Origin of the sequence: Prauserella endophytica, from assembly GCF_005146945.1 — a bacterium.
Lineage (GTDB): Bacteria > Actinomycetota > Actinomycetes > Mycobacteriales > Pseudonocardiaceae > Prauserella_A > Prauserella_A endophytica.
Window position 1 is genome coordinate 111,957 of record NZ_SWMS01000012.1, and the last position, 56,762, is coordinate 168,718.

The window sequence follows — 56,762 nt, forward strand, 5'->3', positions numbered from 1 at the left end:
CAAGGACGGCGCCGAGCCGGGCGTGCTGATCTTGACCGTGCCCGACAACCCCACCGGCACCCTCGCCGGTGCCGAGCTGGTCAAGGAGGTCTGCGCTGTCGCCGGCGCGCACGGGCTGACCGTGCTCTCCGACGAGATCTACCGCGACCTCGTCCACGACTCGGCGGCCGTGCACAGCCCGGCGGCCGAACTGCCTGAGCACACCGTTGTCACCGCCGGGCTGAGCAAGAACATGGCGCTCGGCGGTTACCGCATCGGGTTCGCACGGGTGCCACTGCCCGAGCAGCGCGCCGCGCTCGTCGGCGCGGCGAGCGAGGTGTGGTCGAGCCTGCCCGCCCCCATGCAGGAGGTCGCCGCGTACGTGCTGGCGGAGCCGCCCGAGGTCCGCGCGCACATCGACGCGAGCAGGGCGCTGCACGCCGCCGTCGCGCGCGCCGTGCACGCCGAGTTCACCGCGGCAGGGGCGGCCTGCCGCGCACCGCGGGCGGGTTTCTACCTGTACCCGGACCTGGAACCGTTGCGCGCCAAGGGATTCGCCACCGGCGCCCAGCTGGCCGAACACCTGCTCGACCGGCACGGTGTCGGTGTGCTGGCTGGTGCCAAGTTCGGTGACGACCCCGCCGCGCTGCGGTTCCGCGTGGCCACGAGCCTGCTCTACGGCGACGACGCCGAGCAGCGCTGGACCGCGCTGCGCAGCCCCGATCCCGTCACGTTGCCGTGGATCGCGCGATCACTGGGGCACCTGCGTGACGCGCTGTCCGCCGTTTTCGACGGCGAGTAGCCGTAGGAGGGCCCCCGGCGGCACTTCGAGCACCTCCTCGAGGTACCTCAGTGCGGCCAGGGAACCGGGGCGCTCTGGGCGGCAACGGCCGGACTGCCAATGGCTCAGCGTCGCCAGACTCACCGGCACGCCGCGCCGGCGCAACCGGTATTGGATCCGCTCGAGCCCCAGGCCCCTGGCACGTATCGCCGCACGTAACGCCACGGCGAAAGGTCCGGTCGCCAGTAGCGACTCCACCTCGCGCGTAGCGCTCTGCCCCCGGTCCATCTGTTGTGTTCTCTGACCGGTCATCGCAGCTCCGCTCATCGAGGAACCGGTGCAGCGTATGGGCAAGGCGCGAGGCGCAGGAAGAGGCAAAGGTCCCTTGTCAGCGTTCGCCCGCGAGTCCCCCGCTCTCGACGCCGAGTTGCCCGCTCTCGGCCGCGAGTTCCCCGTTCCCGACGCCGAGTCGCCCCTTCCGGACAACGCTCCCCGCGCCGGGAACGCACAAACCGCTGTCCTGGACGCAAGACTCGGCAGCCGGAGCGGGCAACTCGCCGGCCGGAGCGGGCAACTCGCCGGCCGGAGCGGGCAACTCGCCGGCCGGAGCGGGCGACTCGCGCGCCGGAGCGGGCGACTCGCGCGCCGGAGCGGGGGACTCGCGCGCGGCGTCAGCGGACGGCTACCGACAGCGCCTGCGCGATCTCCGTGCCCAGTGCGTGGGTCTCCGCACGCGCCGGAGGGCCCACCTTGACCACCACCGGGCCACCGAAGGGCTGCCGCTCGACCACCTCGATCCGGTCACCCAGGGTGATCGAACGCTCCGCCAGGTAGCGCAGCAGATCCGGATCGGTGTCCCACACGCGCACGATCTCGCCGACGGATCCGGCGGGCAGCTCGTCGAGCAGGCGGGTCGACAGCTCCTCGACGCTGCCGTCCGCCGCGGGAATGGGGTCGCCGTGCGGGTCGCGCACCGGGTTGCCGAGCTTCGCCGCGATCCGCTCCACGAGGAGGTCGGACACCACGTGCTCCAGCAGATCGGCCTCGCTGTGCACCTCGTCCCAGGTGTAGCCGAGCTCGGAGACCAGGTACGACTCGATCAGCCGGTGCCTGCGCAGCACCGACCTCGCCAGCTGCCTGCCCGCGGGCGTGAGCTCGATGCCGCGGTACGGCACGTGCGCCACCAGCCCCTGCTGCGACAGCTTGGTCACCATTCCGGACGCCGAGGACGGGCTCACCTCGAGCCGCGCCGCCAGCGACGTGTTGGTGACCGGCTCACCACGCTCGACCAGGCCATAGATAGCCCGCACGTAGTCCTCGATCGAGGACGAACGCCGGTTGGAGCCATCTGCCATGCCCTCCACGATACGGACCTCACTTCACGCACCATCAGGCCAGGTCAGGACGCCAACGATACCGAATCCACCCGGGCACGGGCTCCGCGCCGAGATCCGCGTAGAACGCCGCCGCCCGCTCGTTGCCCTCCTGCATGTCCCACTCGACGCGCCCGCTGGTGCGCTTGCGCAGCTCGTTCAGTAGCTCCCGGCCGAGGCCGTGCCGCCGGAACGCCGGCCGCACGAAGATGTCGTCGAGCCAGATGCCCGGCCGCGCCTCCCACGTCGAGAAGTTCCACGAGCAGAACGCCATCCCGGCCACCTCGCCGCCGGACTCGGCCATCAGCACCCACGCCTTCGGGTCGGGCCCGAACAGGTGCCGCGCCATGTCCGCGCGGTCGAGCACGAGTTCCTCGTTGCCCTCGTAGCGCGCGTGCTCCTCGATGAGCGCGCAGATCTCCTCGACGTCGGCGGCCTCCGCATCACGAACCGGCATGCAGGAAGACTATCGATCGATCGATCGGTTCGTCTAGGCTGTGGGCCATGGACACCGTGGAGCTGACCGTCGCCGAGGGAGTCGCTCTCGTCTGGTTGAACCGGCCCGACCGGCTGAACGCCGTGTCGCCGGAGCTGGTGGACGATCTGCTGGGTGCGCTCGACGCGATCGCCGCCGACGAGAACGCCCGCGCGGTGGTGCTGGCCGGACGCGGCCGGGCCTTCTGCGCGGGGCACGACCTCAAGGAGTCCGCGGGCGACGGCGACTCCCGGGTGCGACTGGAACGGCTGCAGGACGTCACGCGCAAACTGCGGGGCCTGCCGCAGCCGGTGATCGCCGCCGTCCACGGCTACGCCATCGGCGCGGGCGCGGAGTTCGCGCTCGGTTGCGATCTCGTGGTCGCCGCCGACGACGCCGTGTTCGCCTTCCCAGAGGCGACGCTGGGACTGAGCGTCACGGGCGCGGCGTCGCGCCTGCTCCCGCTGCTGGTCGGACCCGCGAAGGCCAAGGAGCTGGTGCTGCTCGGGGAGCGGGTCGACGCCGCGGTGGCGAAAGCTATGGGCCTGGTCAACAAACTCGTGGCCCGCGACGAGTTGCTGGAGTTCGCGTTTGCCTGGGCGAGGAGGCTGGCCGAGCAGCCGCCCTCCGCGGTGACGCTCGCCAAGCGCGCCATCGACCGGGGTGTCGACAGCGCGGTGGAGACGGCGCTGGAGCTGGAGATCAGCCACGCCCTGCTCACGGAGCACACCCCGGAGGTCGCCCGCACCACGGCGGAGTTCCGGACCCGTGGCTGATCTCGTCGCACTCGTCACCGAGGCCGCGCGGCGGCGGCCCGGCCGCACGGCGTGGGTGTTCGACGCCACCGGCGAGCGGCTGACTTTCGCCGACGTCGACCGCCGCAGCGACGAGCTCGCCTCCGCACTCGCCGCACTCGGCACGCGCCGGGGCGACCGGGTGGCGGTGATGTTGCGCAACCAGCCCGAGTTCCCGTTGCTGTGGCTGGCGCTCGCCAAGCTCGGGGCGGCGCTGGTGCCGGTCAACACCAACTACCGCGAGCTGGACGGGGAGCACGTGCTCGCCCACTCCGGCGCGCGGTTCGCGGTCACGACCGAGGAGTTCACCGGCCTGCTGACCACGATCGCCCCTCGCACGTCGGTGGAACGGGTGCTCACGGTCGGCGAGCTGCGCCCGGCAGGACCGCCACCCAAGCCGGAACGCGCACCGGAGCTACCCGTGAACATCCAGTACACCTCGGGCACCACCGGTGCGCCCAAGGGCTGCGTGCTGCCGCACCGGTACTGGACGACGCTCGCCGAGGGCCTCGTCACCGAGTTCCCGCACTTGAGTGACGACGACGTCCTGCTCACGGCGCAGCCGTTCCACTACGTCGATCCACAGTGGAACGTGGCTGCCGGGCTCGCGAGCGGCGCTACCCTCGTGGTGCTCGACAGGTTCCATCCTTCGACGTTCTGGGCGAAGGTGCGCGAGCACGGCGTCACGTGGTTCTACTGCCTCGGCCTGATGCCGACGCTGTTGCTGCGTCAGCCGGAGTCGCCGGAGGACCACATGCACCGGGTGCGGGCTGTCAGCGCGTCGGCCATTCCGCGGGAGCTGCACGCCGCGCTGGAGAAACGCTGGGGCGTGCCGTGGTTCGAGGCGTTCGGCATGACGGAGACCGGCGGCGACCTGCGGGTCGGCCCCGCCGACCACGACGAGCTGGTGGGCACCGGTTGCATCGGCACGCCGACGCCCTCGCGCGAGGCGATGATCGCGGACGAGGACGGGAAGCCGTTGCCCCGAGGGGAGACCGGCGAGCTGCTGGTCAGGGGCGTCGGCCTGATGCACGGCTACCACGACGACCCCGAGGCGACGGCGAGTGCGTTTCGCGGCGGCTGGTTCCGCACCGGCGACCTGGCCTGGATGGACGAGCACGGCCGGGTCTTCTACGCCGGTCGCACCAAGGACATGATCCGTCGCAGCGGCGAGAACGTTTCCGCCGACGAGGTGGAGCGGGCACTGCTGCTGCATCCCGCGGTGCGCTCGGCGGCCGTGCTCCCCGTGCCGGACGCGTTGCGGGGCGAGGAGATCCGCGCGTACGTCGTCGCTGACGGTGAGCCCGATCCCGAGGAACTGGCCGGGTTCTGCGGCGAACGGCTCGCCTACTTCAAGGTGCCCCGCTACTGGTCCTTTGTGGACTCGTTGCCCATGACGCCGTCGGAGCGGGTCGCCAAGGGCGAGCTGCGCAAGGCCGCCGAGAAGCTCACCAGATCCTACGACCGGGTGGAGCGCACATGGCTGTGAGCACCGGCGAACGCGTGCGCCGCGCGGCGGTGAAACTGTTCGCCACCAAAGGTTTCCACGGTACCGGCATCAGGGACCTGGCGCAGGCCGCCAAGCTCTCGTCGGCCAGCCTGTACCACTACATGGGCACCAAGGAGGAACTGCTCGCCGGGATCATGCGCGACTGCCTGCAACGCCTGCTCGACGACGCGACCAAGGCCGTCGACGGCGTCACCGATCCGGTCGAGCGCATCCGCAGGCTCGTCACCCTGCACGTCACCGCGCACGCCAAGCAGCCGAACGAGACCAGGGTGGTGGACGACCACGTCGAGGTGCTGTCACCCCGGCTGCGCAAGGACGTGGTCCAGCTGCGGGACGCCTACGAACAGCTGTGGTCCGACACGATCGAGGCGGGCCGGGAAGAGGGGGTTTTCGACACCGCTCAGCCCGCCGTCACGCGGATCGCGGTGCTTGACATGTGCAACGGAGTGGCCCGCTGGTACTCGCCTCGAGGTGCGTTGACCCTGCATCAGGTGGCCGACCACCACGTCGAACTCACCCTGCGTGCGCTGGGCGTTCCCACCCCCGGACGCTGTGGTCTGGCGAACTCCTGACACCCCCAAGCTTGCCCCGGAGCCGCCGCTGAGGGACGCTCGTGGGGTGAGTGAGGAAACAATCCAGCTGGAACTCGACGACGCGGGTCTCGCTCCGGGCCTTCCGACGCCCTCCGACCCACGGGATCAGGTACAGGACGTGCCCTACCGCCCGGTCGAATTCCGCGATGACGATCTCCCGGCCGCGCTGGAGCGCTGCGCCGGCTGGCTCCGGCAGGCCCAGCAGTGGCTCGGCGAGCCGGTGGACGTGCTCGCAGTCCACCTCGACTATGACGAACGGGACGGCTTTCCGTACTACGACCTGAAGATCCTCTGCAACGAGGAGGACCTCGCAGGCGTGCCGCTGGCACTACGGCAGAAGGGCGACACCGCCCGTTCCTGAGTAGAACCACCCCGCTGTGGTGGCAGGGCTTCGCGCCCTGCCACCACAGCGCGAGCTCGCGGGCCGGCCTCAGCCAAGGGCTCCTCCCAGCTTCACGTGGCCCCTCAGCAGGTTCCGGGCGATGGTCCTGCGCTGGATCTCGTCGGTGCCCTCGTAGATGCGCAGCAGCCGCAGCTCGCGGTACCACCGCTCGATCGGCAGCTCCCGCGTGTAGCCCATGCCGCCGTGGATCTGCAGCACGCGGTCGACGATCTCGTTGGCCTTCACGCCGCCGTACAGCTTGGCGATCGACTGCGCGTGCCGGGAGTCCATTCCGGAGTCCACCTGCCACGCGGCGTGCAGCACCAGCCAGCGCAGCGCCTCGAGCTCCACGCCGGAGTCGGCGATCATCCACTGGATCGCCTGCCGGTCGGCAATGGGCGCGCCGAACGTCTCCCTGGTGTTGGCGTGCTCGATGGCCATGGACAGCAGCCGCTCGCACGAGCCGATGGCGCGGGCCGGCAGCAGGTAGCGGCCGCGGCCGATCCACTGCATGGCGAGGTTGAACCCCTGGCCCAGCTCGCCGAGGATCTGACTCTCGGGCACCCGGACGTCCTCGAAGACCAGCGCCGCGGGACCCCATTCGCCCATCGTGTCGATGTACTCGGAACGCCAGCCCATCTCGCGGTCGACGAGGAAACACGTCACCCCGCCATTGGCGCCCTTCTCGGGGTCGGTGATGGCGAAGACCATCGTGAAGTCGGCCTCGTTGCCGCCCGTGATGAACGTCTTCTCGCCGTTGATGACCCAGTCGGCGCCGTCCTTGCGCGCGGTGGTCCTGATCGCCTTCGCGTCGGAGCCCGCGCCCGGCTCGGTGATGGCGAAGCAGGACTTGCGCTTGCCTTCGATGGTCGGCAGCAGGTATCGCTGCTTCTGTTCCTCGTTGGCGTAGAAGAGGATGTTGTCGGCCGCGCCGCCGAAGCGGAAGGGCACGAACGAGCGGCCGAGCTCGGCCTCCAGCAGCGCCGTCATCACCGCGGAGAGGCCCATGCCGCCGTACTCCTCGGGTGTCTGCACGCCCCAGAAGCCGGAGTCACGCGCCTTCAGCTGGAGCTCCTCCAGCTGGTCGGAGGGCAGTCCTGGCTGCCCGGCCCGCTCCCTGCGCAGCACCTCCTGCTCCAGCGGGACGAGTTCCCGCTGCACGAAGGTACGCACCCAGTCACGAATCTCGCGCTCCTCGACGCTGAGACTGAAATCCATCGCCGCCGACTCCCTCGTTACTAAGCGGTTGCTTAGGACAAAGGTAACGCACGAACGGCCTGGCGGCACCTGCCGGGCGCCCCGTAGATTCGCTACGTGATCGACTGCGCGGTGTGGTGGGCGACCCCGCTCGCCGAGAGCGGCGAGCACCTGTCGCTGCTCGGCCCGGCCGAGCGCGAGCGGCACGCCGCGTACCGCCGCGACGAGGACAAACGCCGGTTCCTGACGGGCAGGGTGCTCGCCAAGACCGTCGCCGCCGGGCACCTCGGCAGCACGCCCGCCGAGGTGGAGTTCGACGCGACGTGCGACGACTGCGGCAAGCAGCACGGCCCGCCGCGCGTTCCCGGAGCGAAACTGGCGTTGTCGATCTCCCATTCGGGCGAGCGGATCGGCGTCGCGCTCACCGGTGGCGCCGCGGTGGGCCTCGACGTCGAGAGCGCGACGAGGAAGGCCGACGACTCGCTGCTGGATTACGCGCTCAACGACGCCGAGCGCGCCGCGCTGGAGGACCTGTCCGAGCGGGAGCGCGCCGACGCGTTCTTCCGGTACTGGACGCGCAAGGAAGCCGTCATGAAGGCCACCGGGCGTGGCCTTCGGATCCCGCTGACGAGCCTCACGATGTCTCCTCCCGGCGAACCCGCGCGGCTTGCGGGTTCGGCCGACCCCGCGCTGTCGCCGGAGCGCACCCGCATGGCCGACCTCGACCCCGGCGACGGCTACCGCGCCGCGGTGGCGGTGCTGACGGCCTTGCCGGGCGAGGAGATGGAGGTCACGCAGCACTGGTGGTCTCCGGGCCGCTGAACAGGCGGACAATAGTGCGATATGGACGCCGCGCGACTGCTCGAGGACTACGCGCGAGGGGACTTCTTCCTCGCCACGGCGCACCGCACGATCCTCGGCTCCGGCGCGGACACCGAGCTGACGGGCACCGACGAGGCCCGGCTCGCCGAGCGCGTGCGCAGGGCGCTGACCGACGCGCGGACCCCGATCGCCGCGGGCGTGCTGCCGTTCGACAGCGCCGCCGGCGGCGGAACCCCGGCCCGCATCGTGATCCCCGAGGACGTGCGTTTCGCGGGCAGGCCACACCCCGCCGTCGACCGCCTCCCCCGCCGCCACGTCGGCCTCCCCGAGCGGGTCTCCCCGGTTCCCGAAGGGCGACGGCACGCCGAGGCCGTGGCCGACGCCGTGCGGAAGCTCGGCGAGCGGGGCCTGCGCAAAGTGGTGCTCGCGCGAGCGCTCGACCTGGAGTTCACCGAGCCGGTGCCGCCGGAGGCGATCCTGCACAACCTGGTCAAGGACAACGACCGGGGCTACACGTTCGCGGCCGGCCTGCCCGGCGGTCGGACGCTCGTGGGCGCGAGCCCCGAGCTGCTGCTCTCGCGTCAGGGCGACCGGGTGGTGTCGCATCCGCACGCGGGGTCGATGCCGAGATCGGCCGACCCGGTGACCGACCGGGACAACGGCGAGGCGCTGCTCGCCTCGCGCAAGGACCACATCGAGCACGCGGTGCTGGCCGAGGCCGTGGTGGAGGCGCTGCGGCCGTTCTGCCGCAAGCTGGACGCGCCGGAGGAGCCGGAGCTGGTCTCGACGCCGACGATGTGGCACCTGGGCACCACGATCACGGGAGAGCTGGCCGACCGGGACGTCACCGCGCTGCACCTCGCGGCGGCACTGCACCCGACGCCCGCCATCTGCGGAACGCCGACCAAGTCGGCACGCGAGCTGGTGACGGAGCTGGAGCCGTTCGAGCGCGGGTACTACGCGGGCGCGGTCGGCTGGGTGGACGCCGAGGGCGACGGGGAATGGGCGGTGACGATCCGCTGCGCCGAGGTGGCCGAGCGGTCGCTGCGGCTGTACGCGGGGGGCGGGATCGTGCCGGAGTCGGACCCGTGGGCAGAGCTGGACGAGACGTCCGCGAAGTTCGCCACCCTGGCCGAGGCCATGGGGCTACCGCGTGGGTGGCTGGCCGAGTTCTGACCCGGCCGGCCACCCACGTCGGGTGAGCAGCCCGGAGGAGCTACTTGAGCGCGTTGATGAGGGCTTCGCGCTGACGCTCGCCGAGGCCGGCGGCCCGGCGGTCCGGGTCGATGCCTGCCTGCTCGAGCAGCGCGGCCACCTTGACGGTGCCCAGGCCAGGCACAGCCTTCAGCAGCTGCGTGACCTTGGTCTTGCCGACCGTCTTGTCTTCCTTCGCCCGGTTCAGCACCTTGTCGATGCTCTCCTTGCCGGACTTGATCGACGCGAGCAGCTCCGAGCGCGCCTTGCGAGCCTCGGCCGCCTTGGCCAGGGCTTCCGCCCGCTGTTCCGGGGTCAACGTAGGCAAAGCCAACGTACTAATCCTTTCTTCTCGGGTGCCGCGTGAGAGCGGCGACAACCCGGGTCCCCAGGTGCTTGCCCGAGCAAGCGCTGGCCAGGCCGTCACTTACCACGGGCCCCAGTAAACGCCAAGAGGACCGAGACCGCGAAATCGACACGCAATGTCCCCTCAACCGGGTCATGCAGGTCAGGGGGCCACTACCGCGGTGAGGGGGCCCAGCGGGGGTGCGTAACGGTTGTGCACTCAGCACATGCCGATGCCACTTTTCCCGCACTAGGCTCGCGCGTAATCCAGTTCACAGTCGAGCGGACCCGCGGGAGAGAACACGATGTTGAGCACCATGCAGGACGACCAGCTTTCCCTCGCCGACCTGCTCCGGCACGGCTCCACGCTGCATTCCGAGAGCGAGGTCGTCACGTGGACCTCCTCGGGCCCTAGGCGGGCGACCTACGGCCAGGTCGGCAAGCGCGCCGCCCAGCTCGCGAACGCGCTGCGCGGCCTCGGTGTGACCGGTGACCAGCGCGTGGGCACGTTCATGTGGAACAACGCCGAGCACCTCGAGGCCTACCTCGCCATCCCCGCGATGGGCGCCGTGCTGCACACCCTGAACATCCGGCTGTTCCCCGAGCAGCTGGTGTTCGTGGCCAACCACGCCGAGGACCACGTGGTGATCGTGGACGGCACGCTCGTGCCGTTGTTCGCGAAGCAGCTGCCGCAGCTGAAGACCGTCCAGCACGTGATCGTCGCGAACGGCGACCCCGCGTCGCTGGAGGCCCCGGAGGGTGTGCAGGTGCACGCCTACGACGAGCTGCTCGCGGCCCAGCCGGAGACGTTCGACTGGCCCGTCGTGGACGAGCGCTCCGCGGCCGCGATGTGCTACACCTCCGGCACCACCGGCGACCCCAAGGGGGTCGTGTACTCGCACCGGTCGATCTGGCTGCACTCGATGCAGGTGTGCATGAGCGACAGCATGCGGCTCGACCAGTCGGACAAGGCGCTGGTGATCGTGCCGATGTTCCACGCGATGTCGTGGGGCATGCCGTACGCGGCGTTCATGGTGGGCGCCTCGATGATCATGCCGGACCGCTTCCTGCAGCCGGAGCCGATCGCGCAGATCCTCGCCGCCGAGCGGCCGACGTTCGCGGGCGCGGTTCCGACGATCTGGCAGGGCCTCCTCCAGCACCTCGACGCGAACCCGCAGGACATCTCCCACCTGCGCGAAGTCGTGGTGGGCGGCTCGGCGGCGCCGCCGGCGATGATGCACGCGTTCGAGGAGCGCTACGGCGTGCCGATCCTGCACGCGTGGGGCATGACGGAGACGTCGCCGCTCGGCAGCGTCGCCCGCCCGCCCGCGTCGGCGACCGGCGAGGAGGCGTGGCAGTACCGCTACACGCAGGGCCGCTTCCCCGCCTCGGTGCGGGCGCGGCTCATCGACGACGACGGCAACGAGGTCCCGTGGGACGGCGAGAGCGTCGGCGAGCTGGAGGTGCGCGGCCCGTGGATCGCGGGCGGGTACTACGGCGACGCGGACCCGGCGAAGTTCCACGACGGCTGGCTGCGCACCGGTGACGTCGGCAAGATCACCCCGAACGGCTACCTGACGCTGACCGACCGCGCCAAGGACGTCATCAAGTCCGGCGGCGAGTGGATCTCGTCGGTGGATCTGGAGAACACCGTGATGTCGCACCCCGCCGTCGCCGAGGCGGCGGTGATCGGGGTGCCCGACGAGAAGTGGGACGAGCGCCCGCTGGTGGCCGTCGTGCTGCGCGAGGGCGAGCAGGTGAGCGCCGACGAGCTGCGGACGTTCCTGCAGGACAAGGTGGCCAAATGGCAGCTGCCGGAGCACTGGACCTTCGTCGAGGAGGTGCCGAAGACCAGCGTCGGCAAGTTCGACAAGAAGCGCCTGCGCGCCGCCCACGCGGAGGGCAAGCTCGACGTCGCCCACTTCTGACGCCGACGCTCCCCAAGGCCACCTTTGTTGCGTTGGACGCAACAAAGGTGGCCTTGGGGAGCGTTACCCCCGAGGTAATCGACTCCGCGTTCCCGGTGCGAAAGGGTGGGTGGCATGGACGCTGAGGGCACCGAGTTGTTCCACAAGACCATGCCGTTCACCGAGCGGCTCGGGCTCGAGGTGCTCGCACAATCCAGGGAGCTCGTGCGCAGCCGCCTCGCGTGGGACCCGACGCTCTGCACGCTCGGGGACACCATGCACGGCGGCGTGCTCATGTCGATCGCCGACTCCACCGCCGCCGTCTGCGCGTTCCTCAACCTGCCCGAAGGCGCGCAGGGCACCACGACGATCGAGTCGCGCACGAGCTTCCTGCGCCCGATCCGCGGCGGCCACGCCACCGCGTCGGCGAGCCCGCTGCACGTGGGCCGCAGGGTGATCGTGGTGGAGACCGAGGTCCACGACGACGACGGCCGTCTCGCAGCCAAGGTCACCCAGACCCAAGCCGTGATCTGATCGGACGAAAGCGGTTTACACACAGTCCAGCCAAAGGCGAAAATCCTTTGCCATGCGTGGACGTCTCTGCACGGTCGTACTGGCGGTCATCGCGGCTTCCACGGTCGCTCAGCCGCCCGCGGTGGCCCAGGAGGACGAACGGATCGACTACCACTCCTGGGATGCCGACCGCGGCTTCGCGGGCGAGCTCACCGGCGTCGAGGCCGGTGAGAACGGCCTGCGGATCGGCACACCCGCCGGCGTCGACGACGGGTACGAGTACGGGCGCTGGACCTCGCCGGTGCGCTCACCCGGCTTCGACGCGAGCGAGCTGATCGCCTCCTGGACCGCCGACACCCCGCCGAGGACATGGCTGCGGGTCGAGGCCAGGGCGCGGACGGCGTCCGGCGCCGACACGGCCTGGTACGTCCTCGGCGACTGGGCGCACGACGACGCCGACCTCCGGCGCACATCGGTGCCCGGGCAGGACGACGCGCACGCGAGCGTCAACGTCGACACCCTCGTGGCCAAGCCGGGCGTGCGCCTGCGGTCCTACCAGCTGCGGGTCAGCCTCTACCGCGAGCGCGGCAGCTCGGCCACGCCCGTGCTGCGCACGGCGGGAGCGATGACGTCGCTCGTGCCCGACCGCTTCGAGGTGACCGTCTCGCGGCCGGGCCCGGCCCGCGGGATCGAGCTGCCGGTGCCGCGCTACGCCCAGAACGTGCACCGGGGCAGCTACCCCGAGTACGGCGGTGGCGGCGAGAACTGGTGCAGCCCCACGTCCACCGCGATGGTGCTGGAGTTCCTGGGCAGTGGTCCGGGCGAGCGGGAGCTGTCCTGGCTGCCGAAGGGCTATCCCGACCGCGCCGTGGCGCACGCCGCGCGCTTCACCTACGACTACGCCTACGAGGGCACCGGCAACTGGCCGTTCAACACCGCCTACGCCGGGAACTACGGGCTCGAGGGCCACGTCACGCGGCTGCACTCGCTGACCGAACTGGAGGACTACGTCGCCCGCGGCATCCCCGTGATCACGTCGCAGTCGTTCCTCGCGAGCGAGCTCGACGGCGCCGGGTACGGCACGGCGGGCCACATCATGGTGGTCGTCGGTTTCACCGAAGACGGCGACGTGATCGTCAACGACCCCGCGGCCGACAGCGCCGAGGGTGTCCGAAAGGTCTACGACCGCGCGCAGTTCGAGACGATCTGGCAACGCACCAAGCGCCACGACGCCGACGGCAACGTCGCGAGCGGGCCCGGCGGCGTCGTCTACCTCATCACACCCTGACCCATGCGCAAGTCGCGATGAGCGCATGATCCGTGGCAAGCTGCGGCCCTGGGCAACGCTGCGGAAGGACGAGGAGCCAATGCCGTACGAGGTGCAGGGCGTGGTGTCGCGCGCGCAGGGTGAGCCGGTGTCGCTGGAGACGGTGCTCGTGCCGGATCCGGGGCCGGGCGAGGCGGTGGTGTCGGTCAGGGCGTGCGGGGTGTGCCACACCGACCTGCACTACCGCGAGGGCGGCATCAACGACGAGTTCCCGTTCCTGCTCGGCCACGAGGCGGCCGGCTACGTCGAGCAGGTCGGCGAGGGCGTGACGGGCCTGGAGCCCGGCGACTTCGTGGTACTGAACTGGCGGGCGGTGTGCGGCACGTGCCGGGCGTGCGAGAAGGGCAAGCCGTGGTACTGCTTCTCGACGTTCAACGCGCGGCAGCCGATGACGCTCGCCGACGGCACGGCACTGAGCCCCGCGCTCGGCATCGGGGCGTTCCTCGAGAAGACGCTCGTCCACAGCGGACAGTGCACGAAGGTGAACCCGGCCGCGGAGCCCGCTGTGGCCGGTCTGCTCGGCTGCGGCGTGATGGCGGGTATCGGCGCGGCCGTGAACACCGGCGCCGTGACGCGCGGCGACTCCGTCGCCGTGATCGGCTGCGGCGGCGTCGGTGACGCCGCGATCGCGGGCGCGCGCCTGGCCGGGGCGACCACGATCGTCGCCGTCGACATGGACGACAAGAAGCTGGAGTGGGCCAAGGAGTTCGGCGCCACGGCGACCCTGAACGCGCGCGGCAGGAGCCAGGACGAGATCGTCGAGGCGATCCAGGAGCTGACCGGCTCGTTCGGCGCCGACGTGGTGATCGACGCGGTGGGCAGGCCCGAGACGTGGAAGCAGGCGTTCTACGCGCGCGACCTCGCGGGCACGGTGGTGCTCGTCGGCGTGCCGACTCCGGACATGCGGCTCGACGACATGCCGCTCATCGACTTCTTCTCGCGCGGCGGTTCGCTCAAGTCGTCGTGGTACGGCGACTGCCTGCCGTCGCGGGACTTCCCGATGCTCGTGGACCTCTACCTGCAGGGCAGGCTGCCGCTCGACAAGTTCGTCACCGAGCGCATCGCGGTGGACGGCGTCGAGGAGGCGTTCGCCCGCATGCACAAGGGCGAGGTGCTGCGCAGCGTGGTGGTGTTCGACTGATTCTGTTCACCGACGAGGAGTTCCCCGAGAACCCCTACCCCGGTGCGCGACCGGATCGTTCGTTCGTGCACCGGGACGGGGCGGGGTACGCGCTGGGCACCGCACCGGGCGGCTGGCGCACCGGGCGCGTTCCGGTGCTGGCCTACGGCTCCAACGCGTGCCCCTCGAAGATCACGTGGCTGCGCGAGAACCTGGGGCTCGGCGCGGAGCCGGTGGTGGTGGCGCGGGCGGAGTGCCACGGTGTCGCCGCGGTGTGGGCGGCCGGTCTGCGCGCGCGGGACGGCCAGCGCACCGCGACGCTCGCGGCCGCGCCGGGGGTGACGGAGTGGCATGCCGTGTGGTTCGCGACGCCCGAGCAGGTCGAGGTGCTCGACCGGTGCGAGGGCCGGGGCGTGCGCTACGACCTCGCGAGGCTGCGCACGGGCCGGGTGCGGCTGGAGGACGGCTCGGTGGTCGAGGACGTGCTCACCTACGTCGGCGCGGGGCCCGCGCGGATGCCGCTGCTGGTGGACGGCGCTCCGGTGCGCACGGCCGACGTCGCCCAGCACGAAGCCATCCGGCTGGAGGGCACCCCGGCCGGCACGCACGGCCTCGACGCGGAGCCGATCCCGCTCCTGCAGTGAAGGCCACCTTCACTGCGTTGAACGCAGTGAAGGTGGCCTTCACTGCAGGAGGGGTGGCCTTCACTGCGGCTGGGGTGGCAGGAGTTTGCCCGGGTTGAGGATGCCCGTGGGGTCCAGTGCGGACTTCGCCGCTCTGAGCACGTCCACGCCGAGTTCGCCGATCTCCGCCGCCAGGTAGGGGGCATGGTCGGTGCCGATGGCGTGGTGGTGGGTGATGGTGGCGGGCACATCGCCCGCGATCGCCTCCGACGCCGCGCGTTTCGCGCGTTCCCACTGGCCGATCGGGTCGGCCTCGTCGCGCGTGGCGAGCACCGTGAAGTACAGCGACGCGCCGGTCTCGTAGGCGTGCGAGACGTGGCACAGCACGTGTGGCCGGTCGAGCGCACCGTGCAGCGCGGCCCGCACCCGCTCGTACAGCGGCCCGAGGTCGCCCCAGTGCGCCGCCGTCTCCAGCGTTTCGACGCACACGCCGAGGTCGAGCAGCGCGTCCCGCTGCCTCGGGCCGGCGAACCGGTTCCTCAGCCACGCGTGTCCCGGTGCCGTGCCCAAGCCGACCGCGCCCGCCGCCCTGAGACTGCGCACGGCCTCCCTGCGCCGGTGCACGGCGTCGCCGTACCAGCCGAGGATCAGCAGGCACGGATCGGCGATTCCGCGCGCGCCCAGGTACCGGCGCAGCAGGGCCGTCTTCCAGCTGCCGGCCAGCGCGAGCGTCGACGCCGTCTCGTCCACATCGGATAGCCGCGTGACGTCGGCGAGCAGCCCGCGCTGGGCGAGGTGACGGACCGCGAGCGTGCCGCGCTCCCAGCCGTCGAGCGCGAACGCCTCGAACCGCTCGCGCTCGGGCAGCGGACGCACGCGCACGGCGACCTCGGTGATCACGCCGAGCGTGCCCTCGCTGCCGATGGCGAGCTGCCGCAGGTCCGGCCCCGCCGCCGACGCGGGCGCGACGCCGAGCCGCCACTCGCCCCGCGGTGTCGCCAGGCGCAGCCCGGTCACCATGTCCTCGAAACGGCCGTACCCAGACGACGCCTGGCCCGCGGAACGTGTCGCGGCGAACCCGCCGATGGTCGCCCGCTCGAACGACTGCGGCACGTGGCCGAGCGTGAGACCGTGCACCGACAGCAGGCGCTCGGCGTCGGGACCGCGGACCCCGGCCTGCAGCACGGCGACGCGCGAGACGGGGTCGACGGACACGAGCCGGTCGAGCCGCTCCAGGTCGAGCACGAGCACGCTGTCCTTGTCGCCGCGCAGCGCGGTGACCCCGCCGACGACGGAGGTCCCGCCACCGAACGGCACCACGCCGATGTCGTGCTCGACGCACACGTCGAGCACTCGCTGCACCTGCTCGGGATCGCCGGGCAGCACCACCGCGTCGGGCACGGCGGGCGGTGAGGACGGGTACCGGCGCCGCAGGAGGTCGAGGTAGGACAGGCCGCCGCTGCGCCCGAGCCGCTCGGCCGCCTCGTCGAGCACGTGCTCCTCGCCGACGATCGCGACGAGTTTGGCGTGCGCGGCCTCGGGTATCCGGGACGGCGCCACCGCCATGGCCGAATCGGGTGCGACAGGAGCGTTCGCGGTGCATTCGCCGATACGCTGCGCGAGCCAGCGCACGGCCTTGGGAGCGAGTTCGATCTCGCTCGCGCCCTCGGGTGTCCACGAACCCCGCAGCCGGTGGTCAACACTGTCGTTCACCACTAAAGTGTGACACATGAAGGCCGAACGTCACACTGCCGTGCGGGTCAGAAGCGCGCTCGCCGAGACCCGCGACCGGCCCGCCGCGAGCCGCGTGTCCGACGACGACCTGCTCGACGCCGCCAAGCAGTGCGTCCTCGCGAGCGGCGTCCGGCGCACGACACTCGCCGAGATCGCCCGCACCGCGCACGTCAGCCGCATGACGCTCTACCGAAGGTTCCCCGACGTCCGCAGCATCCTCGCGGCGCTGATGACGCGGGAGTTCGGCGCGCTGCTCCACGCGGTCGCCTCGGAGGTGCGTCCTGCGAGCTCCGCGCGCGAACGGCTGGTGGACAGCGCGGTCGGGGGCGTGCGCGCGCTCGTGGCCGACCCGCTCATGCGCACAGTGCTCGACCTCGACGCCGACCTGCTGCTGCCCTATGTCACGCAGCGGCTCGGCGCGACGCAGCGGCTGGCGGAGGACGTCGTGCGCGCGCTGGTGGAGACGGGGCAGCGCGAGGGCTCCGTTCGCCACGGTGACGTCACCGCGCAGGTTCGCGCGGTCCTGCTCGTCGTGCAGTCGTTCGTGCTGTCGCTGCGCCCGGCGACCGTCGACGTCGGTGAAGAGACCCTGCTCGCCGAGCTGCGGCACGTCCTCGACGCGGCGCTGGCGCCGTGATCAGGGCGTCGCTGTCCGCGCGCAGGCGGACGAGGGAGCTGGCCGAGCTGGCTACGGGCGAGCGCGTGGACGTGCTCGTGGTCGGCGGCGGCGTGACCGGGGCGGGCATCGCGCTCGACGCGGCGTCGCGCGGGCTCTCGGTCGCACTCGTCGAGGCACACGACCTCGCGTTCGGCACCTCGCGGTTCTCCAGCAAGCTCGTGCACGGCGGGCTGCGCTACCTCGCGCACGGCGACGTGGCGCTGGCCAGGGAGAGCGCGGTGGAGCGCGGCATCCTCATGACCCGCACAGCGCCCCACCTGACCCGGCCGCTGGCGCAGCTCTTCCCGCTCTACGCCACGACGCCGCGCTCGGCGAGGCTCCTCACCGCCGCCGGCCTGCACGCTGGCGACGCACTGCGCAGGACCGCGGGCACGCCGTCGTCGTTGCTGCCGAGGCCCCGTTCGATACCTGCCGCGGAGGCGCTGGCGCTCGCACCGGGACTGCGCCGCACGGGCCTGCGCGGCGGGCTGCTGTCCTTCGACGGCGCGCTGACCGACGACGCCCGCCTGGTCGTCGCACTGGCCAGGACGGCGGCCGCGCACGGCACCCGCATCCTCACCAGGGTGCGGGCGACGGACCTTCGTGCCGACCACGTGCTCGCCCGCGACGAGCTGAGCGGCGACGCCGTGGAGCTGCACGCCCGGCAGGTGATCAACGCGGCCGGGGTGTGGGCGGGCGCCCTCGTGCCGTCCGTGCGGCTGCGGCCGTCCCTCGGCTCGCACCTCGTGCTCGACGCTGGCCGCACCGGGCTGGGCGAGACATCGGTGATGGTGCCCGTTCCCGGTTCGCACAGCCGGTTCGTCTTCCTGCTTCCCCAGCAGGACGGGCGGATCTACCTCGGGATCACCGACGAGCCCCTCGCCGGTGACCCGCCCGACGTCGCGGAGGCCCCGCAGTCCGATGTGGACTTTCTGCTGACGGTCGCCTCCGCCGTGCTGGAGCGGGAGCTGCGGCCCGGCGACGTGCTCGGCTCTTTCGCCGGGCTCCGCCCGCTGCTGGCCGCGGACGGCACCACGGCCGACCTCTCCCGCAGGCACGCGGTGCTCACCGACCCGGCAACGGGCGTGCTCACGGTGGTCGGCGGCAAGCTCACGACGTACCGGAAGATGGCCGAGGACGCCGTGACCGCGGCCGTGCGGGCCGCGACGTTGCCCGCAGGCCCGGCGCGCACCGCGAACCTGCCACTGCTCGGCGCCGCCGACCGCGCCGCGCTGTCCACAGTGGAGGCGCCGCCCCGGCTGGTCGCCAAGTACGGCACGGAAGCGCCGCGCGTGGCCGCGCTGGCCGAGGTGGACGACGAGCTCGGCAGGCCGCTGTTCCCGGGCTGTGAGGTCACCGGGGCGGAGGTGGTCTGGGCCGTCCGGCACGAGGGCGCCCTCGACGCCGACGACGTGCTGCACCGGCGCACGCGGCTGGGCCTGGTCCCTGGCGAGGCCGCCGCCGCGCGCGAGCGGGTGGAGGACCTGGTCGCGCGCACCCTGCATGGGCTGGCCGAGACGGCCTGACGGCAACCGGCACACCGCGTACCCTCTCCCGTGAACGTGGGGAAAGAGGGGAAGCAGGCATGGGCGAGGGGACACTGGAGATCGACCGCGTGTCGAAGCGCTTCGGTGACGTCGTAGCCCTCGACGCGGTGACGTTCGACGTCCGTCCCGGGGAGCTGTTCGGCTTCGTCGGCAGCAACGGCGCAGGCAAGACCACCACCATGCGGATCGTGCTCGGCGTGCTCGCCGCCGACGCGGGTGAGGTGCGTTTCGACGGCGGCCCGGTGACCCACGAGACCCGCACCCGAATCGGCTACCTGCCCGAGGAGCGCGGCCTCTACCCGAAGATGAGGGTGCTCGACCAGCTCGTCTACCTCGCCCGGCTGCACGGCGTGCCCGCGATCGAGGCGCACCGAAGCGCGGAGCTGTGGATCGAGCGGCTCGGCCTCACCGAGCGACGACGGGACGAGGTGCAGAAGCTGTCGCTGGGCAACCAGCAGCGCGTGCAGCTGGCGGCCGCGCTCGTGCACGATCCCGACGTGCTGGTGCTCGACGAGCCGTTCTCCGGGCTCGACCCCATCGCCGTGGACGTGATGAGCGACGTGCTCCGCGAGAAGGCGGCCACCGGGGTGCCCGTGGTGTTCTCCAGCCACCAACTCGACCTGGTCGAGCGGCTGTGCGACCGCGTCGGCATCATCCGCAGTGGACGGATCGTCGCGTGCGGTTCGGTGGCGGAGCTGACCTCGGGCGCGGCGGTGCGGATCACCGTACGGGCACCCGCGGCCACCTACGGCTGGGCGGCGGCGCTGCCCGGCGTTCGTGTGGTCGCCGAGAACGGCGACGACACGGTGGTGGAGCTCGCGCCCGGCACCGACGACCAGGACGTGCTGGCCGCCGCGCTCGCCACCGGACCGGTCCGCGAGTTCACGCGGCACCACCCGTCGCTCACCGAGCTGTTCCGCAGTGCGGTCACCGAAGGAGCTGACACGTGAGCGGACTCCGCCGTCCCATCTCCCCCGCCGCGGCGGTGCGGCTCGTGGCACAGCGGGAGCTGGGCGCCCGGCTGCGCACGCGCGGATTCCTGATCGGCACGGCCGTGATCCTGGCCGTGCTGGCCGGGTACCTGCTCTTCCAGACCGCGCTGGTGAGCAACGCGGAACGCACGACGGTCGGACTCACCGGGCAGGCGGCCGCGATCGCGGAGCCGCTGCGGGCCGGCGCCGAGGGGCTCGGGCTCGACGTCGAGACGCGCCGGGTCGCCGACGTCACGGAGGGAATGGCCGACGTCGAGTCCGGTGACCTGGACGTGCTGGTGTCGGGCAGCCCGGCGAGCCTGCGGGTGCAGGTGAAGTCCGAACTGGACCAGCAGCTGGAGGCGGTGCTCACCGGGATCTCGCGGCAGGAGGTGCTGAGCGCCAAACTGGTGCAGGCGGGGCTGAACCCGGCCGAGGTGATGCGCGACGTCGACGCGGCGCGGATCCAGGTGACCTCGTTCGAGGAGCACGACCCGGCGCAGGGGCAGCGGATCGTGATCGCGCTGGTGATGATGTTCCTGCTGTACATGGGCATCACGGCCTACGGCTCGCTGGTGGCGCAGGGCATCGTGGAGGAGAAGTCGAGCAGGGTGGTGGAGATCCTGCTGTCCACCGTGCGGCCGTGGCACCTGCTGCTGGGCAAGGTGATCGGGCTCGGGCTGACGGGCCTGGTGCAGCTGGCGATCCTCGGCGTGGCCGGGCTCGCGATGGCGAGCGCGACCGGGGCGCTGACGATCACCGGGGTCGCGACGACGACCCTGCTGTGGGGCCTGGTGTGGTATGTGCTGGGCTTCTTCCTCTACGCGACCGTGTTCGCGGCGGCGGGCTCGCTCGTGTCGCGGCAGGAGGACGTGCAGACGGTGCTGACGCCGGTGTCCATGGTGCTGCTGGTGGGCTTCATCGCGGGCTTCACGGTGGTGCAGGAGCCGGAGGGAACGACGGCGACGGTGCTCTCGCTGCTGCCTCCGCTGTCGCCCATCCTGTTGCCGAGCCGGATCGCGACGGGCTCGGCGGGCGCATTGGAGATCGTGGCCGCGCTGGTGCTGACCCTGGCCGCTATCGCGGCGCTGACGTGGCTCGGCGGGCGGGTGTACCGGGCGGCGATCCTGCGCACGGGCAGCCGCATCCGCCTGAAGGACGCCCTCCGGGCGTGACGCCCCTCGCGAGTCCCCCGCTCCAGCCCGCGAGTCCCCCGCTCAGGACCGCGAGTTCTGCGTTTCCGGCAGCGCGGAAGGGAGCAAGGGAGCTTTACTACCGGAAAACGGGAGTAAAGCTCCCTTGCTCCCCTCGAAGCGCCGGGCCGGGGCGAGCCGGTCAGCTCACCGGAGCCATCCGGCCCGGCTCGGGAGCCGAGACCGGTGAGCGGGCCTCCAGGTACCGCCACAGCGCGTCGCCGCCGTTGAAGCTGCTGCGGTCCTGGTTGCGCGCGGTGAACAACGCCGTGAAGCCCGGCGTCGCGTTCTTGGCGAAGAAGTTGTTCGCCAGCGTCGCGATCCGGTAGTCGGCGTTCGGTCGCAGCGGCCTACCGTCGAGCCGGACGTCACCGGGGTCGACCCGCGACCCGACGGGTTTGGCGAGGTCGTACGTGTAGCGCACGTTGCCCGAGAAGGCCAGCGGCCGGAACGTCACCGACCCGTCGGCGGCACGCTGCCACTGGCTCTCGATCAGCTCGTCGAGCTGCCTGCCCTTCACCGAGCCACGCACGAGCCCGACGCCGATGCCGCTGTCGTAGACCGTCCCGACCGCCAGCTCCGAGAACAGCACCCGCCCGTCGGCGTCGGCCGGGCTGCCCGCCGCGGCGGCGTGGGTGACGTCCCTGCGCAGGATGTCCGGCATGGCAACGGCGAGGTCCGCGCGGCCGTCCCGCCTGGCCGCCCAGAGGAAGGCGTCGGCCGTGAGGTTGTAGAGGCTCGACTCGCCCGCGGCGTCGCGAGTGCGCGTCAGGTCCTCGGTCACCGTCGCGACCGGAGTGTTCGCGCGCTCGGCGAGCCGCTCCTTCCAGTACGCGGTCATGCCCAGGATCTCCGGGTCGGGCGGCACGTCCCGCGTGTTCGGGTGGTTCACCGACCGGGTCAGCTCCCGCACCACCTCACCGGTACGCGCATCCAGCCGCAGCTCGATCTCGTTGATCAGCTTGCCCGCATCGCCCGCCTCGACCACCGGCCTCGGGTTGCCCGCAGGGTCGGGCAGCAAGCAGTTGACCTGCGCGTGCCAGTGCCCGGTGACGATCGCGTCCACGGCCGGGTCGATCTGCTCGTTCAGCTCCACCACGGGACCGGACGGTGAGTCGCAGTCGTTGTAGCCCGCGCCGCCCCGCTGGCTGAAGCCCTCGTGCACCACCGCCACGATCGCCGAGACACCCTGCCTGCGCAGGATCTTCGCGTAGGCGTTGATCGGCCCGGCCTCGGGCAGGTACTCGATGCCGCGCGGGGTGTAGGACATCTGCTCGCTGGAGGTCAGGCTGGTCGTGGTGTGCACGAAGCCGACGGGCAGCTTCCGCCCGCCGCCCGCGTCGACGTACTCCACGTGGTACGGCCGCACCACCGGCGACGCGGTGTGCTCGCGGACCATGTTCGCCGAGTAGTACTCGTAGTCGGCGCCCCGGAACCGCCTGCCCGTGGAGTCGGTGAAGCACAGGTCGTCGTCTGGCCTGCCCTCACACGTGCCGTCCATCATGTGGCGGAGGAACTCGATGCCCCGGTCCATCTCGTGGTTGCCCACCGTGGAGAAGTCGAGCCCGATCCGGTTGAGGTACTCGACCGTCGGCTCGTTCCAGAACCACTCCGTCTCGTCCGGCCAGCCGGAGAAGTCGTCACCCGCGGAGAAGAGGATCGAGTTCCGTTCGCCCTCGCGCAGCCGGTCGAGGTGCGTGGCCAGGTACGCACCGCCGCCGACGGTCTCCGCGGGCGCGCCGGCCGTCGGGCGCACGGTGGCGGTGTACTCGCCGAAGTAGCCGTGCAAGTCGGTGATGGACAGCAGTTGCACCGGCACGGTCGAGGCCAGCGGCTCGGCGGTGGCGGCAGGCGTGAGCGTGCCGAGCAGTACGGCAGCGCTCAACGCGGCGGTGAGGCGGGGAAGGCGGGGCACGGACGCAGTCCTCTCGCGATGTGCGGCCAAGATCGACACATCGTTACCCGCTCAGGCGGCTCCCGCCGAACGCCCAGTTGAACACCAGGCGACTTCTCACCCACCCCCGGACGCAGTGAAGGCCACCTTCACTGCGTTGAACGCAGGCAAGGTGGCCTTCACTGCAGAGGGACCGGCCTGAGGGATCAGCGCTCCGTGACCGGCTTGTAGTCGCGCTGCTTCTCGCCGGTGTAGATCTGGCGCGGGCGGCCGATCTTGGTCTGCGGGTCCTGGATCATCTCCCGCCAGTGCGCGATCCAGCCGGGCAGGCGGCCCAGCGCGAAGAGCACCGTGAAGTACTTCGTCGGGAAGCCCAGCGCCCGGTAGATCAGACCGGTGTAGAAGTCGACGTTCGGGTAGAGCTTGCGCTCGACGAAGTAGTCGTCGGAGAGCGCGCGCTCCTCCAGCGCCTTCGCGATGTCGAGCAGCTCGTCACCGCCGCCGATCTTGGTGAGGATGTCGTCGGCGGTCTTCTTGATGATCTTCGCGCGCGGATCGTAGTTCTTGTAGACCCGGTGCCCGAAGCCCATGAGCCGGACGCCCTTTTCGCGGTTCTTGACGCGGTTGACGAAGTCGTTCACGTCGCCACCGTCGGCCTTGATGCCGTCGAGCATCTCGAGCACCGCGCTGTTGGCACCACCGTGCAGCGGGCCGAAGAGCGCCATGATGCCGGCCGAGATGCTGGCGAACAGGTTGGCCTCGGACGAGCCGACGAGCCGCACCGTCGACGTCGAGCAGTTCTGCTCGTGATCGGCGTGCAGGATGAAGAGCAGGTCCAGCGCCTTCGCGACGTCCGGGTCGATCTCGTACGGCTCCGCGGGCAGCCCGAAGGTCATCCGGAGGAAGTTCTCCACGAGCCCGAGCGAGTTGTCCGGGTAGAGGAACGGCTGGCCGATCGACTTCTTGTAGGCGTAGGCGGCCAGGGTCGGCACCTTCGCCAGTAGCCGGATGGTGGACAGCTCCACGTTCGGTTCGTCGAACGGGTTGAGCGAGTCCTGGTAGAAGGTGGACAGCGCCGAGACGGCACTGGAGAGCACCGGCATCGGGTGCGCGTCACGCGGGAAGCCGTCGAAGAACCGCTTGAGGTCCTCGTGCAGCAGCGTGTGCCGGTTGATGCGCGTCGTGAAGTCCTCCAGCTGGGCGGCGGTCGGCAGCTCGCCGTAGATCAGCAGGTAGGAGACCTCGAGGAAGTTCGAATGCTGAGCCAGCTGCTCGATCGGATAACCGCGGTAACGCAGCACACCCTGGTCGCCATCGATGTAGGTGATGGCCGAGGACGTCGACCCGGTGTTCACGAACCCGGGGTCGTAGGTGATGTAGCCGGTCTGGGCCAGCAGCTTCCCGAGCTCGATTCCGGGGGCGCCCTCGACGGCGCGGACGACCTTCAACTCGTGTTCGCCACTCGGCAGGCGGAGCACGACGTTCTCGCCCCCGGACTGCGCCGCAGTCGCGTCGGACATGCACATGCCTCTCACGGTCACACGGGCCGGTGGTGACAGCAGGTTTCGCTGGTCACCGTATTCGTACGCGAAGGGCCCTTGAGCCTCGTCGCACACCGCCCCGCTGGGGTATTTATTCCTCCTTACGCTAGTCCAGAGGACGCCTTCTTCGCAGCCGTGGTGTTACCCACAGCTAATCGTTTGCGATCAGGTTCACACGGTCATCGGGGTCTGCCGTGACGAATACCTCATGCGGTTACAGAAATTGCGCGAGCTCGTCCGCGGTGGGCGGCTCCGCGCCGCTCCGTGACACCGTGATGGCGGCCGCGCGCGCGGCGTAACCGAGCGCCTGGCCCCAGTCCGCGGGCTCCAGGTCCGAGGGCCGCTGAGTGTCCTGCTGGACGAGCCAGGCGAGCAGCGCGGCCTGCACGGTGTCGCCGGCACCGATCGTGTCGACGACATCGACCGGCACGGTCGGGGCGCTCGCCACCTCGCCGTCGGCGGTGACGACCGAGAGCCCGTCGCCGCCCTTGGTGAGCACGACGGCCTCCACCCCGGCGTCGAGCCAGCCCTTCGCGGCCTCCAGCACGCCGGCGCCCTCGGCCAGCCACTCGGCGTCGTCCATCGACAGCTTGAGCAGCCGCACGTACGGCAGCCACGACGCGAACCGTGCCCGGTAGGCGACGGCGTCGGTGATCATGTCCGCACGGATGTTCGGGTCCAGCGCGGTCAGCACGCCCCGTTCCGACTCACGCCGCAGCACCGCCTCGTACGCGCTCGCGCCGGGTTCGAGCACCATGCCGAGCGTGCCGAGCGACAACGCGGTCGTGTGCCCGGGCAGCGGGCCGGGGTCTGTCACGAGCCGGTCGGCCGTGCCCTCGGTGTAGAAGCTGTACCGGGCGCTGGAGTTCTCGTCGAGCGCCACCACGGCCAGCGTCGTCGGCTCGGGCCCGCGCTGCAGCAGCGAGGTGTCCACGTTGGACGCCTCCAGTCGCTCGACGAGCGCGTCGCCGAACCGGTCGGTGGAGATCCGGGAGAGGAACGCCGTCGGCACGCCGAGCCGTGCCGACGCGAGCGCGACGTTGTAGGGCCCGCCGCCGAGCCGGGGGGCGAGCAGGTCCACTGTGGACTCGGCAGGGACGAGGTCGACGAGGGCTTCACCGCCGGAGACAATCACGGCCGCGATGCTATCCCACCCGCCGCTGTATCCCTCCCAACAGGAGTTCTGCGAGCGCCGTGAACGCCTCCGCGTCCGAGACCCCGGTGCGGGCGCGCACCACACCGGTCTGGATGCCCTCCACGAGCAGGCTGGCCAGCTCGGCGACGAGCGTCGCGTGGACCTCCCGGAAGACGCCGTCGGCGACACCCTTGGCGATGAACGACCGGATCCGGGCCGCCGCGGCCTGCGAGTTCATGCGGTACGTCGCCCGAGCCGGCTCGAACGCGGCAACGTCGGCCATGAACCGGTCGGACGCTCGCTTGAGCTCGTCGGCGACGCCGGCGAGGTAGACCTCGATGATCTTGCGTGCGTCGTCGATGCCATCGATGCGCTGCTCGATGCGGTCGGCGGCGCCCTTGAAGAAGTGGGCGACGACCTTGACCGCGAGCTGTTCCTTGCTGGCGGCGAGCGTGTAGAGGGTCGACTTTGAGCAGCGCAGGCGGGCGGCGAGGTCGTCGAGCGTGAACTCCACGAAGCCCTCCGCGAGGAACAGCTCCTCCAGCTCACCGAGCAGCGCGCGCTGACGCGCGGTGGGCTGCTTGCGGGCGCGGAGCTGTTTCGGGGGCATCCTGCTACCGTATATTAGTACTGCGAATGCCACCACAGTACTGATTTCAGTACGGAAGCCGGAGACGACGATGCCTGCGGAACGACTGCTGCCCACCACCGAGGCCGAGGACCTGATCTCGCTGACCAGGGAGATCGCCCGGGACGAGCTGGCTCCGCTCGCGGCGGAGTACGAGGAGGCGGAGCGCTTCCCGCGCGAGCAGTTCCGGCTGCTCGGCAAGTCGGGCCTGCTGGGCCTGCCGTACGCCGAACGCTGGGGCGGCGGCGAGGTGACCTACGAGGTCTACCTGCAGGTGCTGGAGGAGATCGCGAGCGCGTGGATGTCCGTGGGCGTCGGGCTCTCGGTGCACACGATGTCGTGCTTCGCCCTCGCCCACTACGGCACCGAGGCGCAGCGCGAGCGGTGGCTGCCCGCGATGCTCGGCGGTGACCTGCTGGGGGCGTACGCGCTGTCGGAGACCCACGCCGGCTCCGACGCCGCCGCGCTGTCGACGCGGGCGCGCCGCGAAGGCGACGCGTACGTCGTCAACGGCGCGAAGGCGTGGATCACGCACGCCGGACAGGCGGACTTCTACACGACGATGGTGCGTACGTCCGACGAGCCGGGCGGCGCCGGCATCAGCTGCCTGCTCGTCGACGGCGCGACGCCGGGCCTCGCGGCCGCCCCGCCCGAGCGCAAGATGGGCCTCACCGGGTCCACCACGGCGCAGTTGCTCTTCGATGACGCGCACGTGGAAACCGACCGGCTCATCGGCGCGGAGGGTGAAGGACTCAGGATCGCGCTCGCGTCGCTCAGCTCGGGCAGGCTCGGGATCGCGGCGTGCTCCGTGGGGCTCGCGCAGGCGGCGCTCGACGAGGCCGTCACCTACGCCAAGGGCCGCAACCAGTTCGGCAAGCCGATCATCGAGTTCCAAGGCGTCGAGTTCCTGCTCGCCGACATGGCGGCGGCGGTGGAGTCGGCGAGGGCGACCTACCTCGAGGCCGCGCGGCGGCGCGACCGCGGGCTGCCGTTCCAGCGTCAGGCGTCGATCGCGAAGCTCGTGGCGACGGATGCGGCGATGAAGGTGACCACCGACGCCGTCCAGGTACTCGGCGGCGCCGGCTACACCCGCGACTTCCCCGTCGAGCGGTACATGCGCGAGGCGAAGGTGCCCCAGATCTTCGAAGGCACCAACCAGATCCAACGCATGGTGATCGCCCGCGAACTCCGAAAGGGGTAGCCACCTTCCCCCAAGGCCACCTTTGTTGCGTTGAACGCACCGAAGGTGGCCTTGGGGGACGTTACGGCGGTTACTCGCGGTAGCGGCGGTCGGCGACCACGCCCTCGCCGGTGGCCTCGTCGAAGTGGTAGACCTCGCGGCCGCGGACGAACACCCGCATCGCCCGGTTCATCACGTCCAGCGGGTCGCCCGACCAGATCACCACGTCGGCGTCCAGGCCCGGCTTCAGCGCGCCGATCCGGTCGTCGAGGCCCAGGATCGACGCCGGGTTGACCGTCAGCGACCTTAGCGCCGTCTCCGGGTCGAGCCCCTCCTTCACCGCGATCGCGGCCTGGTAGACGAGGAAGTTGATCGGGATCACCGGGTGGTCGGTGGTGATCGCGATCTTGACGCCCGCCCGCGCCAGGATGCCCGCCGAGCGCAGCGTGCGGTGCCGCACCTCCACCTTCGAACGGGACGTGAACAGCGGACCGAGGATCACCGGCACGTCGCGCTCGGCGAGGAAGTCGGCGATCAGATGCCCCTCGGTGCCGTGGTTGACCACGAGCTTGTAGCCGAACTCCTCGGCCAGCCGCACGGCGGTGACGATGTCGTCGGCGCGGTGCGTGTGCTGGTCCCAGTACAGCTCGCCGTCGAGCACCTTCGCGAGCGTCTCCAGTGTGAGGTCGACGTCGTGTGGCTTGCCCTCGCTCAGGGCGTGGTCGCGCTGTGCGGCGTAGTTGCGGGCCTTGGTGAACGCTTCCCGCAGGATCGCCGCGACGCCGAGCCGGGTCGCCGGTGTCTTCTTCTGCTCACCCCAGATGCGCTTGGGGTTCTCGCCCAGCGCGCTCTTCACGCTGATGCCCTCGGCGAAGAGCATGTCGAGCACCGTGCGGCCCCACGTCTTCACGCCGACCGTCTGCCCGCCGATGGGGTTGCCGGAGCCCGGTTTGATCACCACGCTCGTGACGCCGCCCGCGAGCGCGTCGTCGAAGCCGACCTCGTACGGGTCGATGCCGTCGATCGCGCGGAAGCGGGCACCGTTCGGATCGGTCATCTCGTTGGTGTCGTTGCCCGACCAGCCCTCGCCCTCCTCGTGGACGCCGAGGTGCGCGTGAGCGTCGATGAAGCCGGGCAGGACCCACGAGCCGGACGCGTCGATCAGCGTCGCGCCGTCCGGTATGTCCACATCGGCCTCGGAGCCGACCGCGACGATCCTGCCACCGTCCATGAGCACCGTGCCGCCGTCGATCGGATCACCATCAACGGGCACCACGTAGCCACCGGTGATTGCCTCAGCCATGGTTCGTCAGCCCCTCCCGTCGCCCGGCCACCGCCCCCAACGAGGCGCTTCCCCCCGTTGTACTTGATTGTCCCGGACCTGAATGCCCCAGCTACCCTGCCATTTCTCACCCGGCTCCAGGATGATGAGGTCGGTGCCCGAGTTGAGCGCGTCGGCGGGACACGTCATGGGCTCGATCGCAATGGCCCGGCCCCGCCCGGTGAGATCGGTGGGCGTGAACACCTGCACCCAGCGGAAGTCCGCCTCCGTCCACACGTCCAGCGTCGTGGTGCCGTGGGTGAGCAGCACGTGGTGCCTGCCCTCCTCGTCCGCCGTGAGCCCACCGAACGCCGTGTCGAGGTCGAGCTCCCCGACGACGCGGCCGGAGCGCAGGTCGTACTCGGTGCCCTCGACGTCCCGTTCCTCGGCGTAGGGCAGCTGCTCCTCCTCGGCGTATGGCCGCACGCGCGTCGCCGGAAGCGTCAGCGTCAGCTCGTCGGTCGGCACGTCGCCGATGCGGAAGTAGGGGTGCGTGCCCACGCCGAAGCCGATCGCGCGATCCCCCTCGTTGCTCACCTCGTGCGTGACGGTCAGCTCGCGGGGCGCCAGCTCGTAGACGATGCCGGTACGCAGCGGCACGGGCCAGCCGGGCTCGTCGGCGATGTCGCAGGCGAGCGTGATCGAGCACTCGGCGTGCTCCAGGAGTTCCCACTCCTTGTGCCGCGTGAGCCCGTGGATGGCGTTGCCACGCTTGGCCTCGGTCACCTCCAGCTCCTGCGGCTCGCCGTCGAAGGTCCATCGAGCGGCCTTGGTGCGGTTGGGCCACGGCACGAGCACCTGACCGGCACCCTTCGGCGGCTCGTCCTCGGCGGCGAACGTCTCCAGGTACGGCACGCCGCCGATCTCGAACGCGCGCAGGCCGGCCCCGATCTCGGTGACGACGGCGCGCGCGTTGCCGCGGATGAGCTCGAACTGTTCCCCAGTCGGATTGACCATGGCCGCACTGTATCCCTCCCAAGCGGCGGGGCACAGCTCGCGGCCGAGCTGCTCGCCATCCCCGGCGGACGCCTGCACGACGTGCTGCGGCAGATCTGGAGGCGGCGGACGGGCCCGGTGCCGGCGATCGAGAACCCCGTCGGCCACCACACCGAAATCCCTGCCGTTTCGGATTTCCATCGCGGCCGTCCACTGTCGACGGTCCCACGGTTCAACGCAGTGAAGGCCACCTTCACTGCGTTGAACGCAGGCAAGGTGGCCTTCACTGCAGCCGGCCTCACGACCGAGCTGGCTCGCCTACTCTGCCAAGGCCTTCTCGTCCAGTTCCTTCTGCTCCGCGCCACGCATGAAGAACCAGTTGACGACCCACAGCACCAGTCCGACGGCGAGCAGGATCAGCGCCACGACGTAGTCCCTCGCGGGACGGCCGGACAGCGGGCTCGCCAGGTAGATGCAGAAGATCGCCGCCAGCACCGGAATCACCGTCGGCGCCCTGAAGTGCTTGTGCTCCACCTTCTCCTTGCGCAGCACCAGCACGGCGATGTTGACGACGGCGAACACGGCGAGCAGCAGCAGCGCCGTGGTGCCACCGAGCACGCTGATGTCCACGGTGGACACCAGGACGATCGCGATGGCGCTGGTGAACAGGATCGCCACCCACGGGCTGCGGCGGAACGGGTGCACGGTGCCGAGCTGCTTGGGGATGATGCGCTCGTTGGCCATGCCGTAGATGAGCCTGCTCGCCATGAGCATGTTGATCAGCGCGGAGTTGATCACCGCGAAGAGGCCGATCGCGGAGAAGATCTCCCTCGGCATGCCAGGGGCGCCGATGTCGATGACCTTGAGCAGGGCGCTGCTCTCGGCGGCCTCCAACTCGTTCGCCGGCACCAGCAACGACGACGTCACCGACACGAGAATGTAGATCGTGGCCGCGATGACCATGCCCCACAGCATCGCCTTCGGGAAGATCCGCACCGGGTCCTTGCACTCCTCGGCCATGTTGACCGAGTCCTCGAAGCCGACCATCGCGAAGAACGCGAGCGAGGTGGCCGACGTGATGGCCACGAGCCACGTCTGGTCCTGGGTGTTGAACTCGACCAGCCGTGAGGGCTCGCCGTCGCCGTTCAGCACGGCCCACACACCGACGCCGATGATGATCAGCAGGCCGGCCAGCTCGATACAGGTGAGCACCACGTTGGTGGTGACCGACTCCTTGACGCCGCGGAAGTTGATCGCGGCGAGCATGAGGATGAACAGGATCGCCACGAGCGGCATCGGCGAGGTGATGAACTCGGCGAGGTAGGTCTCGCCGAACGCGACGGCCGCCGACGACGCCGACGTGATACCGGAGCACATCACCGCGAACGCCACGAGGAATGTGAGGATTCGGATGCGGAAGGCTCGGTTGGCGTACAGCGCGGCCCCCGCCGCCTTCGGGTATTTGCCCACCAGCTCCAGATAGCTGAAGGCGGTCATGAACGCGACGATGAACGCCAGCAGGAACGGCAGCCACAGCGCGCCGCCGACGCGCCCGGCCACCTGGCCCGTGAGCGCGTACACCCCCGTGCCGATGATGTCACCGACCACGAAGAAAAGGAGAAGCTTCGAGCCCATGACCCTGCGCAGCGCAGGCTGCCCGCTGCCCGAAGTGTCGGGTGTCGTCGTTGTCGCATCCGCCATGCGGCGAGTGTGCCGCATCACGTCGGTGACGGAAACACCACCATGCCTAGCGTTGTGTTAAGACTTCTCCCCCTCGGCTCCAGCCGCCCGGTAGTACCAGAACGCGGGCAGCAGCAGGGTCGCCACGACGACGAGGACGATCACGAGCAGGCCCCCGCCCGTGGCGGCGACCGCGGTGCCCGTGCCCGCCGCGACCCAGCCGTGCGCGAGGTCGGCGATACGCGGCCCGCCCGCGACGACGACGGTGAACGCCCCCTGCGTGCGGCCGCGCATCTCGTCCGTCGCGGCGGACTGCAGGATCGCCATGCGGTAGATCGCACTCACCATGTCCGCGGCTCCCGCGATCGCGAGGAACACCACCGCGAGCCACAGCGACGGCGCCAGCCCGAACCCGGCCACCGCCGCGCCCCAGACGCAGATCGCCACCACGACCGCGACACCCTGCCTGCGCACGCGGCTCACCCAGCCCGACGTGAGCGTGATCAGCATGGCGCCCAACGGGATCGCGGCGTACAGCCAGCCCAGAGCGAGCCCGCCGCCCGGCGGGTCGCCGAACGTGCGCTCGGCCATCTCGGGGAACAACGCGCGCGGCATCCCGGCGACCATCGCGACGATGTCCACGACGAACGACGCCAGCAGCACCTTCTGCGCGCCCATGTAGCGGAAGCCGTCGACGATGTCGCGCAGCCCGGCCCTGCGCACCTGCCCGGACAGCGGGGGCAACGGCGGCAGCCGCCACACCGCCCAGAGCACCACCACGAGTGCGACCGTGTCCACCAGGTACAAAGTGGACAATCCGACCACTGGCATGAGCGCGCCGGCGGCGAGGGGGCCGAAAACGGCGCCGAAGGTGTTCATCGTGCCGGTGAGGGCCGCCGCCGATGGCAGCAGGTGCTCGGGCACGAGCCTGGCGACCACGGCGTTGCGGGTGGGCATGTTGACCGCGTAGAACGCCTGGTTCACCGCCAGCAGACCGAGCACCAGCCACACGGAGTTCAACTCGAGGAACGCCTGCGCCCACAACACAGCCGCGGTGACGGCGATGCCGGTGTTGGAGACGATCAGCAGCTTGCGGCGGTCGACGGTGTCGGCGATCGCGCCGCCCCACAGCCCGAAGACGAGCAGGGGCACGAGTCCGAAGGCGCCGGTCAGCCCGACGTAGGCCGACGAGCCCGTGATGTCGAAGACCTGCTTCGGCACGGCGACCGCCGTGAGCTGGCTGCCGATGGCGGTGACCATCGAGCTGCCCCACAGCCTGCGGAAGCCGGCGATCCGCAGCGGGCGGCCGTCGACGACGATCGAACCGAGGAGCCTGCGCCCTTTCGACGGGGCCTCCTCGGTTCGGTCGCTCACGACCATTTAGCTTAGGCGCGCTAACGAACTGCGCGCATGTGAGTTTCACCGTCGAGCCCCACCGAGCCCGACTGTGCCCCACCGAGCCCGACCGCAGTGAAGGCCACCTTCACTGCGTTGAATCAGGCACAGTGACGCGAAGCGTCTCCATTTGGGCGGTGGCGGGAGACGGGTGGGCGCAGGCATGGTGGCCTTCACTGCAGTTCTTCCCTGCAGTTCGTCACTGCGTTGGGGCGGAGACGACGCCTACGGCGCGACGCGGTCGATCCGCCAGCCGTCCTCGGTGCGCACGTAGCGGAGCCGGTCGTGCAGGCGGTCCTGCCTGCCCTGCCAGAACTCGACCGTGTCGGGGCGGATCCGCCAGCCGCCCCAGTGCGGCGGCACGGGCACCTCGTCGACGCCCTCGAACCGGCGTTCGATGGCGCTCAGCGCGTTGTCCAGCGCGCGGCGGCCGTCGACCACCCGCGACTGCGGGGAGGCCCACGCGCCGAGCTGCGAACCCCTCGGCCGGGAGGCCCAGTACTCGGCGACCTCGGCCAGGTCGACCTTCTCGACCTCGCCGCGCACGGTGACCTGCCGGTGCAGCGTGTACCACGGGAAGGTCACCGAGGCGTAGCGCGTGACCGTGAGGTCGTGGCTCTTGGCCGAGGTGTAGTTGGTGTAGAAGACGACGCCGCGCTCGTCGAGGCCCTTGCACAGGACCGTGCGCGAGGACGGCAGCCCCTGGGCGTCCGCCGTGGCGAGCACCATGGCGTTGGGCTCGGGCAGCCCGGCGGAAACGGCCTGGTCCAGCCACCTCTGCAGCTGCTCGGTCCAGGTCTCGGCGAGCGAGGACTCGTCGAACGCCTCGCCGTTGTAGGCGACCCTCATGCCGGGCAGCCGGACGGTGACGTCCGCGCTGCCCGCTACCTCGTTGTCCAGTTTGTCGAGTTCCGGCATGCCGCAACCTCCGCGCGCCCTTGTGGGGCCTCACCCCGCCTGATTCAGCCGACGTTAGGGGTTCCGTGAACGGGGCGAAACCGTCTGATCGGTGACGGCCGCCACTGGATCGTGACACCCGGGCACCCATCCTGTGTGGCGCCGCCTGGCGACCGCCAGTTCGGCCGCCGCGGCGACGGCGCCGGGCGCGGGCGTGGTCACCAGCCAGCAGCCCGGTGCGCTCCTGAGGGCTCAGCCGCGGGGACGGATGTGGATCACCGGGAACACGCGGGCCCGGCCACCGGAAACAAAGGATTTACGCGAGGGACGGCCGTCTCGCTGAATCGTTCTCGTAATCGTGACCGAAACCACCGCATCTTTCGATTGATACCGGCGGTTAACAGGAGGAAAGTTGCCCCAACACCGTGCGAGGAGGCACCCGTGCGTGGGCCTCGTACGGGTTGAGACCTGTCGGGGAACGCGCTTGGAAAGGTCCATTCCGGTGACATCGACGATCAGCAAGGCCCAGACCCCCTCCGAACAGCCCGACGACGGTTTCCGCCCCGGTCTGGAGGGCGTGGTCGCCTTCCGCACGGAGATCGCCGAGCCCGACCGCGACGGCGGCGCCCTGCGCTACCGCGGTGTCGACATCGAGGAGCTCGCCGGCAAGGTGAGCTTCGGCGACGTGTGGGGGCTGCTCGTGGACGGCCACTTCCGCAACGGGCTGGCGCCCGCGGAGCCGTTCCCGATCCCCGTACACACCGGTGACGTCCGCGTCGACGTGCAGGCCGCGCTCGCGATGCTCGCCCCGATCTGGGGGTACCAGCCGCTGCTGGACATCTCCGACGAGACCGCGCGCGAGCAGCTCGCCCGCGCCTCGGTGATGGCGCTGTCCTATGTCGCGCAGTCGGCGCGCGGCGTCGGCGTGCCCGCGGTGCCGGAGTCGAGGGTCGACGAGGCGAAGACCATCACCGAGCGGTTCATGGTCCGCTGGCGTGGCGAGCCGGACCCGGCGCACGTCAAGGCCGTGGACGCCTACTGGGTTTCGGCCGCCGAGCACGGGCTCAACGCCTCCACGTTCACCGCCCGCGTGATCGCCTCGACGGGCGCCGACGTGGCGGCGTCGCTCTCGGGGGCGGTCGGCGCGATGTCCGGCCCGCTGCACGGAGGCGCGCCCGCGCGGGTGCTGCCGATGATCGAGGAGGTCGAGCGGACCGGCGACGCGCGCGCGTACGTGAAGGGCCTGCTCGACCGCAAGGAGCGGCTCATGGGCTTCGGTCACCGCGTGTACCGCGCGGAGGACCCGCGCGCCCGCGTGCTGCGCCGCACCTGCCGCGAGCTGGGCGCGAGCCGGTACGACGCGGCGGCGGCGCTGGAGGAGGCCGCGCTCGCCGAGCTGCGCGAGCGGCGTCCCGACCGGGCGATCGAGACCAATGTGGAGTTCTGGGCAGCCGTGATCCTGGACTTCGCGCAGGTGCCGCCGCACATGATGCCCGCGATGTTCACCTCGGCCCGCACGGCGGGCTGGGCCGCGCACATCCTTGAGCAGAAGCGCACCGGCAGGCTCGTGCGACCATCGGCCAAGTACGTCGGCCCCGCCCCGCGCAAGCCCTCCGAGGTCGAGGGGTGGGACGCACTCGCGAGTCGTTCGTGAGTCATTGACGGGGGCAGGCCAGCCGTCCCGAGCCCGAGGCGCCGCATGTCGGCGCTCGAAACCGATTCTCGTTCGTGCCCGTGTGCGCGAACGGGCGCCCTGCGAAGCGCTGCGCTGAGAACTCACTCAGCCAAACTTGTCACTGCCTAAATCTGGCGCGCATACTTATCTAGTCACCGTAAAGATTGGAGCGCGCCATGGAACCCTTGATCGCACTTGTCGTCGTCACCTCGGGCGTCCTCGTTGTGGGCAGGCTGTGGGTACCCCGGCTGCGGCCGCTGCCCGTGGGCCTGCGCGGCGGCATCGCCGCGATGTTCCTGCTCACCGGCATCGCGCATTTCGTAGGCATGCGCGAGGAGCTGATCGCGATGGTCCCGGACGCCCTCCCGGCGCCAGGCCTGCTCGTGACGGTCACCGGCGTGCTGGAGCTCGCGGGCGCGCTCGCGATGCTCTACCGGCCACTCGCACACTGGGCGACAGCAGGGCTATCCACACTGCTGGTCGTGATGTTCCCCGCCAATGTCAACCTCGCGCTGAACGGCACGGACCTGCCATGGGACGACACGCTGTTGCCGCGCACGCTGATGCAGGTCGTGTTCCTCGCGGCGACGGTCACGGTCGCCGTGCACGGGTTCCGCGCGCGGGCCGGGCGCGCTACTACCGCCGATCCGGTTCCGGCCGGACGGTGATGGCGAACTTCCGGAAAGTCGCCCAGCACCGCGTCGAGCTGACTGTCCCTGCAGGTCAGGTCAGTCCGGGCGCCGGGCCCGGACGTGCACGGCGCCGCCCGCCTCGCCGAGCCTGCGCGCCGCGTCGCCAGCGATGGTCTCCAGCGTCGCGTCGTCGGTGCGGACCTGGCCCGCCTTCTCCGAGCAGGGCCGGCGACAATGTCGACAATGTCAAGGACGCCGTCGCGCCGGATGAAGAGCCGACGAAACAGCGGTGTCCGGATCGTGTCGTTCGGTGGCGCCGATCATGGCGACGAGCTGATCGACGAGCCAGCCGTCGAGTTTCCCTTGCTCGAGGCCGCCTTCTCGCAGCCACGTGAGCAGCGCTCCTTCGACCACCACGGTCCAGCAGCGCAGCGTGGTTAGCAGCATCGGTGACGGGTCGGTGATCCCCGCGTCGGCCAGGATCACCCGCACGGCGGCCTCCCTGACCTCGTCGACGATCGCGTTGGTCTCCGGTGTCGCGATCGCGGAGCCGCTGCGGACGAGCGCGACGTAGCCGGCCCGGTGTTCGGCGGCGACCTCGGCGAGCGCGCGCACGGCCGCTCGGAGCCGCTCGTGCGGCGTGCCCTCGGCGCGCGCGGCGAGACGGGCGAGCAGCCCGTCCACCACCGACCGCAACGCGGCGACCTGCAGCTCACGCACACTCGGGAAGTACCGGTAGAACAGCGCCCGCGACACGTCGGCCCGCGTGGTGACGTCCTCGACGGAGACGTCCTCGGGCGCGCGCGTGCTGAACAGCTCCAGCGCCGCGGCGATGAGGTCGTCCCTGCGCGCCTCGCGGGTCATCCGGCGCGGCTTGCGCTCGGTCACCGCGCGATCGCCCGCAGCAGGCCGGGAGTGAGGCGGGACAGCGCCAGCGTCACCGAAGCCTCCGGAGTGGACGGTGCGAGCGCGACGTCCCGCTCGACGGCGCGCAGGATGTCGGCGGCCACGCGCTCCGGCCCGAAACCGCGCCGGGCGAACAGCTTGGCGCCGTTACGCCTTCGCTGTGCTTGTTCCTGCTCGCTCGCCCCGGCGAACACGGTGCGCTCGGCGATCGGGGTGCGCACGATGCCGGGGCACACCGCGGTGACGCCGACGCGGTGGCTCGCGAGTTCGGCGCGCAGGCACTCGCTCAGCATCAGCACCGCGGCCTTCGTCGTGGAGTACGCGGGCAGCACCTTGTTCGGCACGTACGCCGCCATCGACGCGAGGTTGACGATGTGCCCGCCCTCGGCGCGCTCGGTGAGCATCGGCACGAACGCGCGGCAGCCGTGGATCACGCCCCACAGGTTCACGTCGATCACGCGCTCCCAGTCGGCGGCGCTGGTGTCGGCGAAGGTGCCCGCCACTCCGATCCCGGCGTTGTTCACGACGATGTCGGGCACCCCGTGCTCGGCCCGCACGGCGGCGGCGAACGCGTCGACGGCCGCGCCGTCACTGACGTCCACTGTGTACTCCGCGGCGGCCGAGCCCGTGGCCCTCACCAGCTCCGCCGTTCGGGCGGCGGCCTGACCGTCGATGTCGGCGACCACCACGTCCGCGCCCTCCTCCGCGAACGCGAGCGCCGTGGCCTGCCCGATGCCGCTGCCGCCACCGGTCACCACCACGAGACTGCCGGGGAACCGCTGGGGCGACGGCGGGTTCACGCGCGCGCGGCGCAGCCCCCTCGCCTCCGGCCCGCCCTCGACGTGGTCCACCAGCTCGGCGACGGCGTCGGCGACTACACCGGGCCGCTGCCTCGGCAGCCAGTGCCTGCCCGCGACGTGCCGGACGCGCAGGTCGGGCACCCAGTCGGCGAGCTCGGTCTGCAGCGGTGCCGTTACATAGGCGTCGCCCGTCGGTGCGAGCACCTGCACCGGCACGTCGGTGTGCGGGCGCGTCGGCGTGCCCAGGCGGGTGAGCATGTTGGCGCGGTACAGCTCGAGGCCGTACCGGCCGTCGGAGGCGTTCGGCCTGCCGACGCCCGGTTCGAGCTTGCGCAGGACCCGGGGCAGCAGGCCGGTGCGCCAGACCAGCTCGGGAATGCGGGGCAGCTGGAAGAACGCGATGTAGGTGGAGTGCAGGAGCTGACGCAGCGCGTTACGCAGGCGGCGCGGCGTGGGCTTGCACAGCTGTGCGCGCAGCCAGTGGGAGGCATGGTCGAGGCTGGGCCCGGAGATCGAGGTGTAGGACGCGACGCGTCCGTCCAGCCACCCGCCGGTGACGGCGTGCCAGGTCTGGATCGAGCCCCAGTCGTGGGCAAGCAGGTGGACCTTCCCTTCCGGCCGCACCGCGTCGACGACGGCCGTGAGGTCGGCGGCGAGCCGGTCGAGCCGGTAGGCGGCGCGGTCGGCCGGTTTGTCCGAGGCGCCCGCACCGCGCACGTCATAGGTGACCACGCGGAACCGCTCGCCGAGGCGCGCCGCGACGTCGTCCCAGAGCGCCGAGTCGTCGGGGTAACCATGCACGCAGACGAGCGTGGGCGCGTCCGCCCTGCCGCTGCTGCGCACGGAGAGGCGGACACCGTCACCGGCCGTCACCCACTGATGAGACATCTCGTCATGGTAGACAATTTGTCAATAGCGATGCCGCCTCCACAGCACGCTGCCCCAGGTCCACACCGTGTCGGCGAGGAAGACGTAGCACCAGATCCGGCTCACGTCGCGCAGCCAGTGCCCGGTGGAGTTCACGAACCAGTTGACGTCGTGCGGCCCGCCGAACACCGCCTCGACCGGCCAGCCGTAGCCGAGCAACGCGAACACCGTCTGCGCGAGCACGAACACACCCACGTGCACGCACCAGTTGCGCAGGCCGGAGCCCTTGGACTCCTTGGATTCCTCGGGCTCCGGTTCCGGCTCCGGCTCTGGCTCCGGTTCCGGCTCCGGCTCCGGTTCCGGCTCCGGCTCGGCCGGGTACTCCACCACCCCGAGCGCACGCACCGCGGGTCGCACCAGCGCCGCGCCCGCCAGCAGCAGCGCCCCCGCGCCGATGCAGGCGATCTGCCACCCGCTGCCCGCCGAGTACAGCAGCCCCGCCGTGAACGTGCCGACGGTCGCACCCAGCAGCGTCGCGCTCTCGTAGATGCCCATCCCGCGCCCGAGGCTCACCCCCGCCGCCTCGGCCACTATCGACTGCTGCACCGGGATCGCCGCCGCGAACGCCACGGCCGAAAGCACCCACATCCCCGCGAGCACGAACGGGTTCGGCGCGAACGACAACCCCGCCGCGAACGCAGCGCTGCACACGAGAGCCACCGACAGCACCCGTGTCCGGCCCATCCGGCGCACGATGCGGTGCAGGTAGTCGGGCAGCGTGCTGTAGACGATGAACCCCGGCAGGAACACCGCCGCGATCTCCCCCAGTTCCAGCTGATGCCCACGCTGCAGGTGCAGCAACAACAGCAACGCCACGCCCGCCTCGGCCAGCGCCGTCAGCGCCACGAGCCCGAGTACCGGCCGCATGCGCCTGCCGAGCTCGGTGAGCTTCGGCGCCCGCTCCCCGGCTGCCGGGCGCCGCCCCGACGGCACCAGCAGCACCGCGGCGGCCACAGCGCAAGCGGCCGCGCCGAGCCAGAACACACCCCGGTAGTCGATGCGCGACACGAGCGTCATCGCGACGACGAACGCGATCCACGTACCGGCGCCCTCCGCGGCGAACAGCTTGCTGAACACCCCGCTGTCGTCGGCGAGGCCCTCGCCGACCCGCGCTCGCAACGCGACCCAGAACAGCGCTCCGCCCGCGCCACCGAGCACGGCCGCCCCGAACGCCGGGCCGATTCCCGGCGTCACCGCGTACCCGGCGAACGACAGTCCATAGAGGACGGCACCGAGCGCGGCGAGCCTGCCGCGGTCGAACCGGTCGGCCAGCACCCCCGAGACCGGCCGCACCAGGAGCGACACGAGCGTCTCGAGCGCGGTCAGCGCACCGACCTGCGCCGGCGTCGCCCCGAGCGCGCTGCCGGCCCACAGCGGCAGGAAGAAGTCGAGCACCTCCACCGGCCCACGCGCGAGCGCCGCCGCGAGCTCGTTCTGTCCCCTGCGCCGCTTCGCGGCCTCGGTCGCCACCATCAGACCCCCCTTCCCGACAGCGAGCGTAGAAACGGACCCGACGCGTTGCGTCATCCTTTCGACGGACACCCGGTTCCACCGCCCGGTCGTCCCGCCGTCCCAGCGGAAGCGGCCATGATCGAGAACGTGAACGCGGTTGAGGTGCACGGGCTGCGCAAGGACTACGCCGGCGTGAGCGCCGTGGCGGGGATCGACCTCGACATCAGGCGGGGCGAGATCTTCGCCCTGCTCGGCCCCAACGGCGCGGGCAAGACCACCACGGTGGAGATCCTCGAGGGGCATCGAAGGAGGACCAGCGGGGAGGTCCGTGTGCTCGGCGAGGATCCCGGCCGCGCTGGAGGGGCGTGGCGGGCGCGGATCGGCATCGTGCTGCAGACAGCCTCCGACGCGGCCGAGCTGACCGTCGCGGAGAGCCTGCGGCACTTCGCCGGGTACTACCCGCACCCGCGCGACCCCGGCGAAGTCGTGCACCTCGTCGGACTGGAGGAGAAGGCGGGCTCGCGCATCCGCACGCTGTCCGGCGGTCAGCGCCGCAGGCTTGACGTGGCGCTCGGCATCATCGGCAGGCCGGAGTTGCTGTTCCTCGACGAACCGACCACCGGCTTCGACCCCGAGGTCCGGCGCCGGTTCTGGGCGCTGATCGAGCGGCTCGCCGCCGACGGCACCACGATCCTGCTCACCACGCACTACCTCGACGAGGCCGAGGCGCTCGCCGACCGCGTCGCGGTGCTCGCGGGCGGGCGCGTGGTAGCCGAGGGCACTCCGGCCACGCTCGGCGGGAGGGCCGAGGCGGAGGCCGTCGTCCGCTGGACCGACGCCGAGGGCGTGCACGAACGGCGCACGCAGCGGCCGACCACGCTCGTCAACGAGCTCTCCGCTGGGGGTGGGGAGCTCGCCGGGCTGACGATCACGCGGCCGAGCCTGGAGGACACCTACCTGGAGCTGATCGGGGAGCGCTCATGACCGCGGTGACCGCTCGCGGCGCCCTCGCCATCGGGCTCGCGCGAGGCGCCGTGGAGCTCAGGCAGTTCTTCCGGCAGAAGGAGACCGTGGTCTTCACGTTCTCGCTGCCCGTGCTGCTGCTGGTGCTGCTCGGGTCGGTGTTCGGGGACGTCTACCCCGAGACCGGTCTGCCAGCGAGCCAGCTCTTCGCCGCGGGCATGATCGGCGCGGGGATCATCTCCACGTCGTTCGTGAGCATGGGCATCGGTGTCGCGCTCGACCGCGAGGACGGCACGCTGAAACGCCTGCGCGGCACGCCGATGCCCGCGCTGTCGTACTTCCTCGGCAAGATGGTCCTGGTCGCGGTGTCGAGCCTCGCGCAGGCGGCCCTCATGCTGGCGATAGCCGTGTGGTTGTTCGACCTCACGCTGCCCACGGCGCCGGGGAAGTGGCTGACCTTCGCGTGGATCTTCGTGCTCGGGGTCACCGGCTGCGCCGCGCTGGGCGTGGCGGCCAGCTCGCTGGCTCGCTCGGTGAACGGCGCCGCCGCCGGGATGAACATCGTCTACCTCGCGCTGCAGTTCATCTCGGGCGTTTTCATCACGCCCGTGTCGGCCCTGCCCGCGGCTATGGTGAGCGTGTCGTCGTTCTTCCCGGTCAAGTGGATGTGCCAGGGCCTGCGCTCGGTGTTCCTGCCGGAGGAGGCGGCCCGATACGAGATGGCGGGGCAATGGGAACTCGGACTGACGGCGCTGGTGCTGGGCGCCTGGTGCGTGGCGGGGCTGCTGCTGTGCCGGCTGGTGTTCCGGTGGACCAACCGCCGCGAGTAGGCTTCGAGGCGCTGGTCACCCGCGGGATGCTGCGGTACTGGGAGCTGTTCTACCTCCTGGTCTACACCGGCGCGATCGTCACCGTGTGGGTGCAGCGCGACGACCCCACGTGGGCCAAGGGGGCTTCGACCGCGCTGCTCGTCGCGCTGGGTGCCTGGTACCTCGGGCACCGGCCGCACCACGACGGCCATCCCGAGCTGCCCGCCGGTGTCGCGCTGCGCTGGCTCGCCGGTGAGCTCGTGCTGTTCCTCGGGGCCATCGCGTTCGTCGGCGACGCGGCCTGGGTGACGCCAGCCGTGATCTCGCAGACGTTCTGGCTGCTGCCGCCGCGCTTCGCGGCGCCGGCCGTGGTGGCGTTCAGCTTCGCGCCCGTGGCGCGCGACGGGCTGCTCAGCGACGACTCCTTCGGCACGGTGGTGCGTGAGCTCGGCCCGTCGGCGGCGGTGTTCTGCGTGATGGGCCTGCTGCTCGGCTACATCATCACCAAGCTGGGAGAGCAGAACGAGCGGCAGGCGCAGCTGATCGCCTCGCTCGAGGCAAGCCGCGCCGAGGTGGCCCGGCTCTCGCACGAGGCGGGCACCTCGGCCGAACGCGACCGGCTGGCCAGGGAGATCCACGACACGCTCGCGCAGGGGTTCACCAGCATCGTCGCGCTCACCCAGGCCGCCGAGTCCGAACTGGACACCGACCCGCCCGCCGCGCGCAGGCACCTCGAACTGGCCACCACGACGGCGAGGGAGAACCTCGCCGAGGCCCGCGCGATGGTCACGGCGCTCACCCCGTCGGCCCTGCATGCCGGTTCGCTCACCGACGCCGTCCGCCGCCAGGTGGAGCGTTTCGGCGAGGAGACCGGCATGGGCACGGCATGTGAGATCGAACCGCTGCCTCGCCTGGTCACCGCCGTGGAGGTGGTGCTCCTGCGCGCGACACAGGAGGCGCTCGCGAACGTGCGCAAGCACGCGGACGCCACGGCGGTGACGGTTCGTTTGTCCACTACGGACTCTGGTGTCCGGCTGGCGGTCACCGACGACGGCGCGGGGTTCCGGCAGGGAGCGGCCGAGGGCTTCGGGCTGCGCGGCATGCGGGCGCGGGCAGAGGACGCGGGCGGCACCCTGAGCATCCACACCGGACGCGGGGAGGGGACCACGGTGGAGCTGGAGGTACCCGCGTGATCCGGATCGTGCTGGTGGACGACCACCCGGTGGTCCGTGAGGGCCTGCGCGGGATGCTGGAGGCGGAGGCCGATCTCACCGTGGTGGGCGAGGCGAGCTCCGGCGACGAGGCCGTCGCGCTCGACCGCGTCAAGGAACCCGACGTGATCCTCATGGACCTGCGCATGCCGGGGCTCGACGGGGTCGGCGCGATCAGGGCGATCCTCGCGACCACGCCGGGGCGACGGATCGTGGTGCTCACGACCTACGAGACCGACGCCGACATCCTGCGTGCCGTGGAGGCCGGGGCGGCGGGCTACCTGCTCAAGGACGCCTCGCGCACCGAGCTCGCGGAGGCGGTAAGGGCGGCGGCGCGAGGCGAGACCGTGCTGGCGCCGTCGGTGGCGGGACGGCTGATGAACCAGGTGCGCGCTCCCGCCGCCCAGCCCCTGTCCCCGCGTGAGCAGGAGGTGCTGCGACTGGTCGCGAAGGGCGGCACCAACGCCGACATCGGCAGGGCGCTGCACATCAGCGAGGCCACCGTGAAGACGCATCTGCTGCGGGTGTTCAACAAGCTCGACGTGTCCGACCGGACCGCCGCGGTGACCACCGCGATGGAACGGGGCCTGCTCACCTAGCCGCCCACCCAACCGCAGTGAAGGTGGCCTTCACTGCGGGCTGGCTAACATGGCCGCCATGCTCCCTACCACCGAACTCGTCCTCCTCCGCCGGATCGCGACCGAGCAGGTGAGCGGCCGCGCACCGTCGCTGGCCGCCGCGGTGGTCCGGGACGGCGAGATCGTGTGGTCGGGCGCGCGTGGCGCCGTCGACGGAACGCCGCCCGACAACGCGACGCAGTACCGCATCGGCTCGATCACCAAGTCGCTCGTCGCCACCGTGGTGCTCCGGCTGCGCGACGAGGGCAGGCTCGACCTCGCCGACCCGCTCGACAAGCACGTGCCCGGCACGAGCTTCGGCGGGTCGACCATCGCCCAGCTGCTCTCGCACACCAGCGGACTCACCTCCGAGTCGCCCGGCGCGTGGTGGGAGCGCTCGCCCGGCGGCACGTGGACCGACCTGAGCGCGAGCCTCACTGCGGAGGAGGTCAAACACCGGCCCGGCCGCCGATTCCACTACTCCAACGTCGGGTACGGCACGCTCGGCGAGCTGGTCGCCAGGCTGCGCGGCACGAGCTGGCTCGACGCGCTACGCGCCGAGGTGCTCGAACCGCTCGGCATGACCAACACGACGGCGGCCCCCAGCGGCAGGCACGCGGAGGGCTGCGCGGTGCACCCCTTCGCCGACGTCGTGCTGCCCGAGCCCGCGTACGACGCCGGGGCCATGGCGCCGGCGGGACAGCTGTGGTCGTGTCTCGACGACCTCGCGAGCTTCACGGCGTTCGTCGGCGGACGCACCGGCGACGTGCTGAGCCAGGACACCGTGGCCGAGATGCGCGAGGTGGCGACGGTCGACGACGGCGACGTGTGGAACGCGGGCTACGGACTCGGCCTCCAGCTCGTCCGCGTGAACGGCAAGCGGCTGGCCGGGCACACCGGGTCGATGCCCGGCTTCCTGGCGTGCACGCTGATCGACCCGGCCACCCAGACCGGCGCGGTCGCCTTCGCCAACACCACCGCGGGCGTCGGCATCCTCTCCCTCGTCACCGACCTCATCTCGATCGCCGACGACTACGAGCCGCCGTTGCCCGCCGAGTGGAAGCCCGCCGACATCGACCGCTCGCTGCTGCCGCTCACCGGGCTCTGGCACTGGGGCCCGGCGCCGTACCACTTGCGTGTGCTGGGCAACGGCTGGCTCGACCTGGTACCGGCGACCGGCGCGGGCCGCGCCTCGCGGTTCCGGCCGCTCGGCGAGGACCGCTGGCTCGGCCTCGACGGCTACTACGCGGGCGAGACCCTCACGGTCGGCAGGGCCTCCGACGGCACGCCGACCCACCTCGACCTGGCGACGTTCGTGTTCACGCGCACCCCATACGACCCATCGGCACCGGTGCCCGGCGGCGTGGACGAGGCCGGCTGGCGGGCGTGAAAGACTACGGGCATGACCGAAGCCGCTGAGTTGACCCTTCCCGCAGAGCTCAAGCCCTCCGACGGCCGGTTCGGGTGCGGACCGTCCAAGGTTCGCCAGGAGCAGCTCGCCAACCTCGCCAAAGAGGGTGCGAACGTCCTCGGCACCTCCCATCGGCAGAAGCCGGTCAAGTCCCTCGTCGGCAGAGTGCGCGCCGGCCTGACCGACCTGTTCGGCCTGCCCGAGGGCTACGAGGTGGTGCTCGGCAACGGTGGCACGACGGCGTTCTGGGACGCGGCCGCCTTCGGTCTGGTGCGCGAGCGGGCACAGCACTTCACCTACGGTGAGTTCTCCTCGAAGTTCGCGACCGTGACGAACAAGGCGCCGTTCCTCGGCGAGTCGATCGTCGTCAAGGGCGAGCCAGGCAGCGCGCCCGAGATCGCCTACCAGCAGGGCGCCGACCTCGTCGGCTGGGCGCACAACGAGACCTCGACGGGTGTGGCCGTTCCGGTGCGGCGGCCAGAGGGTAGCGAGGGCGCGCTCGTCGCGATCGACGCGACGTCGGGCGCGGGCGGCCTGCCGGTGAAGGCCGAGGACTTCGACGTCTACTACTTCGCGCCGCAGAAGTCGTTCGCCTCGGACGGCGGGCTGTGGATCGCGCTGATGTCCCCCGCCGCGATCGAGCGCGTCGGCGAGATCGGCTCCTCCGACCGCTGGGTGCCGGAGTTCCTTTCGCTGCCCACCGCGCTGGACAACTCGCGCAAGGACCAGACGTACAACACGCCCGCCGTGGCGACGCTGTTCCTGCTCGTCGACCAGATCGAGTGGATGCTGGCGAACGGCGGACTCGACTGGACCACCTCGCGCACAAGGGAATCCTCCGGCCGCCTGTACGAGTGGGCCGAGAAGACGAGCTACACGACGCCGTTCGTGAGCGACCCCTCGCTTCGCTCGCAGGTCGTCGGCACCGTCGACTTCTCCGACGACATCGACGCGGCCCTCGTGGCGAAGACGTTGCGCGCCAACGGGATCGTGGACGTTGAGCCGTACCGGAAGCTCGGCCGCAACCAGCTGCGCGTCGGCATGTTCCCCGCCATCGAGCCGGACGACATCACCGCGCTGACCAAGTGCGTCGACTGGGTCGTCGAGCAGCTCGCCAAGTAGGCGATCCCCTTGCAGTGAAGGCCACCATCCCTGCGGTCAACGCAGTGAAGGTGGCCTTCACTGCGTCTGTGGGCCTTTCGCCGGGCCGGAAATCACTGAGATGGATGTGCGCGGGACTCGGCGCGCCTCGCCGGTCAAGGCGACGCGCCGTTCTACCGTGGACACCTATCACGGTGAACGCGCTATGGGAGGCGGGAATGCGAACGCTACGGGTGGTGGGGCTACACGAGGACGGTAAGTCCATCGTGTGCGAAGACCCGGCACGCCGCGAGCGTTTCCTGCTGCCTGCGGACGAACGGCTGCGCGCGGCCGCCCGCGGCGACATCACCCGCCTCGGCCAGATCGAGATCGAGCTGGAGAGCCACATGCGACCACGCGAAATTCAGGCCCGGATCAGGGCGGGCGAGTCGGTGGAGCAGGTCGCCAGCACCGCCGGAGTGCCGCTCCAGCGCGTCGAGCGCTTCGCCTACCCGGTGCTGCTGGAGCGATCCCGCACCGCCGAACTCGCTCAGCAGGCACACCCCGTGCGCGAGGACGGCCCCGACGTGCAGACGCTCGGCGAGGTCGTCGCGTACTCCTTCGGCGTGCGCGGGCAGGACTACTCACAGGCGACGTGGGATTCGTGGCGCGGCGACGACGGCAGGTGGGTCGTCGGGCTGCAGTGGATGGCGGGCCGGTCGGAGAACCGGGCGCACTGGGCGTTCTCCCCCGGCGCGCACGGCGGCACGGTGACCGCGATCGACGAGCTCGCCGAGGCACTCCTGGACCCGAACTCCTACCGCGTGCCGAGGGCCGTGGACCGGCCGGACGACGACGAGCAGCCCACGCTCGACTACCGGGCGGACGCGGGGGCGAAGGTCATCGAGGCGCCGATCCCGGAGCCGAGCGACGACGACACCACGGAGATGCCGCGCGTCGCGGCCGAGGACCCGGACGCGCTGCTGCCGGAACCCGAGCCGCAGGCCCGCCCGGCGAAGCCGAAGCGGAAGAAGAACCACCCCGCGGTGCCTGCGTGGGAGGACGTCCTGCTCGGCGTCCGCAGCCAGCGGGGGTAACGACGCCAAAAGCACCCAAGGCCACCTTTGTCGCGCTGAACGCAACAAAGGTGGCCTTGGGGAGCTTCAGGCGATCAGCTGTTCTTCGGGCTGGCCCACTTGACCTTGGGCAGCATGTTCTCCATGTTCACCCGGTGCTTGTTCTCCTCGACGATGGGGAACAGCGACTCGATGAGCGTGTCGGAGAGCAGGTGCGGCTTGAGGCCGAGCTCGATCAGACCGGTGTGCTTGACGTTGTAGTAGTGCTCCGCCAGCTCCCAGCGGGGGTTCTCCAGGTAGTCGATCTGAACCGGACCGGGGAAGGTCTCGGCCACCAGCTCGGCGACCCCCTTGACCGAGAAGCTCTCGGTCATCTGGTTGAACACGCGGAACTCACCGCGGTCGGCCGGGTTCTCAACCGCGAGGCGCAGGCACTCGACGGTGTCGCGGATGTCCAGCATGCCGCGAGTCTGGCCGCCCTTGCCGTACACGGTGAGCGGCTGGCCGAGCACGGCCTGGATCACGAAGCGGTTCAGCACGGTGCCGAACACGGCGTCGTAGTCGAGGCGGGTCGCCAGGCGCGGGTCGCGGACCGTCTGCTCGGTCTGCTGCCCGTACACCACGCCCTGGTTGAGGTCGGTGGCGCGCATACCCCAGATCCGGCAGCCGAACTCGATGTTGTGCGAGTCGTGCACCTTGGACAGGTGGTAGAACGAGCCCGGCTTCTTCGGGTAGAGCATCCGGTCCTTGCGACCGTTGTGCTCGATCTCGATCCAACCCTCTTCGATGTCGATGTTCGGCGTGCCGTACTCACCCATCGTCCCGAGCTTCACCAGGTGGATCTCGGGGTTGATCTCGGCGATGGCGTACATGACGTTGAGGTTGCCGACAACGTTGTTGTACTGCGTGTAGACCGCGTGCTCACGGTCGATCATCGAGTACGGTGCCGCCCGCTGCTCGGCAAAGTGGACGATCGCGTCCGGCTGGAACTCGCGGACCATCTGGTACACGAAGTCCGCGTCGACAAGGTCACCCACGTACATGGGCATCTCCTTGCCGGAAACTTCCTTCCACGCCGCTACACGGACGCTCAGGTCCTCGATGGCTACCAGGCTCTGGGAGCCCAGCTCTTCATCATACTTCCTGCGGGCGAAGTTATCGGCCACAGCAACCTCATGGCCACGGTCCGAGAGGTGAAGCGCCGTCGGCCACCCCAGATATCCGTCACCACCGAGAACGAGGACTCGCACGACTCGACTTCCTCCAGATCGTTACCTGACCGTGTACCGGATTTGATCTCCGGCACCCCCGGTCTCTTGTCCGGTCCACCTTGTCTTAATAACGGGCTGACATCAACCCGCGGTAAGAATAAGGACGCTGTTGCCACCACCCGAAAGGCGGTTGGCACAATGGGGTGTGTGAGCACCGTAACCGCAACCGCGCCCAAGCCGCCGCAGCCGCACGCTGGCCAGCCGCGGTTCTTCGCTCGCCTGGTCAGGGCGGGTGCCAGCTCCGTGCTGGCCACCGCGGCCAGCCAAGTCACCCTGATCGGACTGCTGTGGTGGGGCGCGAGCCCGACGGCCGCGAGCGCGGTCGCCTTCGTGGCGGGCGCGATCCCCAACTGGTTCGTCGCACGGCGCTGGGCCTGGGGACGCAAGGGCAAGCCCGACTTCAAGCGGGAACTGCTGCCCTACCTGGTCGTGATCGGCCTCGGCGCGGTCGCCTCGGTCGGCCTCACCACGATCGCCGGCATGATCACCGAACCGCTCGAGATCTCCGGCTTCACCCGCATCGTCGTGCTCGACGTCGCCTACCTGAGCAGCTACGCGATCGTCTTCGCGTTCAAGTTCGCGCTGCTCGACCGGCTCGTCTACCACCGCGGCAATGTCCCAGCGACCGCGTCGCAGTAAAAAGCGCCTCAGTTCAACGAGAACGGCCCCAGGCTCCAATCCGGAGCCTGGGGCCGTTCTTCTTGTTACGTCTGCGAGCGGGACGCTCAGGCGGTTTCGCGTGCGTCCGTGGCCGTCCGCACCGGCCGGGGCGCCGCGGCTCGCCGCTTGCCGCCCCTCAGCACGTACTCGCGCAGCCACGTCCCGGTCATCACCCTGGCGTAGTTGGCGCCGTACTTGAGGCTGCGGCCCTTCTTGCTCTGGCCGTTGTTGCGCAGGTGCATCGTCATCGGCACCTCGAGCACGCGCGCGCCCCTGGCCATCACGCCGAGCAACAACTCGGACGACTGATACTGCGGTTCACGCAGTGTTACCGCAGTGGCCAATTCCGCGGTCATCGCACGGAACCCGAAGGAAGTGTCCGTTATCTTCCGCATTGTCAGAATTGAGGCGAGAACGGCGAAAACGCGAACGCCGAGCCAGCGGACCCTGCTGTCGTACTGTCCCGTGCCGAGCCTGCGGGAGCCCGTCACGAAGTCGGCGCTGCCGTCGAGCAGCGGCTTGACGAGCATCGGCATCTCGGCGTTGTCGTACTGACCGTCGGCGTCGGTGGTGACGATGTACTTGGCGCCGTACTCGGCGGCGAGGTGGTAGCCGAGCCGCAGCGCGCCACCCTGGCCGCGGTTGCGCGGGGCGACGCACACGTACGCGCCGTTGTCCTCGGCCACCTCGGCGGTGTTGTCGGTCGCGCCGTCCACCACGACCAGCGTGGAGACCGAGAGGTCGCCGCAGTGCGTCGGCATGTTCCGCAGCACCGGACCGATGCCCTTGGCCTCGTTGTAGGCGGCGATCACCACGACGAGCGGGGTCAGCGGCGCCTCGCCGTACCGGGCCCGGAAGTCGGCGACGGCGCCGTCGTCGACCTCGTCGGGGTAGTCGGCCATTTTCGGCCTGCGGCCCCCGGAACCCGGATCACGCTTGGCGAGCCCGAACATCGCGGCGAGGCCGAGCGCGCCGCCGAGGGGCAGCAGCACCAGTGCCGGCAGCTGGTAACGCCACGAGAACTCGAACGCGGCGGAGCCGAGCAGGACGATGAGCCCGCTGCCGGTGGCGAGGAACGCCGCGGCGCGCAGGCCCGACCTGCGGGCCTTGCCGACGCCGAGCGCGCCGAGCAGGCCCAGCACCCCGGCGAGGGCCAGTACGGGGCCCCACGTGTAGCCGCCGCCCAGCTGGTAGTCCCGGAGGAAGGCGGCGAGCTCGACGTTCACGCTCGGCAGCACGCCGTCGTAGGCAAGCGTCGTCGCGTTGTAGATTTGCACGCTTTCTGCCCCAATGTCGTGATACGGGTAGATTGTCTGGAATTGCCAGCGCTCGACTGGCACGTCGTTGGGGGCCGTCGTCTTGACCGGCGCGAAGTTCTTCGAGAAGTCATGAAGGATAGCCGTCACGAAATCGACAGGTTGATTCCGGATGACCGTCCACGCGAACTCGTCGGCCAGCTCCTCTTTGGTGCGGTCGTCGGGCAGCGGCACGTAGGGCCAGTTCGGGTCCCCGTACCGGAAATGCGTGTAGTAGTCGATGCTGAGCCGCTCGTCCAGCGGCTCGGGAGGACAGAAGATCAACAGACCCGCGTCACCGGTGGGCAGCTCACTGCAGTCGGCGATCGCCGCGGTGCGCCCGTAGAGGACGTTGCCCTGCGCCCCGGTCAGACCCCACCGGCCGGCCTGCGAATTGAAGTACGCGGCGTACGCGACCAGCGGGATCAGGAACCCGAGCGCGCCCGCGAGGGTCCGGACGCCGATGCGTTTCCAGCCCGCGCGGCTACGCCACGCGCCACCAGCCAGCACCAGGTACAGCGCCATCGGCAACACGACCGTGATGCCGATGGTCCGCGTGAGCACCGCGGCGGCGACCAGCACGCCGGCCAGCGCCACCCGCCACCACCTCGGCTCGCCGCGCGAGAGCAACACCCAGAGCGCGCCGACGAGGAGGGCCTGGAACCACACCTCCGACATGACGTTCTCTTCGATCTGGAGCTGGTAGGCGTCCAGGAGCACCGGCGCCGCCACGATCGCGGCGAGCCACGTGCGGGAGGTGTAGCGGCGGGTGAGCGAGTACAGCGCCAGCGCGATGAGCACACCCACGACGTGCTGCACGGCCGCGACGAACCCGAACCCGCCGAGCGACAGCAGCCCCTTGAGGACCACCGTGTAGCCGAGCGGGTTCAGATCGGTCGGCCGCAGCGCCTCGAGGTTGTCGAGGTAGCGGAACGTGTCGATGTAGAGCAGCGCGGGCTGGTACGCGAGCCACGTCAGCACACGGAGGGTGATGCCGCCCGCGAGCAGGAGGAGCAGAAGCCAGTGGCGGCGCAGGAACCCGGTCACTCAGCGCACTTTCTGCCTGTCGTGGTCGAGGAAGTACTGCCAGGTGGCAGCCAGGCCGGCCTTGAGGTCGTAGGCGGGCGTGTAGCCGATGGTGTCGGCGCTGCGCGAGATGTCGACGACCACGGCGGGCATCTCCCCGCCCGGCGCCGGCACGTGCTCGACCGGGATCGGGCAGCCGGTGACCTCCCGAACCGTCTCGATGAGGTCGAGCACGGACACGGACCGGCCCGCGCCGACGATCGCCCTGCCGACGTGACCGGAGTCGAAGGCGAGCAGGATGCCGCGCACGACGTCGTCGAGGAACACCAGGTCGCGCCGCTGCTCACCGGTGCCGTAGACCTTCACACCCGATTCGGTCAGCGCGGCCCGCATGAGGCGCGGCACGAAGCTGTCCTTGTGTGACATCCCGGGCCCGTAGACGTTGGTGAAGCGCAGCGCGCACGTGGTCATGCCGTAGGCGCCCGCGTAACCCGACATGAGCATCTCGCAGGCCGCCTTGGTGGCGCCGTACGGGGTGAGCGGGGCAAGCGCGAGGTCCTCGGTGATCGTGCTGGTGCCCACGTCGCCGACCACGGCGTTCGTGGAGGCCAGGATGAACTTCGGGACGCCGTGCATCCGCGCGAGCTCGAGCAGCTCGTGGGTGATCGCGACGTTCTCCGAGTACGTCTTGGCGGGCATCTCCCTGGACTTCAGCACCGAGGTGATGGCCGCGAGGTGGACGATGCCGTCCGTGCCTGGCAGGATGGCCCGCTCCCGGATGGCGGGGTCTGCGAGATCGCCCTGGATGTGCGTGACGCCCTCGTCCTCGACGGTCCCCGGTTGACGGTCGACGACCGTGACGCGGGCACCGCGCTGGCGAAACGCCGCCACCAGAGCGCGCCCGATGAAGCCGCTACCGCCCGTAACCACGACATTGCACACGTCTGGTGTGATCGACGAAGCCATGGCCGCCAAACTACCTGTCGCCCGAATGGAGCCTTTCAGGGTGTTCCATATTACGTTGCCGACCTGGAGAAACCCGCTATTGGTCCAACTGGGCCACTAACCCCTTCGGAGCAACTTCCCGGTAGGCGTCGGTGACGAGTTCGGCGATCTCCGCCCAGTCGACGGTCACGTCCAGCCACACCCCGAGCCACCCCCGGTGGCCGACGTAGGGCGGCCGGAAGAACCGGCCGGGATCCTGCGCGACGAGCGCCTCCTGCGTGCCCGGCTGCGCGGCGCACCAGAACGCCACGCGGTCGTCGTGGTGGTGGTCGGCGTAGGTGACGAACGTCTTGCGGTCCCGCACGAACCACGTCGGCTCGCCGTGGCTGAGCCGCTCCGTGGTCTCCGGCAGCGACAGGCAGATGGCCCGCAGCCGTTCCAACGGATCCGTCATGTCCGGATTGTGCCCCTCAGAACACGATGATCAGTACCCCGATCCAGGACAACGCGACGCCGGACGCGACGCCGAGCACCACCCAGCGCACGATCGGCAGCCTGCGCCCCAGCCACAGCGACGGCGCGAGGCCCGCGCTGACCACGAGCGCGGCCACCAGGCCGACCCACTCGGTCGTCTCCGTGGCGAGCGTGCTCACCAGCGCCAGCATCGCCACGATCACGAAGACACCGAGGAACACGGCCACGATGAGGCCCGTGCCCCACGGAGTCCGCTCGTCGACACCCGGCCGTGAGCCGATCAGCCGTGTGAGCCGGGAAGCCCGGGGGGCCACCGGCTCGCGCTCGGGAGCGGGCACCACGAGCGTCCGGTCGGTCACCGGGTCCCAGTAGCTCACCGAGACGCCCAGCGACTCCGCGACACGGCCGGCGAGCTGCCTGCCCCGGCGCGACACCACGTCACCGCCCTCGCCGCTGCCCGTCCTGCGCACGGCGGAGGCCACGCGTGCCCACTCGTGCAGCGCGTCGGCGAGGTCGGCGTCGAGCGCGAGCGAACGCGGGTCGACCTCGTGCGCGTTCACTCCACCCGCCAGCATCGCCCGGTCGCCCCGTACCCGGAGCTCCACCTCGGCGCCCCCCGCCACCTCAACCCCGCCCTGTCACCTCGTAGAACGCCACGGCCGCCGCGGTGGCGATGTTGAGCGAGTCCACCCCGCTCGCCATCGGGATCCGCACGGCCAGGTCGGCCGAGGCGAGCGCCTGTTCCGAGAGGCCGTGCCCCTCGGAGCCCAGCATGAGCGCCACCCGCTCGCCCGCGACCGACGGCAGTTTAGTGAGTTCGACCGCGTCGGGCCTCGGGGTCAGCGCCGCGACCCGGAAGCCGTGGTCGCGCACGATGTCGAGCGCGCCGGGCCAGTCGTCGAGACCGGTGAAGGGCACCCGCAGCACGTGCCCCATCGACACGCGCACGCTGCGCCGGTACAGCGGATCGGCGCAGCCGGGGCCGAGCAGCACGCCGTCGACGCCCAGCGCGGCGGCGTTGCGGAACAGCGAGCCGAGGTTCTCGTGGTCGCCGACGCCCTCCAGCACGGCGAGCACGCGCGCCCCGGCGAGGATCTCCTCGAGCGGCGGCCGCGGCACGCGGTCGGCGACGGCGAGCACGCCCCGGTTGAGGTGGAAGCCCACGACGTTCGCCATCGTGTCCGCCGACGTGACGTACGCGGGCGCGGTGACATCCGCGAGGTCCTCGGCAAGCTCGGCGAAGCGCCGTTCGACGCCGAGCAGCGCCCGCACCCGGTACCGGGACTCGATGAGCCTGCGGACGACGACGGTGCCCTCGGCGATCACGAGACCGCGGCCGCCGGGCCGGTCGGGCCTGCGGTCGGCGGTCGTGAGATCACGGAACTCGTCGAGCCGTCCGTCGGCGGGATCCTCGAGGTAGATCAACGGCGCCACCTGCCGAGTCTCCCATCCGCCGCACGCCGAGGCGTCGGTGCTCCGAATGCTGGGTACTTCTCTGGTGCGAACAGGTGTTGCTTGCGCTCCGTTAGCAGGAGGTGACGGACGGCACTAGTTTGGCCGCTAGCTCCGGCCCCCCTCATATGCCAACGTTTTCGCCTGGCAGGGACAACGCCGGGGCGTTTCGGGGAGCCGTGGCCGAGGTTGAAAAGGGATACGCCATGGGCAAGGACGTGTCACCGGACTCCTTCAACCCACGGGACAGGGGGCGATACCGCCGCAAGATGCAGCGCTGTCTCGACACCCTGGCGCGGATGCTCGCGGACGGCAGTTTCTCCTTTCCCCGCAAGCACATCGGGCTCGAGGTGGAGCTGAACCTCGTCGACGCGGCGATGCGGCCGTCGATGTCGAACGCCGCCCTGCTCGAAGCACTCGACGACCCGTCGTTCACCACGGAGCTCTCGCAGCACAACCTGGAGCTCAACGTGCCGCCGCGGCCGCTGGACGGCGACTCCGCGCTGCAGCTGGAGGACGACCTGCACGCCTACCTCGGCATGGCGAACGCCAAGGCGGAGGAGACGGGCGCGCACCTCGCCGTGATCGGCATCCTGCCGACGCTGAGCAACGAGCACTTCGACCAGAAATGGCTCACCAACAGCGCCCGCTACTCCTTGCTCAACGACCGGATCCTCGCCGCCCGCGGCGAGCACACGCTGCTCTCACTGGAGGGCACCGGGCTGCCGGGGCAGCAGCCGGAGCGGCTGCGCACCTACGCCGAGTCGATCCTGCCCGAGGCGGCGTGCACGTCGGTCCAGCTGCACCTGCAGGTGGCGCCCGAGGAGTTCGCCGCGCACTGGAACGCCGCGCAGTGCCTGGCCGGCGTGCAGGTGGCGCTCGGCGCGAACTCTCCGTTCCTACTCGGCAAGGCGCTGTGGCAGGAGACGCGCATCCCGCTGTTCCTCCAGGCCACCGACACGCGCCCGGAGGAGCTGAAGAACCAGGGCGTGCGGCCGAGGGTGTGGTTCGGCGAACGCTGGATCACGTCCATTTTCGACCTTTTCGAGGAGAACGTCCGCTACTTCCCAGGGCTGCTGCCGGAGACCGACGAGGAAGAGCCGATGGAGGCGCTGGAGTCGGGGCTCGCACCGAAGCTCTCCGAGCTGCGCCTGCACAACGGCACCGTGTGGCGGTGGAACCGGCCGGTGTACGACGTCGTGGACGGCAAGCCGCACCTGCGCGTCGAGAACCGGGTGCTGCCGGCGGGCCCGACGGTGCTCGACATGATGGCCAACGCGGCGTTCTTCTACGGCGCGCAGCGGGCTCTGGCGGAGCAGGAGCGGCCCGTGTGGACACAGATGTCGTTCCAGGCGGCGGAGGAGAACCTGTACGCGGGAGCCCGCAACGGCTTCGACGCGCAGCTCTACTGGCCCGGCAACGGCTGGCTGCCGCCCGACGAGCTGGCGCTGCGCGTCCTGCTCCCCCTCGCCCGCGAGGGGCTGCGCAACTCGGACGTCTCGGACGCCGCGGCCGACCGCTATCTCGGGGTGATCGAACGTCGCTGCGTCACCAAGCGGACGGGCGCGGCGTGGCAGCGGGAGACCGTCGCGAACGCGCAGGCCAGGGGGATGGACCGGGACACGGCGCTGGCCACCATGCTGGCGAGGTACCTCGAGCTGGCGAAAGCGGGCGAGCCCGTGCACGCCTGGCCGGTAACCTGACCCTTCACGGGAGGTGCGCGGATGCCCAAGATCATCGGTGGCTCGCTGCACGAGCATCGCGAGCAGGTCCGCACGAGGGTGTTCGACGCGCTGCGCAACCAGCTCTACGAGCGCGGGTTCGACGCGATCACGCTCGCGGGCGTGGCCGCGGAGGCCGGCGTCGGCCGCACGGCGATCTACAACCACTTCCCCGACAAGGAGCACCTGCTCGTCGCGTTCGTCGAGCAGGAGGCCGCTCAGTACGTGACGCGACTGAGCGAGGCGGTGGCCGCGGCGCCGGACCCGGTTGAGAAGCTCGCGACGTTCGTCCGGCTGCAGCTGCGTTCGCTCGCCGACCACCACCTGCCGCCGGGCAGCACGCTGGCGTCCGCGCTCGCGCCGTCGTCGTACCGCCGGATCGCCGCGCACGCCGACCCGATCACCGAAGAGCTGCGCGGGATCCTGGCGGAGGGCGTGGCGAGCGGGGTGTTCCCGGAGCAGGACCCCGCGATCGTCGTTCCCATGATCACCGCGGCGCTCGGCGCGCGGCAGGTGGTGGACGTTCCACCGGAGGAGCTCGAGGCCGCCATCGGCACCGCGTTGGCGTTCATCCTGCGCGCGGTCGGAGTAAAACCCGCCGGTAGCCCGAAATAAGGGTAGCCTAACTACGGAGTTTCGCCTACGCTCGTTCTGACAACGTGTCAGAACGAGGAGGGCGTGATGACGGTGACGGCGTTCTCGCAGACACTGCGC

At 70.7% G+C, this 56,762-nt stretch carries 54 protein-coding genes (2 of these 54 cut by a window edge); 30 read left to right on the forward strand and 24 right to left on the reverse strand.

Translation table 11 applies throughout. From position 1 onward, the window contains the following. A protein-coding gene (locus FCN18_RS21710) for a pyridoxal phosphate-dependent aminotransferase (protein ID WP_137095972.1) crosses the window boundary here: on the forward strand, positions 1–781 show its 3' portion. The gene continues 449 nt to the left of window position 1, outside the view; the window shows 781 of its 1,230 coding nt (coding positions 450–1,230); the start codon falls outside the window, past its left edge; the stop codon is at positions 779–781. On the opposite strand, the gene FCN18_RS40250 is transcribed toward FCN18_RS21710, so the two are convergent. The 3 genes from FCN18_RS40250 to FCN18_RS21730 all read right to left on the reverse strand — a co-directional run bounded on the left by FCN18_RS40250 (position 731) and on the right by FCN18_RS21730 (position 2,590). Beyond that, positions 731–1,072, reverse strand: coding sequence for a transcriptional regulator (locus FCN18_RS40250; protein WP_113645162.1), 342 nt, complete (start codon positions 1,070–1,072; stop codon positions 731–733). The genes FCN18_RS21710 and FCN18_RS40250 overlap by 51 nt on opposite strands. A gap of 359 nt (positions 1,073–1,431) precedes the next feature. After that, entirely contained in the window at positions 1,432–2,115 is a 684-nt protein-coding gene (locus FCN18_RS21725; protein ID WP_112264372.1) for a metal-dependent transcriptional regulator, read from the reverse strand. A gap of 34 nt (positions 2,116–2,149) precedes the next feature. Continuing rightward, complete coding sequence (locus FCN18_RS21730; protein ID WP_112264374.1) at positions 2,150–2,590, reverse strand: GNAT family N-acetyltransferase; 441 nt, start codon at positions 2,588–2,590, stop codon at positions 2,150–2,152. Between the two features lie 47 nt (positions 2,591–2,637). Here FCN18_RS21730 and FCN18_RS21735 point away from each other — a divergent pair, with 47 nt between their 5' ends. Genes FCN18_RS21735 through FCN18_RS21750 form a run of 4 tightly spaced genes read left to right on the forward strand, consistent with a single transcriptional unit; the run spans position 2,638 to position 5,866 of the window. After that, positions 2,638–3,384, forward strand: coding sequence for an enoyl-CoA hydratase/isomerase family protein (locus tag FCN18_RS21735; RefSeq protein ID WP_137095973.1), 747 nt, complete (start codon positions 2,638–2,640; stop codon positions 3,382–3,384). Next, positions 3,377–4,891, forward strand: coding sequence for an AMP-binding protein (locus tag FCN18_RS21740; RefSeq protein WP_137095974.1), 1,515 nt, complete (start codon positions 3,377–3,379; stop codon positions 4,889–4,891). The genes FCN18_RS21735 and FCN18_RS21740 overlap by 8 nt, the downstream gene beginning before the upstream one ends. Beyond that, positions 4,882–5,484, forward strand: coding sequence for a TetR/AcrR family transcriptional regulator (locus FCN18_RS21745; RefSeq protein ID WP_112264380.1), 603 nt, complete (start codon positions 4,882–4,884; stop codon positions 5,482–5,484). Before FCN18_RS21740 ends, FCN18_RS21745 begins: the two co-directional genes overlap by 10 nt. Before the next feature lie 46 nt (positions 5,485–5,530). Beyond that, the gene (locus FCN18_RS21750; RefSeq protein WP_112264382.1) at positions 5,531–5,866 is read left to right on the forward strand and encodes a hypothetical protein; all 336 of its coding nucleotides are present in this window, start codon (positions 5,531–5,533) and stop codon (positions 5,864–5,866) included. Positions 5,867–5,935: 69 nt separating this feature from the next. Here FCN18_RS21750 and FCN18_RS21755 read toward each other — a convergent pair whose 3' ends face one another. Next, on the reverse strand, positions 5,936–7,105 hold the full coding sequence (locus FCN18_RS21755) for an acyl-CoA dehydrogenase family protein (protein ID WP_112264384.1): 1,170 nt from the start codon (positions 7,103–7,105) through the stop codon (positions 5,936–5,938). Positions 7,106–7,201: 96 nt separating this feature from the next. Between FCN18_RS21755 and FCN18_RS21760 the strand changes: the two genes are divergently transcribed. Continuing rightward, positions 7,202–7,906, forward strand: a complete 705-nt coding sequence (locus tag FCN18_RS21760; protein WP_112264386.1) for a 4'-phosphopantetheinyl transferase family protein — start codon at positions 7,202–7,204, stop codon at positions 7,904–7,906. Between the two features lie 21 nt (positions 7,907–7,927). Beyond that, a complete protein-coding gene (locus FCN18_RS21765) occupies positions 7,928–9,082 on the forward strand; it encodes an isochorismate synthase (protein ID WP_137095975.1) in 1,155 nt (384 codons plus the stop codon). A 40-nt stretch (positions 9,083–9,122) separates the two neighbouring features. Here the strand turns inward: FCN18_RS21765 and mihF are convergent, their stop codons facing one another. Continuing rightward, positions 9,123–9,434, reverse strand: coding sequence for an integration host factor, actinobacterial type (gene mihF / locus FCN18_RS21770; RefSeq protein WP_168214177.1), 312 nt, complete (start codon positions 9,432–9,434; stop codon positions 9,123–9,125). Positions 9,435–9,750: 316 nt separating this feature from the next. Between mihF and FCN18_RS21775 the strand changes: the two genes are divergently transcribed. The 5 genes from FCN18_RS21775 (at position 9,751) to FCN18_RS21795 (ending at position 14,956) form a co-directional block, all read left to right on the forward strand. Further along, a complete protein-coding gene (locus FCN18_RS21775) occupies positions 9,751–11,373 on the forward strand; it encodes a long-chain fatty acid--CoA ligase (protein ID WP_112264390.1) in 1,623 nt (540 codons plus the stop codon). A gap of 114 nt (positions 11,374–11,487) precedes the next feature. Further along, positions 11,488–11,886 carry a PaaI family thioesterase gene (locus FCN18_RS21780; RefSeq protein WP_112264392.1) on the forward strand — a complete coding sequence of 133 codons (399 nt, stop codon included), beginning with the start codon at positions 11,488–11,490 and terminating at the stop codon, positions 11,884–11,886. A 52-nt stretch (positions 11,887–11,938) separates the two neighbouring features. Further along, entirely contained in the window at positions 11,939–13,153 is a 1,215-nt protein-coding gene (locus FCN18_RS21785; protein ID WP_137095976.1) for a peptidase C39 family protein, read from the forward strand. Positions 13,154–13,232: 79 nt separating this feature from the next. Then, on the forward strand, positions 13,233–14,333 hold the full coding sequence (locus FCN18_RS21790; RefSeq protein ID WP_112264395.1) for an S-(hydroxymethyl)mycothiol dehydrogenase: 1,101 nt from the start codon (positions 13,233–13,235) through the stop codon (positions 14,331–14,333). Between the two features lie 65 nt (positions 14,334–14,398). Then, positions 14,399–14,956, forward strand: a complete 558-nt coding sequence (locus FCN18_RS21795; RefSeq protein WP_228714073.1) for a gamma-glutamylcyclotransferase — start codon at positions 14,399–14,401, stop codon at positions 14,954–14,956. Between the two features lie 60 nt (positions 14,957–15,016). On the opposite strand, the gene FCN18_RS21800 is transcribed toward FCN18_RS21795, so the two are convergent. Continuing rightward, the gene (locus FCN18_RS21800; RefSeq protein WP_113645202.1) at positions 15,017–16,648 is read right to left on the reverse strand and encodes an FAD-binding oxidoreductase; all 1,632 of its coding nucleotides are present in this window, start codon (positions 16,646–16,648) and stop codon (positions 15,017–15,019) included. A gap of 16 nt (positions 16,649–16,664) precedes the next feature. On the opposite strand from FCN18_RS21800, the gene FCN18_RS21805 reads away from it, so the two are divergent. From FCN18_RS21805 to FCN18_RS21820, 4 genes are read left to right on the forward strand one after another with little or no spacing between them, the layout of a single operon-like run. Then, positions 16,665–17,306 carry a TetR/AcrR family transcriptional regulator gene (locus FCN18_RS21805; RefSeq protein ID WP_137095977.1) on the forward strand — a complete coding sequence of 214 codons (642 nt, stop codon included), beginning with the start codon at positions 16,665–16,667 and terminating at the stop codon, positions 17,304–17,306. Next, entirely contained in the window at positions 17,303–18,853 is a 1,551-nt protein-coding gene (locus FCN18_RS21810) for a glycerol-3-phosphate dehydrogenase/oxidase (protein ID WP_137095978.1), read from the forward strand. Before FCN18_RS21805 ends, FCN18_RS21810 begins: the two co-directional genes overlap by 4 nt. A 59-nt stretch (positions 18,854–18,912) precedes the next feature. Next, positions 18,913–19,824, forward strand: a complete 912-nt coding sequence (locus tag FCN18_RS21815; protein ID WP_137095979.1) for an ABC transporter ATP-binding protein — start codon at positions 18,913–18,915, stop codon at positions 19,822–19,824. Next, entirely contained in the window at positions 19,821–21,020 is a 1,200-nt protein-coding gene (locus tag FCN18_RS21820) for an ABC transporter permease (protein WP_137095980.1), read from the forward strand. Before FCN18_RS21815 ends, FCN18_RS21820 begins: the two co-directional genes overlap by 4 nt. Before the next feature lie 160 nt (positions 21,021–21,180). On the opposite strand, the gene FCN18_RS21825 is transcribed toward FCN18_RS21820, so the two are convergent. From FCN18_RS21825 to FCN18_RS21840, 4 genes are all read right to left on the reverse strand, one after another. Next, complete coding sequence (locus tag FCN18_RS21825) at positions 21,181–22,953, reverse strand: bifunctional metallophosphatase/5'-nucleotidase (RefSeq protein WP_137095981.1); 1,773 nt, start codon at positions 22,951–22,953, stop codon at positions 21,181–21,183. Between the two features lie 185 nt (positions 22,954–23,138). Further along, entirely contained in the window at positions 23,139–24,452 is a 1,314-nt protein-coding gene (locus FCN18_RS21830) for a citrate synthase (RefSeq protein WP_112264698.1), read from the reverse strand. A gap of 235 nt (positions 24,453–24,687) precedes the next feature. Further along, the gene (locus FCN18_RS21835; protein WP_137095982.1) at positions 24,688–25,608 is read right to left on the reverse strand and encodes a carbohydrate kinase family protein; all 921 of its coding nucleotides are present in this window, start codon (positions 25,606–25,608) and stop codon (positions 24,688–24,690) included. A 10-nt stretch (positions 25,609–25,618) separates the two neighbouring features. Further along, positions 25,619–26,218: a TetR/AcrR family transcriptional regulator gene (locus tag FCN18_RS21840; protein WP_112264412.1), complete on the reverse strand. Its 600-nt coding sequence runs from the start codon at positions 26,216–26,218 to the stop codon at positions 25,619–25,621. 70 nt (positions 26,219–26,288) lie between these two features. On the opposite strand from FCN18_RS21840, the gene FCN18_RS21845 reads away from it, so the two are divergent. Further along, on the forward strand, positions 26,289–27,437 hold the full coding sequence (locus tag FCN18_RS21845) for an acyl-CoA dehydrogenase family protein (RefSeq protein ID WP_137095983.1): 1,149 nt from the start codon (positions 26,289–26,291) through the stop codon (positions 27,435–27,437). A gap of 70 nt (positions 27,438–27,507) precedes the next feature. Here the strand turns inward: FCN18_RS21845 and FCN18_RS21850 are convergent, their stop codons facing one another. From FCN18_RS21850 to pdxH, 5 genes are all read right to left on the reverse strand, one after another. Further along, complete coding sequence (locus tag FCN18_RS21850) at positions 27,508–28,719, reverse strand: amidohydrolase (RefSeq protein ID WP_112264414.1); 1,212 nt, start codon at positions 28,717–28,719, stop codon at positions 27,508–27,510. A gap of 6 nt (positions 28,720–28,725) precedes the next feature. Beyond that, complete coding sequence (locus FCN18_RS21855) at positions 28,726–29,694, reverse strand: aldose 1-epimerase family protein (RefSeq protein WP_112264700.1); 969 nt, start codon at positions 29,692–29,694, stop codon at positions 28,726–28,728. 297 nt (positions 29,695–29,991) lie between these two features. Continuing rightward, a complete protein-coding gene (locus FCN18_RS21860) occupies positions 29,992–31,374 on the reverse strand; it encodes an APC family permease (RefSeq protein ID WP_112264415.1) in 1,383 nt (460 codons plus the stop codon). Between the two features lie 57 nt (positions 31,375–31,431). Then, positions 31,432–32,727 carry an MFS transporter gene (locus FCN18_RS21865; RefSeq protein ID WP_228714074.1) on the reverse strand — a complete coding sequence of 432 codons (1,296 nt, stop codon included), beginning with the start codon at positions 32,725–32,727 and terminating at the stop codon, positions 31,432–31,434. A gap of 246 nt (positions 32,728–32,973) precedes the next feature. After that, positions 32,974–33,666: a pyridoxamine 5'-phosphate oxidase gene (pdxH, locus tag FCN18_RS21870; RefSeq protein WP_112264417.1), complete on the reverse strand. Its 693-nt coding sequence runs from the start codon at positions 33,664–33,666 to the stop codon at positions 32,974–32,976. A 481-nt stretch (positions 33,667–34,147) separates the two neighbouring features. Here pdxH and FCN18_RS21875 point away from each other — a divergent pair, with 481 nt between their 5' ends. Next, the gene (locus FCN18_RS21875) at positions 34,148–35,299 is read left to right on the forward strand and encodes a citrate synthase 2 (RefSeq protein ID WP_137095985.1); all 1,152 of its coding nucleotides are present in this window, start codon (positions 34,148–34,150) and stop codon (positions 35,297–35,299) included. Positions 35,300–35,496: 197 nt separating this feature from the next. Next, the gene (locus tag FCN18_RS21880; RefSeq protein WP_137095986.1) at positions 35,497–35,988 is read left to right on the forward strand and encodes a DoxX family protein; all 492 of its coding nucleotides are present in this window, start codon (positions 35,497–35,499) and stop codon (positions 35,986–35,988) included. 210 nt (positions 35,989–36,198) lie between these two features. Here the strand turns inward: FCN18_RS21880 and FCN18_RS21885 are convergent, their stop codons facing one another. The 3 genes from FCN18_RS21885 to FCN18_RS21895 are packed head-to-tail and all read right to left on the reverse strand — an operon-like array spanning position 36,199 to position 40,058. After that, positions 36,199–36,816 (reverse strand): TetR/AcrR family transcriptional regulator, encoded by a 618-nt coding sequence (locus FCN18_RS21885; protein ID WP_112264702.1) that lies wholly within the window; start codon positions 36,814–36,816, stop codon positions 36,199–36,201. 20 nt (positions 36,817–36,836) lie between these two features. Beyond that, positions 36,837–38,546: an SDR family oxidoreductase gene (locus FCN18_RS21890; RefSeq protein ID WP_228714075.1), complete on the reverse strand. Its 1,710-nt coding sequence runs from the start codon at positions 38,544–38,546 to the stop codon at positions 36,837–36,839. A gap of 21 nt (positions 38,547–38,567) precedes the next feature. Next, entirely contained in the window at positions 38,568–40,058 is a 1,491-nt protein-coding gene (locus tag FCN18_RS21895; protein ID WP_137095987.1) for an MFS transporter, read from the reverse strand. A gap of 114 nt (positions 40,059–40,172) precedes the next feature. Between FCN18_RS21895 and FCN18_RS21900 the strand changes: the two genes are divergently transcribed. The 7 genes from FCN18_RS21900 to sepH all read left to right on the forward strand — a co-directional run bounded on the left by FCN18_RS21900 (position 40,173) and on the right by sepH (position 47,225). Continuing rightward, positions 40,173–41,021, forward strand: a complete 849-nt coding sequence (locus FCN18_RS21900) for an ABC transporter ATP-binding protein (protein WP_137095988.1) — start codon at positions 40,173–40,175, stop codon at positions 41,019–41,021. Further along, positions 41,018–41,830, forward strand: a complete 813-nt coding sequence (locus tag FCN18_RS21905; RefSeq protein ID WP_137095989.1) for an ABC transporter permease — start codon at positions 41,018–41,020, stop codon at positions 41,828–41,830. Before FCN18_RS21900 ends, FCN18_RS21905 begins: the two co-directional genes overlap by 4 nt. Further along, on the forward strand, positions 41,809–43,002 hold the full coding sequence (locus FCN18_RS39830; RefSeq protein WP_228714076.1) for a sensor histidine kinase: 1,194 nt from the start codon (positions 41,809–41,811) through the stop codon (positions 43,000–43,002). The genes FCN18_RS21905 and FCN18_RS39830 overlap by 22 nt, the downstream gene beginning before the upstream one ends. Beyond that, positions 42,999–43,619, forward strand: coding sequence for a response regulator (locus FCN18_RS21915; RefSeq protein ID WP_137095990.1), 621 nt, complete (start codon positions 42,999–43,001; stop codon positions 43,617–43,619). The genes FCN18_RS39830 and FCN18_RS21915 overlap by 4 nt, the downstream gene beginning before the upstream one ends. 58 nt (positions 43,620–43,677) lie before the next feature. Further along, positions 43,678–45,027 (forward strand): serine hydrolase domain-containing protein, encoded by a 1,350-nt coding sequence (locus FCN18_RS21920; RefSeq protein ID WP_112264706.1) that lies wholly within the window; start codon positions 43,678–43,680, stop codon positions 45,025–45,027. Positions 45,028–45,039: 12 nt separating this feature from the next. Continuing rightward, entirely contained in the window at positions 45,040–46,170 is a 1,131-nt protein-coding gene (serC, locus tag FCN18_RS21925; RefSeq protein ID WP_137095991.1) for a phosphoserine transaminase, read from the forward strand. Positions 46,171–46,367: 197 nt separating this feature from the next. After that, positions 46,368–47,225 (forward strand): septation protein SepH, encoded by an 858-nt coding sequence (gene sepH, locus FCN18_RS21930; RefSeq protein ID WP_137095992.1) that lies wholly within the window; start codon positions 46,368–46,370, stop codon positions 47,223–47,225. 74 nt (positions 47,226–47,299) lie between these two features. Here sepH and FCN18_RS21935 read toward each other — a convergent pair whose 3' ends face one another. Further along, the gene (locus FCN18_RS21935; protein ID WP_112264426.1) at positions 47,300–48,454 is read right to left on the reverse strand and encodes an NAD-dependent epimerase/dehydratase family protein; all 1,155 of its coding nucleotides are present in this window, start codon (positions 48,452–48,454) and stop codon (positions 47,300–47,302) included. Positions 48,455–48,613: 159 nt separating this feature from the next. Here FCN18_RS21935 and FCN18_RS21940 point away from each other — a divergent pair, with 159 nt between their 5' ends. After that, positions 48,614–49,114, forward strand: coding sequence for a GtrA family protein (locus tag FCN18_RS21940; RefSeq protein WP_112264427.1), 501 nt, complete (start codon positions 48,614–48,616; stop codon positions 49,112–49,114). Positions 49,115–49,200: 86 nt separating this feature from the next. Here the strand turns inward: FCN18_RS21940 and FCN18_RS21945 are convergent, their stop codons facing one another. The 5 genes from FCN18_RS21945 to FCN18_RS21965 form a co-directional block, all read right to left on the reverse strand. Further along, positions 49,201–51,477, reverse strand: a complete 2,277-nt coding sequence (locus FCN18_RS21945) for a glycosyltransferase family 2 protein (protein WP_137095993.1) — start codon at positions 51,475–51,477, stop codon at positions 49,201–49,203. Continuing rightward, entirely contained in the window at positions 51,478–52,422 is a 945-nt protein-coding gene (locus tag FCN18_RS21950; protein WP_112264429.1) for an NAD-dependent epimerase/dehydratase family protein, read from the reverse strand. A 76-nt stretch (positions 52,423–52,498) separates the two neighbouring features. Next, positions 52,499–52,855: an MmcQ/YjbR family DNA-binding protein gene (locus FCN18_RS21955; RefSeq protein WP_112264431.1), complete on the reverse strand. Its 357-nt coding sequence runs from the start codon at positions 52,853–52,855 to the stop codon at positions 52,499–52,501. Positions 52,856–52,871: 16 nt separating this feature from the next. Beyond that, positions 52,872–53,480: a DUF2537 domain-containing protein gene (locus tag FCN18_RS21960; RefSeq protein ID WP_112264707.1), complete on the reverse strand. Its 609-nt coding sequence runs from the start codon at positions 53,478–53,480 to the stop codon at positions 52,872–52,874. 19 nt (positions 53,481–53,499) lie between these two features. Then, entirely contained in the window at positions 53,500–54,309 is an 810-nt protein-coding gene (locus FCN18_RS21965) for a TrmH family RNA methyltransferase (protein ID WP_112264433.1), read from the reverse strand. 224 nt (positions 54,310–54,533) lie between these two features. Between FCN18_RS21965 and FCN18_RS21970 the strand changes: the two genes are divergently transcribed. The 3 genes from FCN18_RS21970 to FCN18_RS21980 all read left to right on the forward strand — a co-directional run. After that, positions 54,534–56,030 (forward strand): glutamate--cysteine ligase family protein, encoded by a 1,497-nt coding sequence (locus tag FCN18_RS21970; protein WP_137096029.1) that lies wholly within the window; start codon positions 54,534–54,536, stop codon positions 56,028–56,030. 21 nt (positions 56,031–56,051) lie between these two features. Further along, entirely contained in the window at positions 56,052–56,663 is a 612-nt protein-coding gene (locus FCN18_RS21975) for a TetR/AcrR family transcriptional regulator (RefSeq protein ID WP_112264437.1), read from the forward strand. Between the two features lie 66 nt (positions 56,664–56,729). Then, positions 56,730–56,762, forward strand: the 5' end (the start) of a protein-coding gene (locus tag FCN18_RS21980) for a biliverdin-producing heme oxygenase (RefSeq protein ID WP_112264439.1). It continues 621 nt past the right edge of the window; only the first 33 of its 654 coding nucleotides appear in the window; it begins with the start codon at positions 56,730–56,732; its stop codon lies beyond the right edge, outside the window.

What these genes read in the sequence shown, in the direction of transcription:
- FCN18_RS21735 (WP_137095973.1), top strand. Translation starts at nt 2,638, where the DNA reads ATGGACACCGTGGAGCTGACCGTCGCCGAGGGAGTCGCTCTCGTCTGG.
- FCN18_RS21950 (WP_112264429.1), bottom strand. Translation starts at nt 52,422, where the DNA reads ATGGCTTCGTCGATCACACCAGACGTGTGCAATGTCGTGGTTACGGGC.
- FCN18_RS21755 (WP_112264384.1), bottom strand. Translation starts at nt 7,105, where the DNA reads ATGGATTTCAGTCTCAGCGTCGAGGAGCGCGAGATTCGTGACTGGGTG.
- FCN18_RS21880 (WP_137095986.1), top strand. Translation starts at nt 35,497, where the DNA reads ATGGAACCCTTGATCGCACTTGTCGTCGTCACCTCGGGCGTCCTCGTT.
- pdxH (WP_112264417.1), bottom strand. Translation starts at nt 33,666, where the DNA reads ATGCCGGAACTCGACAAACTGGACAACGAGGTAGCGGGCAGCGCGGAC.
- FCN18_RS21785 (WP_137095976.1), top strand. Translation starts at nt 11,939, where the DNA reads ATGCGTGGACGTCTCTGCACGGTCGTACTGGCGGTCATCGCGGCTTCC.
- FCN18_RS21850 (WP_112264414.1), bottom strand. Translation starts at nt 28,719, where the DNA reads ATGGCTGAGGCAATCACCGGTGGCTACGTGGTGCCCGTTGATGGTGAT.
- FCN18_RS21885 (WP_112264702.1), bottom strand. Translation starts at nt 36,816, where the DNA reads ATGACCCGCGAGGCGCGCAGGGACGACCTCATCGCCGCGGCGCTGGAG.
- FCN18_RS21725 (WP_112264372.1), bottom strand. Translation starts at nt 2,115, where the DNA reads ATGGCAGATGGCTCCAACCGGCGTTCGTCCTCGATCGAGGACTACGTG.
- FCN18_RS21765 (WP_137095975.1), top strand. Translation starts at nt 7,928, where the DNA reads ATGGACGCCGCGCGACTGCTCGAGGACTACGCGCGAGGGGACTTCTTC.
- FCN18_RS21890 (WP_228714075.1), bottom strand. Translation starts at nt 38,546, where the DNA reads ATGTCTCATCAGTGGGTGACGGCCGGTGACGGTGTCCGCCTCTCCGTG.
- FCN18_RS21745 (WP_112264380.1), top strand. Translation starts at nt 4,882, where the DNA reads ATGGCTGTGAGCACCGGCGAACGCGTGCGCCGCGCGGCGGTGAAACTG.
- FCN18_RS21815 (WP_137095979.1), top strand. Translation starts at nt 18,913, where the DNA reads ATGGGCGAGGGGACACTGGAGATCGACCGCGTGTCGAAGCGCTTCGGT.
- serC (WP_137095991.1), top strand. Translation starts at nt 45,040, where the DNA reads ATGACCGAAGCCGCTGAGTTGACCCTTCCCGCAGAGCTCAAGCCCTCC.
- FCN18_RS21805 (WP_137095977.1), top strand. Translation starts at nt 16,665, where the DNA reads ATGAAGGCCGAACGTCACACTGCCGTGCGGGTCAGAAGCGCGCTCGCC.
- FCN18_RS21855 (WP_112264700.1), bottom strand. Translation starts at nt 29,694, where the DNA reads ATGGTCAATCCGACTGGGGAACAGTTCGAGCTCATCCGCGGCAACGCG.
- FCN18_RS21975 (WP_112264437.1), top strand. Translation starts at nt 56,052, where the DNA reads ATGCCCAAGATCATCGGTGGCTCGCTGCACGAGCATCGCGAGCAGGTC.
- FCN18_RS21940 (WP_112264427.1), top strand. Translation starts at nt 48,614, where the DNA reads ATGGGGTGTGTGAGCACCGTAACCGCAACCGCGCCCAAGCCGCCGCAG.
- FCN18_RS21905 (WP_137095989.1), top strand. Translation starts at nt 41,018, where the DNA reads ATGACCGCGGTGACCGCTCGCGGCGCCCTCGCCATCGGGCTCGCGCGA.
- FCN18_RS21845 (WP_137095983.1), top strand. Translation starts at nt 26,289, where the DNA reads ATGCCTGCGGAACGACTGCTGCCCACCACCGAGGCCGAGGACCTGATC.
- FCN18_RS21970 (WP_137096029.1), top strand. Translation starts at nt 54,534, where the DNA reads ATGGGCAAGGACGTGTCACCGGACTCCTTCAACCCACGGGACAGGGGG.
- FCN18_RS21730 (WP_112264374.1), bottom strand. Translation starts at nt 2,590, where the DNA reads ATGCCGGTTCGTGATGCGGAGGCCGCCGACGTCGAGGAGATCTGCGCG.
- FCN18_RS21840 (WP_112264412.1), bottom strand. Translation starts at nt 26,218, where the DNA reads ATGCCCCCGAAACAGCTCCGCGCCCGCAAGCAGCCCACCGCGCGTCAG.
- FCN18_RS21860 (WP_112264415.1), bottom strand. Translation starts at nt 31,374, where the DNA reads ATGGCGGATGCGACAACGACGACACCCGACACTTCGGGCAGCGGGCAG.
- sepH (WP_137095992.1), top strand. Translation starts at nt 46,368, where the DNA reads ATGCGAACGCTACGGGTGGTGGGGCTACACGAGGACGGTAAGTCCATC.
- FCN18_RS21790 (WP_112264395.1), top strand. Translation starts at nt 13,233, where the DNA reads ATGCCGTACGAGGTGCAGGGCGTGGTGTCGCGCGCGCAGGGTGAGCCG.
- FCN18_RS21775 (WP_112264390.1), top strand. Translation starts at nt 9,751, where the DNA reads ATGTTGAGCACCATGCAGGACGACCAGCTTTCCCTCGCCGACCTGCTC.
- FCN18_RS21830 (WP_112264698.1), bottom strand. Translation starts at nt 24,452, where the DNA reads ATGTCCGACGCGACTGCGGCGCAGTCCGGGGGCGAGAACGTCGTGCTC.
- FCN18_RS21895 (WP_137095987.1), bottom strand. Translation starts at nt 40,058, where the DNA reads ATGGTGGCGACCGAGGCCGCGAAGCGGCGCAGGGGACAGAACGAGCTC.
- FCN18_RS21920 (WP_112264706.1), top strand. Translation starts at nt 43,678, where the DNA reads ATGCTCCCTACCACCGAACTCGTCCTCCTCCGCCGGATCGCGACCGAG.
- FCN18_RS21900 (WP_137095988.1), top strand. Translation starts at nt 40,173, where the DNA reads ATGATCGAGAACGTGAACGCGGTTGAGGTGCACGGGCTGCGCAAGGAC.
- FCN18_RS21955 (WP_112264431.1), bottom strand. Translation starts at nt 52,855, where the DNA reads ATGACGGATCCGTTGGAACGGCTGCGGGCCATCTGCCTGTCGCTGCCG.
- FCN18_RS40250 (WP_113645162.1), bottom strand. Translation starts at nt 1,072, where the DNA reads ATGACCGGTCAGAGAACACAACAGATGGACCGGGGGCAGAGCGCTACG.
- FCN18_RS21780 (WP_112264392.1), top strand. Translation starts at nt 11,488, where the DNA reads ATGGACGCTGAGGGCACCGAGTTGTTCCACAAGACCATGCCGTTCACC.